Annotated in this window: 43 protein-coding genes (2 of these 43 cut by a window edge); 29 read left to right on the top strand and 14 right to left on the bottom strand. The window is 41.5% G+C overall.

The features are described 5' to 3' along the window. Positions 1 to 696, top strand: the 3' portion of a protein-coding gene (locus FPK91_RS16350) for a DUF6161 domain-containing protein (RefSeq protein ID WP_144212432.1). Its footprint begins 690 nt before the window's first position; the window shows 696 of its 1,386 coding nt (coding positions 691–1,386); the start codon falls outside the window, past its left edge; its stop codon occupies positions 694 to 696. 228 nt (positions 697 to 924) lie between these two features. On the opposite strand, the gene groL is transcribed toward FPK91_RS16350, so the two are convergent. Together groL and FPK91_RS16340 are read right to left on the bottom strand one after the other, a co-directional pair. Continuing rightward, positions 925 to 2,568 (bottom strand): chaperonin GroEL, encoded by a 1,644-nt coding sequence (groL, locus tag FPK91_RS16345; RefSeq protein ID WP_144212430.1) that lies wholly within the window; start codon positions 2,566 to 2,568, stop codon positions 925 to 927. 51 nt (positions 2,569 to 2,619) lie between these two features. After that, entirely contained in the window at positions 2,620 to 2,910 is a 291-nt protein-coding gene (locus tag FPK91_RS16340) for a co-chaperone GroES (protein ID WP_055022857.1), read from the bottom strand. A 225-nt stretch (positions 2,911 to 3,135) separates the two neighbouring features. On the opposite strand from FPK91_RS16340, the gene FPK91_RS16335 reads away from it, so the two are divergent. Together FPK91_RS16335 and FPK91_RS16330 are read left to right on the top strand one after the other, a co-directional pair. Then, positions 3,136 to 4,515 (top strand): MATE family efflux transporter, encoded by a 1,380-nt coding sequence (locus FPK91_RS16335; RefSeq protein WP_144212428.1) that lies wholly within the window; start codon positions 3,136 to 3,138, stop codon positions 4,513 to 4,515. Between the two features lie 27 nt (positions 4,516 to 4,542). Next, a complete protein-coding gene (locus FPK91_RS16330) occupies positions 4,543 to 4,899 on the top strand; it encodes a hypothetical protein (RefSeq protein ID WP_144212426.1) in 357 nt (118 codons plus the stop codon). Positions 4,900 to 5,087: 188 nt separating this feature from the next. On the opposite strand, the gene FPK91_RS16325 is transcribed toward FPK91_RS16330, so the two are convergent. After that, complete coding sequence (locus tag FPK91_RS16325; RefSeq protein ID WP_144212424.1) at positions 5,088 to 5,693, bottom strand: FxsA family protein; 606 nt, start codon at positions 5,691 to 5,693, stop codon at positions 5,088 to 5,090. Positions 5,694 to 5,917: 224 nt separating this feature from the next. Here FPK91_RS16325 and cutA point away from each other — a divergent pair, with 224 nt between their 5' ends. The 4 genes from cutA to FPK91_RS16305 all read left to right on the top strand — a co-directional run bounded on the left by cutA (position 5,918) and on the right by FPK91_RS16305 (position 10,830). Then, positions 5,918 to 6,241, top strand: a complete 324-nt coding sequence (gene cutA / locus FPK91_RS16320) for a divalent-cation tolerance protein CutA (RefSeq protein ID WP_144212423.1) — start codon at positions 5,918 to 5,920, stop codon at positions 6,239 to 6,241. Next, positions 6,238 to 8,085, top strand: coding sequence for a protein-disulfide reductase DsbD (locus tag FPK91_RS16315; protein ID WP_144212421.1), 1,848 nt, complete (start codon positions 6,238 to 6,240; stop codon positions 8,083 to 8,085). The genes cutA and FPK91_RS16315 overlap by 4 nt, the downstream gene beginning before the upstream one ends. 156 nt (positions 8,086 to 8,241) lie before the next feature. Beyond that, positions 8,242 to 9,900 (top strand): cation:proton antiporter family protein, encoded by a 1,659-nt coding sequence (locus FPK91_RS16310; RefSeq protein WP_144212419.1) that lies wholly within the window; start codon positions 8,242 to 8,244, stop codon positions 9,898 to 9,900. Positions 9,901 to 10,041: 141 nt separating this feature from the next. Beyond that, positions 10,042 to 10,830: an ABC transporter permease gene (locus FPK91_RS16305; protein WP_144212417.1), complete on the top strand. Its 789-nt coding sequence runs from the start codon at positions 10,042 to 10,044 to the stop codon at positions 10,828 to 10,830. A 126-nt stretch (positions 10,831 to 10,956) separates the two neighbouring features. Here FPK91_RS16305 and FPK91_RS16300 read toward each other — a convergent pair whose 3' ends face one another. Next, on the bottom strand, positions 10,957 to 12,744 hold the full coding sequence (locus tag FPK91_RS16300) for a flavocytochrome c (RefSeq protein WP_144212415.1): 1,788 nt from the start codon (positions 12,742 to 12,744) through the stop codon (positions 10,957 to 10,959). Positions 12,745 to 13,201: 457 nt separating this feature from the next. On the opposite strand from FPK91_RS16300, the gene FPK91_RS16295 reads away from it, so the two are divergent. The 4 genes from FPK91_RS16295 (at position 13,202) to FPK91_RS16280 (ending at position 19,147) form a co-directional block, all read left to right on the top strand. Then, entirely contained in the window at positions 13,202 to 15,178 is a 1,977-nt protein-coding gene (locus FPK91_RS16295; RefSeq protein WP_144212414.1) for an ATP-binding protein, read from the top strand. A 56-nt stretch (positions 15,179 to 15,234) separates the two neighbouring features. Continuing rightward, on the top strand, positions 15,235 to 16,611 hold the full coding sequence (locus tag FPK91_RS16290) for a sigma-54-dependent transcriptional regulator (protein ID WP_144212412.1): 1,377 nt from the start codon (positions 15,235 to 15,237) through the stop codon (positions 16,609 to 16,611). Between the two features lie 263 nt (positions 16,612 to 16,874). Beyond that, positions 16,875 to 18,017: a galactokinase gene (gene galK / locus FPK91_RS16285; RefSeq protein ID WP_144212410.1), complete on the top strand. Its 1,143-nt coding sequence runs from the start codon at positions 16,875 to 16,877 to the stop codon at positions 18,015 to 18,017. Between the two features lie 26 nt (positions 18,018 to 18,043). Further along, positions 18,044 to 19,147, top strand: coding sequence for an aldose epimerase family protein (locus FPK91_RS16280; protein ID WP_144212408.1), 1,104 nt, complete (start codon positions 18,044 to 18,046; stop codon positions 19,145 to 19,147). 201 nt (positions 19,148 to 19,348) lie between these two features. Here the strand turns inward: FPK91_RS16280 and FPK91_RS16275 are convergent, their stop codons facing one another. Both FPK91_RS16275 and FPK91_RS16270 read right to left on the bottom strand, forming a co-directional pair. Continuing rightward, entirely contained in the window at positions 19,349 to 19,792 is a 444-nt protein-coding gene (locus tag FPK91_RS16275; RefSeq protein ID WP_144212406.1) for a hypothetical protein, read from the bottom strand. Positions 19,793 to 20,279: 487 nt separating this feature from the next. Then, entirely contained in the window at positions 20,280 to 21,281 is a 1,002-nt protein-coding gene (locus FPK91_RS16270) for an NAD(P)H-quinone oxidoreductase (RefSeq protein ID WP_144212404.1), read from the bottom strand. Between the two features lie 175 nt (positions 21,282 to 21,456). On the opposite strand from FPK91_RS16270, the gene FPK91_RS16265 reads away from it, so the two are divergent. The 7 genes from FPK91_RS16265 to FPK91_RS16235 all read left to right on the top strand — a co-directional run bounded on the left by FPK91_RS16265 (position 21,457) and on the right by FPK91_RS16235 (position 28,427). Beyond that, entirely contained in the window at positions 21,457 to 22,209 is a 753-nt protein-coding gene (locus tag FPK91_RS16265; RefSeq protein ID WP_144212402.1) for a substrate-binding periplasmic protein, read from the top strand. A 545-nt stretch (positions 22,210 to 22,754) separates the two neighbouring features. Further along, complete coding sequence (locus tag FPK91_RS16260) at positions 22,755 to 25,211, top strand: M1 family metallopeptidase (protein WP_144212400.1); 2,457 nt, start codon at positions 22,755 to 22,757, stop codon at positions 25,209 to 25,211. Next, a complete protein-coding gene (locus FPK91_RS16255) occupies positions 25,211 to 25,765 on the top strand; it encodes a DUF6702 family protein (protein WP_144212399.1) in 555 nt (184 codons plus the stop codon). Before FPK91_RS16260 ends, FPK91_RS16255 begins: the two co-directional genes overlap by 1 nt. Before the next feature lie 353 nt (positions 25,766 to 26,118). Then, on the top strand, positions 26,119 to 26,850 hold the full coding sequence (locus FPK91_RS16250) for a DUF1538 domain-containing protein (protein ID WP_144212397.1): 732 nt from the start codon (positions 26,119 to 26,121) through the stop codon (positions 26,848 to 26,850). Positions 26,851 to 26,895: 45 nt separating this feature from the next. After that, positions 26,896 to 27,669: a DUF1538 domain-containing protein gene (locus tag FPK91_RS16245; protein WP_144212395.1), complete on the top strand. Its 774-nt coding sequence runs from the start codon at positions 26,896 to 26,898 to the stop codon at positions 27,667 to 27,669. Positions 27,670 to 27,672: 3 nt separating this feature from the next. After that, positions 27,673 to 28,023 carry a P-II family nitrogen regulator gene (locus FPK91_RS16240; protein WP_144212393.1) on the top strand — a complete coding sequence of 117 codons (351 nt, stop codon included), beginning with the start codon at positions 27,673 to 27,675 and terminating at the stop codon, positions 28,021 to 28,023. After that, positions 28,020 to 28,427, top strand: a complete 408-nt coding sequence (locus FPK91_RS16235; protein WP_144212391.1) for a CBS domain-containing protein — start codon at positions 28,020 to 28,022, stop codon at positions 28,425 to 28,427. Before FPK91_RS16240 ends, FPK91_RS16235 begins: the two co-directional genes overlap by 4 nt. Before the next feature lie 143 nt (positions 28,428 to 28,570). On the opposite strand, the gene rfaD is transcribed toward FPK91_RS16235, so the two are convergent. The 4 genes from rfaD to FPK91_RS16215 all read right to left on the bottom strand — a co-directional run bounded on the left by rfaD (position 28,571) and on the right by FPK91_RS16215 (position 33,071). After that, positions 28,571 to 29,524 (bottom strand): ADP-glyceromanno-heptose 6-epimerase, encoded by a 954-nt coding sequence (rfaD, locus tag FPK91_RS16230; protein ID WP_144212389.1) that lies wholly within the window; start codon positions 29,522 to 29,524, stop codon positions 28,571 to 28,573. Between the two features lie 64 nt (positions 29,525 to 29,588). After that, on the bottom strand, positions 29,589 to 30,605 hold the full coding sequence (locus tag FPK91_RS16225) for a glycosyltransferase family 9 protein (RefSeq protein WP_144212387.1): 1,017 nt from the start codon (positions 30,603 to 30,605) through the stop codon (positions 29,589 to 29,591). Between the two features lie 298 nt (positions 30,606 to 30,903). After that, the gene (locus FPK91_RS16220; RefSeq protein ID WP_144212385.1) at positions 30,904 to 31,638 is read right to left on the bottom strand and encodes a single-stranded DNA-binding protein; all 735 of its coding nucleotides are present in this window, start codon (positions 31,636 to 31,638) and stop codon (positions 30,904 to 30,906) included. 65 nt (positions 31,639 to 31,703) lie between these two features. Then, positions 31,704 to 33,071 carry an MFS transporter gene (locus FPK91_RS16215; protein WP_144212383.1) on the bottom strand — a complete coding sequence of 456 codons (1,368 nt, stop codon included), beginning with the start codon at positions 33,069 to 33,071 and terminating at the stop codon, positions 31,704 to 31,706. Positions 33,072 to 33,425: 354 nt separating this feature from the next. Here FPK91_RS16215 and uvrA point away from each other — a divergent pair, with 354 nt between their 5' ends. The 4 genes from uvrA (at position 33,426) to FPK91_RS16195 (ending at position 40,723) form a co-directional block, all read left to right on the top strand. Next, the gene (gene uvrA / locus FPK91_RS16210; protein WP_144212381.1) at positions 33,426 to 36,284 is read left to right on the top strand and encodes an excinuclease ABC subunit UvrA; all 2,859 of its coding nucleotides are present in this window, start codon (positions 33,426 to 33,428) and stop codon (positions 36,282 to 36,284) included. Positions 36,285 to 36,360: 76 nt separating this feature from the next. Beyond that, positions 36,361 to 37,416: a M20/M25/M40 family metallo-hydrolase gene (locus FPK91_RS16205; protein ID WP_227006592.1), complete on the top strand. Its 1,056-nt coding sequence runs from the start codon at positions 36,361 to 36,363 to the stop codon at positions 37,414 to 37,416. A 302-nt stretch (positions 37,417 to 37,718) separates the two neighbouring features. Further along, positions 37,719 to 39,572, top strand: a complete 1,854-nt coding sequence (locus tag FPK91_RS16200) for a DEAD/DEAH box helicase (RefSeq protein ID WP_144212379.1) — start codon at positions 37,719 to 37,721, stop codon at positions 39,570 to 39,572. A 125-nt stretch (positions 39,573 to 39,697) separates the two neighbouring features. Then, positions 39,698 to 40,723 (top strand): lipid A deacylase LpxR family protein, encoded by a 1,026-nt coding sequence (locus tag FPK91_RS16195; RefSeq protein WP_144212377.1) that lies wholly within the window; start codon positions 39,698 to 39,700, stop codon positions 40,721 to 40,723. A 65-nt stretch (positions 40,724 to 40,788) separates the two neighbouring features. Here the strand turns inward: FPK91_RS16195 and FPK91_RS16190 are convergent, their stop codons facing one another. Continuing rightward, positions 40,789 to 41,736: a DMT family transporter gene (locus tag FPK91_RS16190; RefSeq protein ID WP_144212375.1), complete on the bottom strand. Its 948-nt coding sequence runs from the start codon at positions 41,734 to 41,736 to the stop codon at positions 40,789 to 40,791. A 275-nt stretch (positions 41,737 to 42,011) separates the two neighbouring features. Between FPK91_RS16190 and FPK91_RS16185 the strand changes: the two genes are divergently transcribed. From FPK91_RS16185 to FPK91_RS16175, 3 genes are all read left to right on the top strand, one after another. Then, positions 42,012 to 43,118 carry a phosphoribosylaminoimidazolesuccinocarboxamide synthase gene (locus FPK91_RS16185; RefSeq protein ID WP_144212373.1) on the top strand — a complete coding sequence of 369 codons (1,107 nt, stop codon included), beginning with the start codon at positions 42,012 to 42,014 and terminating at the stop codon, positions 43,116 to 43,118. 514 nt (positions 43,119 to 43,632) lie between these two features. Continuing rightward, the gene (locus FPK91_RS16180; RefSeq protein ID WP_144214488.1) at positions 43,633 to 45,819 is read left to right on the top strand and encodes a TonB-dependent siderophore receptor; all 2,187 of its coding nucleotides are present in this window, start codon (positions 43,633 to 43,635) and stop codon (positions 45,817 to 45,819) included. A gap of 99 nt (positions 45,820 to 45,918) precedes the next feature. Beyond that, a complete protein-coding gene (locus FPK91_RS16175) occupies positions 45,919 to 47,031 on the top strand; it encodes a PepSY-associated TM helix domain-containing protein (protein ID WP_144212371.1) in 1,113 nt (370 codons plus the stop codon). Positions 47,032 to 47,178: 147 nt separating this feature from the next. Here the strand turns inward: FPK91_RS16175 and FPK91_RS16170 are convergent, their stop codons facing one another. Next, positions 47,179 to 48,723: a S10 family peptidase gene (locus tag FPK91_RS16170; RefSeq protein WP_144212369.1), complete on the bottom strand. Its 1,545-nt coding sequence runs from the start codon at positions 48,721 to 48,723 to the stop codon at positions 47,179 to 47,181. A gap of 284 nt (positions 48,724 to 49,007) precedes the next feature. Here FPK91_RS16170 and FPK91_RS16165 point away from each other — a divergent pair, with 284 nt between their 5' ends. Beyond that, entirely contained in the window at positions 49,008 to 50,042 is a 1,035-nt protein-coding gene (locus FPK91_RS16165) for a phosphotransferase family protein (protein WP_144212367.1), read from the top strand. Between the two features lie 185 nt (positions 50,043 to 50,227). Then, complete coding sequence (locus tag FPK91_RS16160) at positions 50,228 to 51,667, top strand: methyl-accepting chemotaxis protein (protein WP_144212365.1); 1,440 nt, start codon at positions 50,228 to 50,230, stop codon at positions 51,665 to 51,667. 210 nt (positions 51,668 to 51,877) lie between these two features. Here the strand turns inward: FPK91_RS16160 and FPK91_RS16155 are convergent, their stop codons facing one another. Next, positions 51,878 to 53,251, bottom strand: coding sequence for a hypothetical protein (locus tag FPK91_RS16155; RefSeq protein ID WP_144212363.1), 1,374 nt, complete (start codon positions 53,249 to 53,251; stop codon positions 51,878 to 51,880). Positions 53,252 to 53,477: 226 nt separating this feature from the next. Further along, a complete protein-coding gene (pmbA, locus tag FPK91_RS16150; protein ID WP_144212361.1) occupies positions 53,478 to 54,821 on the bottom strand; it encodes a metalloprotease PmbA in 1,344 nt (447 codons plus the stop codon). Between the two features lie 270 nt (positions 54,822 to 55,091). Here pmbA and yjgA point away from each other — a divergent pair, with 270 nt between their 5' ends. Together yjgA and FPK91_RS16140 are read left to right on the top strand one after the other, a co-directional pair. Next, on the top strand, positions 55,092 to 55,625 hold the full coding sequence (yjgA, locus tag FPK91_RS16145; protein ID WP_144212359.1) for a ribosome biogenesis factor YjgA: 534 nt from the start codon (positions 55,092 to 55,094) through the stop codon (positions 55,623 to 55,625). A 24-nt stretch (positions 55,626 to 55,649) separates the two neighbouring features. Further along, positions 55,650 to 57,671, top strand: partial view of an Ig-like domain-containing protein gene (locus tag FPK91_RS16140; protein WP_144212357.1) — the 5' portion only. The gene runs 501 nt beyond the window's last position; only the first 2,022 of its 2,523 coding nucleotides appear in the window; its start codon is at positions 55,650 to 55,652; the stop codon falls past the right edge of the window.

The raw sequence follows: 57,671 nt of genomic DNA, 5'->3' as shown, positions 1-57,671 counted from the left end.
AAAAAACAAGAATTTGATAGATGGGTTGAGTCGGAGCAACAATCAATTGAAGATTTAAAGTCAGAAAAAACTCAGCTATTTGAACAAGACTACCTCAAAGCAATAAAGAAGATAATTAAGGCTAAACGAAATATTCAAAACCAAGTCAAATCAAATATCGACAACTCAATGGCTAGGCTGGTTGAGTCTGAAGAAACTTACAAATCTAAAATTGAGCTTAGTGCTTCAGTAGAATACTGGGAGACTAAAAAAACAATACATGAAAAGGAACAAAAGAATTGGCTTGTTGCTGTGATTGGATTCGTGATGTGTACCGTCGTACTGCCGCCAGTTCTAGGATTTTTAGTTACCATAGCGACTAAAGACCTATTTGAAGGCAAGTTGTTGCTTGGTGCTATTAACCCGATAGCCTTAACGTCTACAGTAATCCTTTTATCACTATGCACCTACGCTATTAGATTTAGCTCTGCACAGTATTCAACAGCAAAACATTTAATGCTAGAAGCTGTTGAGCGTAAAACCATGATTTCAACTTATCTGGCACTGATGAATGAAGATAAGCTAAAGGAACAAGAAGACAGAAAGGTAGCCCTAGATACATTATTCAGACCATCATCAACAGGCATTATCGCTGATAATACTGCAATAATGCCAACAGACTCAGTGATAAAAATATTTGATAAAAGAACAGGTTAAACCTTAATTAAATAAACTCTTTATCATAAAAAAGCCCCGATACCGTTAGGTATCGGGGCTTTCTTTTTCTTTTACAAGAAGTTCGGTTCTAAGCTTTTAGGCTTTAAAACAACAAATGTATTTTCCGCAGGATAAATCGAGTTAGAACAAGGCGCTTTACCACGACGTTTAGCTTTTCATAAACGAGTGGTGAAGCAACGCAGTTATCACCGATTTAGACCAGAAAAATTACATCATGCCGCCCATTCCACCCATACCACCGCCCATGCCGCCCATATCTGGCGCTGCTGCGTCTTGTGGAAGCTCAGCTACCATTGCTTCAGTCGTAATCATTAGACCGGCAATTGATGCTGCGAACTGTAGTGCGCTACGGGTTACTTTAGTTGGGTCAAGAATACCCATCTCTAGCATGTCACCGTAAGTGTCGTTACCAGCGTTGTAACCGTAGTTACCGCTGCCGTTCTTAACAGTGTTGGCAACAACTGAGGCTTCTTCACCTGCGTTAGTTGCGATTTGACGTAGTGGTGCTTCCATAGCACGTAGTGCAATGATAACGCCGTGTTGTTGGTCTTCGTTGATAACAGCGACTTCAGAAATTTTAGAAGCTACGCGGATTAGTGCAACCCCACCGCCAGGAACTACGCCTTCTTCAACGGCTGCGCGTGTTGCATGTAATGCATCTTCAACACGGGCTTTTTTCTCTTTCATTTCAACTTCTGTTGCTGCGCCAACTTTGATAACTGCAACGCCGCCAGCTAGTTTAGCCATACGCTCTTGCAGTTTTTCTTTGTCGTAGTCAGACGTTGACTCTTCAACTTGAATCTTGATTTGTGAAACACGGCCAGAGATTTGCGCTTGCTCGCCGTTACCATCGATGATGGTGGTGCTGTCTTTAGTGATAACAACACGTTTTGCAGTTCCTAAATCTTCTAGTGCCGCTTTTTCAAGCTCTAGACCGATTTCTTCAGCGATAACTGTTCCGCCAGTTAGGATTGCGATGTCTTGTAGCATTGCTTTACGACGGTCACCAAAGCCAGGTGCTTTAACAGCAGCTACTTTAACGATACCGCGCATGTTGTTAACAACTAATGTTGCTAATGCTTCGCCTTCAACGTCTTCTGCAACGATAAGCAATGGCTTACCTGTTTTAGCTAGACCTTCAAGGATAGGTAATAATTCACGGATGTTAGAGATTTTCTTATCAACTAATAGGATGAAAGGAGAATCTAACTCAACGCTGCCAGTTTCAGCTTTGTTGATGAAGTAAGGAGAAAGGTAACCACGGTCAAACTGCATACCTTCAACAACGTCTAATTCGTTTTCAAGCGCTTGGCCTTCTTCAACGGTAATAACGCCTTCTTTGCCTACTTTTTCCATTGCTGTTGCAATGATTTCACCGATTGATTCATCAGAGTTAGCAGAGATAGTACCAACTTGTGCAATCGCTTTAGAATCTGAACACTCTTGAGAAAGTGCTTTAAGCTCAGCAACAGCAGCAACAACTGCTTTGTCGATGCCGCGCTTAAGATCCATTGGGTTCATACCCGCTGCAACCGCTTTAAGGCCTTCAACCACAATTGATTGTGCTAATACTGTAGCAGTCGTTGTTCCGTCACCAGCAGCATCATTGGCTTTAGAAGCAACTTCTTTGACCATTTGTGCGCCCATGTTTTCGAACTTGTCTTCTAGTTCGATTTCTTTGGCTACTGTGACACCATCTTTAGTGATAAGTGGTGAGCCAAAGCTTTTATCTAAAACAACGTTACGACCTTTTGGGCCTAAAGTTACTTTAACTGCGTTAGCAAGAATGTTGACGCCGTTTAGCATTTTAACGCGGCCGTCACTGCCAAATAATACTTCTTTTGCTGACATTTTCATGTTCCTTAAAATTTATTGATGCCTGAAGAGGGTTAATATTGAGAATTAACCGACTACTGCCATTAAGTCTGATTCAGATAAGATAAGCACTTCTTCACCATCAATCTTTTCTTTCTTCACGCCGTAACCTTCGTTGAAAATCACTACGTCGCCAACTTTAACGTCAAGGGCTTTAACTTCACCGTTTTCTAAGATGCGACCATTGCCAACAGCTAGGATTTCACCACGTGTAGAAACTTCTGCAGCACTACCAGTTAATACGATGCCACCCGCTGAAGTTGATTCAACCTCTAAACGTTTAACGATAACGCGGTCATGTAATGGACGAATATTCATCTACGGACTCTCCTAATTATTGGTGCCCTAAAAACGAGGCAGGTTAAAACAAATGATAAGGGCATTACCCCTTCGATGAATGATATATGGGGGTTGATGATCACAGTTCCAAGTGTATTTATAAAAAAACTGCGATTTATTTGTAAATTTTGTAGCGAGTATTTTTTAAAGCTTGATGAATGCTGATAGAATTTGGCCTCCGTTGTCGTGTTTAAGTCGAGATTGATGAAAGATAAACATGGGTTGCTAAGCGCACCAATTGGTCGCGTGCTGTTTAATATGAGCCTCCCCAACCTTATCGGTATTCTCACCATTTATGGTGGCAGCCTCATAGATACATTTTTTATCAGCCAACTCGGTACTGAGTCATTGGCTGCGGTCAGCTTTACGTTTCCGGTGGCCATTGTCTTTGCTAGCGTTGCTATCGGCATCGGCGCTGCGGTATCCACTAACCTCGCCCGTTTAATTGGTGCGGGTAATCAAACCCAAGCTAAAGCCTTTTTATTTGATGCGATGTTACTGACGTTCATTCTGGTCAGTGTACTGGTGACTCTGGGCATTATGGCTATTGACCCATTATTTAGCTTATTAGGCGCCAATGAAGTCAGTCTGCCCCTTATTCATGACTATATGTTGGTGTGGTTTATTGGCGCACCGTTATTAGTCCTGCTAATGGTCGGTAACCAAGGCATACGGGCAACGGGCGATACACATTCCCCTGCCATTATTATGTCGGTGGCGGCCATCATTAACTTAATTCTCGACCCTTTACTCATTTTTGGTATTGGGCCTTTCCCTGAATGGGGCATTCAAGGCGCTGCGATTGCGACGTTAATCTCGTGGTTCTTTGCCGCGTCTGTTGCTGCCTATATATTAATATTTAAGAAAAAGATTCTGGTGATTGCGGGTTTATGCCAGCAGCGCATTATTAACAACTGGCGCAAATTAGGGCATATTGCTCGCCCTGCAGCACTAATGAATATGATTAACCCCATCGCTAATGGCATTATTTTAGCTATGCTCGCTAGAGCAGACCAAGCGGCAGTTGCGGCTTATGGCGCAGGGATTCGATTAGAAACCTTATTTTTAGTCGCTATTATGGCGTTAACCTCTAGCCTAATGCCTTTTGTGGGGCAAAATTTAGGCGCGGGTCAACACCAGCGGGCTAAAGATGCCATGATGCTATCGATACGCTTTGCATTGGTATTTCAGACCTTACTGTATATTCCTATTTTCTTCAGCGGTGAGTTTATTGCGCAGCTTTTCAGTAGTGACCCTGTAGTGGTGGATTGGCTGAGTTTTTATATTCAGGTGCTGCCAGCAGCTTATGGGCCATTAGCGGTGGTGATTATTTTTGCGACCTGCTTAAATGCCTATCATCGCCCGATACAATCACTGGTGATTAATTTAATCAGACTGATGGTATTGATGTTACCGTTGGCGGCTATTGGTTTGTATTTAGGCGGCGTAAAAGGATTACTTATCGCCTTACCGATTACCAATACCATCATGGGTATTGCCTGTTATGTTATGGCGAGTAAGATTACTGAGCCTGATTCAATCTCGGCGCCAGCCACCAACGAGCCAGTAAGCCCCCTAAATTAACAAGGATGTACGAGGTTAAATAAAACAATGAAAAAATCAGTAAAAGCAGCCTTACTTTCAGCGTTTATCTGTCCTGGTGTAGGGCACTTATATATCGGCAAAAAAGCCATTGGCTGGGGCATTATTGCCGCCTGTTTTATTAGCTTATGCACCATAATGACAATTGTGATACAGCGGGCTCAAGCCATTGCTGATGATATTGTTGCGGGTAATATCCCACTGGATTTCAATAGTATTTATGCTGCAGTGCACGACAGCGTCACCTTGAATTTACCACCGTCAATGTCAGTTGCGACTTGGATATTAGTCATCTGCTGGATTGGCAGTACCATTACCGCTTATACAATGGCTGAACAAATCGATAAGCAATCTCAAGACGTTTAAGTTTATCAATAAAGTGAATTAATGACCTCTAACGCTTATCTGTAAATTTCAGCCATAAAAAAACGCTAGCAAGGCTAGCGTTTTCAGTAATAGCTAAAGCTGATTCTCTGCGAAATCAACAGTGGCTATTCAACACGAACAATTCATCATAAACAGTCCATCACTCACTACTGATAACAAACCGCTCATTAGTCTTTCTTCGGCTTATCTTGTTCGCCTTGCACACTATCCTCTGAACGTGGTTCATCCGTTGGGGTTATATCTTTAATCTCAACCTGATGCGTTTCTGGCGTTATATCATTTGGATCGAATTTACGCTCAAAATCACCATCAAAGGTCTTACCGTCTTGGTTAAATGGACCATTTTGCCCAAATGGGTTTTGACCCGGCTGACCTTGAGCCCCAAAACCACCTTGGAATCCGCCACCAGCAACGACGCGCATTTGCATACGTTTAAAGATATAACTGGCAATGGGTGAACGCGTAAACGGTGTTAACAGTAATAAACCAATAAAATCGGTGACAAAACCTGGGAACAGTAACAATAAACCTGCTGCGGCTAACATCATGCCTTCAACAATTTCTTTACCCGGCGCTTCACCACGTTCAAGCTTAGATTGCACTGACATTAAGGTGCTTAAACCTTGGCTACGAACCAGTGATACACCCACTATGGCAGTGAAAAACACTAACGCGATAGTATTCCAAGTGCCAAGCACATCGCCCACAGAAATGAGTACAGACAACTCAATGGTTGGAACAACAACAAATACGAACAACAAAACAAATAACATGTGGGCCTCAATTTTTTCACTGGCTATGAAATCTAAATGGGGGTTATCGGGTCTTAATTCAAGACACGTCACGATTATCATCAATGACTAATGCAAGCCCTTACGAAAAACCGTAAAGTATTGCATTATTGTTAATCGCGATAAATATAACAAAAATATAAAGCAGAGTTTATGTTATTAAGCTTAAGCTAACTTTAAGACAACTCAGAGATGATAGTATTCCCATGTCAGCAACTTACCTACTAGTTATAACAACTTGCCCTGATAACGCCAGTGCTAAACGCATTGCGTCTGCGTTAGTGGAAGCTAAAGTGGCTGCGTGTGTACAATTAATTCCACAGATAGAATCATTTTATGTGTGGGATAATGAGGTCTGTCATAGTAGCGAAGTCGCTTTACACATAAAATGTATGGCTGAAAATTATGATGAAATTCAACAAATAGTGATCCAACTGCATCCCTATGAAGTACCAGAATTGATCGCTTTGCCTATTACTCAAGGCTTGCCAAATTATTTAAATTGGATAAAAGAAACCTCTCAATCATGAAAAAAATATTTGCGCTAATTTTTACAACCTTACTGCTGTTATCTCCATTAGCACACAGTGAAGACATTTTTGGCAGCAGTAGCAAATTCAGCTTCCTCCAAGGTGAGCCTGAATTAATGCCTGTTGAAGAAGCATTTGTGTTTGATTACCAGCAAAAAGGTAATCAACTTGCCATTAGCTTTGTGATTGCCGATGGCTATTACATGTATCGCGATAAGCTGCAGTTTTCTGCAGATGGCGCGATCATCGGTGATATAGCCCTACCAAAGGGTAAGATGCACGATGATGAATATTTTGGCGAACAAGAAGTTTACTACACCTTCGTTGAGCTGCCTTTAGCACTTAAAGAAGCCGCCCAAGACAGCCAGGTACAAGTGACCTTTATGGGTTGTGCTGAAGGTAAGCTGTGTTATCCACCCACCAAACACGATATGAATATCGATGCGGTTGAGGCGAATGCTGGCAAGGTTAAAGGCAAAAAAGCCATTATTGGTGATGCGCCAGCTAAAACTAACAGTGCCAATGCAAGCATCTCAGCACCTGTTACCCAACAAGACAGCTTAAGCAACATGTTGGCAAACGATAGCTTGTTGTGGACCTTGGTTATCTTCTTTGGCTTGGGTATTGGTTTAGCATTAACCCCTTGTGTGTTCCCAATGTACCCAATCCTGTCAGGGATTATTGTTGGCCAAGGTGAAAAGCTATCAACCGCTAAAGCCTTTACGCTGTCAATGGCGTATGTGCAAGGTATGGCCATTACCTATTCCTTGTTAGGACTCGTGGTGGCTTCTGCAGGGATGAAATTCCAAGCAGCACTGCAACATCCTGCTATTTTGATTTTCTTAGCGGTGATGTTCGTTCTATTGAGCTTATCGATGTTTGGCATGTATGAGTTAAGACTGCCGGGCAAATTCCAAGACAAGATGAACAACCTGTCGAACAACCAAAAAGGAGGCAACCTCATTGGTGTGTTCTTTATGGGGGTTATTTCAGGCTTAGTCGCTTCACCTTGTACTACTGCTCCGCTATCTGGCGCACTGATTTATGTGGCCCAAAGTGGTGACTTACTGCAAGGCTTCTTAGCCTTATATGTATTAAGCATGGGTATGGGTGTGCCATTACTGATTATTGGTACTTCTGGCGGTAAATTACTGCCTCGCGCTGGTGCATGGATGGATATCATTAAGACCATATTCGGTTTCTTACTGATTTCTGTTTCTATCGTCATGATAGGTCGCATCTGGCCAGGGTTTGTGTCTGATATTTTATGGTCTATTTGGGGAGTTTGTTTAACTGGCTACCTAATGCATCAGAATAAATTGTCAGAGTTTAACTGGAAGCAAACGACTCGCGGCGTCTTATTGCTGTTAACACTGCTTGCCAGTTTCTCTTATGGTTTCCAAGCTGTCGTGAAAGTCATGGGCCATCAAGTTCCTTCAATGAGTAATAGCACTAACCCTGCGGCGCAAGTTAGCCACGGTGAGTTATTCGTGAAAATTAAGTCCCTTGAAGACTTAGAAGTCGAGCTTGATAAAGCCAGCATTAGCGGTAAAACCGTGATGCTAGATTTATACGCTGACTGGTGTGTGGCTTGTAAAGAGTTTGAAGCCATTACCTTTGCGAACCCAATGGTGCTAGAGCGTTTAGATCAAATGATATTGTTACAAGCTGACGTGACCAAAAGTGATGCGATTGATATTGAGCTGCTAGAACACTTTAGCGTATTGGGTTTACCGACCTTATTAATGTTCGATGAAAATGGCGTTCAACGTGAAGATCTACGCGTAACCGGCTTTATGGGACCTAAACCTTTTGCCGAACACTTGGATTTATTACTTAACTAAGTATTCCAGCTAGACTTAACGTGATGAAAATGGTCAATTTATTAAATAAATTGACCATTTTTTTATTCTGAATTCATATTTTAATACCAAGTTAATTTAATTCTTATACAATCTACTTACTTACAACCTGCTTTCAACAATTAAAACTAAGGCATTATGGAACCCGCAATTCTCATCGTCACCCTACTGTGCGGCATGCTCGTTAGCCGAGTCGGCCTACCGCCACTTATTGGTTACCTTGCTGCAGGTTTTATCCTGTATATGTTCGGGATTCAAGATGAAAGCCTGCCACTGCTGCAGGAGCTAGCCGATCTTGGCGTTATGCTATTGCTGTTTGCCATTGGTCTTAAGCTGGATGTAAAAAGTTTACTCAAGTCTGAGGTGTGGGCCAGCTCCAGCCTGCATTTGATAGGCTCGATACTGTTCTTTTTACCCATATTGAAAGTATTGGGTTTAGTGGGTTTAGATCAATTGGTTGATTTACACATTAACCAACTATTGTTATTAAGCTTTGCCCTAAGTTTTTCAAGTACCGTTTTTGCCGTAAAAGTGCTTGATGAGAATGGCGATAGTCAAGCCTTATACGGCCGTATCGCTATTGGTATCTTGATTATGCAAGATATCTTCGCGGTATTGTTCCTGACTATTTCAAAAGGTGATTTCCCATCAATTTATGCCTTAGGCTTATTGTTATTACCGCTACTAAAACCACTTATCTATAAAGTCTTCGACCGTGTGGGTCATGGTGAAATGTTGATTTTATTTGGCCTATCGATGGCATTAGTCATGGGCGCTTGGCTATTTGAAGCAGTGGGACTTAAGCCTGATTTAGGCGCATTGGTGATTGGTATCTTGCTTGCCGGACACGCTAAGTCATCAGAGCTTGCCAAGTCGATGTACTACTTTAAAGAATTGTTCCTGGTGGCCTTCTTCTTAACCATTGGCTTAAATGGTTTGCCGACGATTGCAGATGTGGGGCTGGCAGGGTTACTGGTGCTATTAGTGCCATTTAAAATTGTGCTGTTCTTTATATTGCTCACCCGCTTTAATCTGCGTTCACGTACCTCATTATTGGCCTCGTTTAACCTGGGTAACTACAGTGAGTTCGGTTTAATTGTTGCTGCGGTTGCGGCATCAAAGGGTTGGTTGCCTGCAGAGTGGTTAATCATTCTAGCTGTGGCATTAAGTATTAGTTTCTTAATTGCGGCGCCACTAAATGCCGTGGTGAATAAATTCTATCAACGTTTTCATAAAACCTTTATTACGCTTGAAAAGCACCCATTACACCCAGAAGATAGACAGATCCCCGTGGGCAATCCACGCTTCTTAATCTTAGGTATGGGACGTATTGGTTCTGGGGCTTATGATGAGCTACGTACCAAATATTCTGGCGAAATATTGGGAATTGAACACAAGCAAGAACTGGTTGATTTTCATCGTCAAGAAGGCCGCAATGTCGTTCAAGGCGACGCCAGCGATACCGATTTTTGGGAGAAACTTGAACGCGCCCCTAGCCTTGAATTAGTGCTATTAGCCATGCCACATCATATCGGTAATATGTTTGCTGTAGAGCAACTTAAAAAGCTCGAATATAAAGGTAAAATTAGCGCTATTGTGCAGTATTCAGAAGATGCTCAGTCGTTAAAGGAGCAAGGCGTAAACAGTGTTTATAACCTTTATGAAGCGGCTGGTGCGGGTTTTGTCGATAATGTGATTCATGAATTACTTGAGCCAAAAACTGAGGAAGAAGCTAATGCTAACCCTGATAAGGCCACTGCAGCAGCTGAAATTACGCCGAATTTAAGCAAGCCATAAGCTGCTTTATAACTCGTTTGAGCTTAGCTTTAGTTTAATTTAAGCAGCTTACTACTTAAGCGCCTTACTAATAATGAGGCGCTTTTTTATATGCGCTTATGATAAGTGCTTACTAACCTCATTTAACGAAAAGGGTTTCTGATGGATATTAGCTGGCTTGCTTTAGCACTATTCATGCTGATTTTAATCATACCCATTGCCATCAATCAGCTATTTAACCTCAAGCTAGGCAAAGACATCAGCATTGCCGTGGTAAGGATGATTGTGCAAATGCTGTTAGTGGGTGTTTACTTACAGTATCTATTCAGCCTCAATAATCTCTGGGTCAACCTGACTTGGTTATCCGTCATGGTCGTGGTGGGTGCTAGTGCCATTATCAGTAAAGCTAAATTGCCTAAACGGGCTTTATTTATGCCCATTTGTGCAGGATTGTTGCTGGGCTTGGTGCCAGTATTGTTAGTGATGATGTTGTGGCTGTTTCAACCGACACCGATTTATAGCGCGCAATATTTGATCCCTACCGCAGGCATGTTATTAGGAAATTGCTTAAGTGGTAATATCATTGCCCTGCAACGTCTATTTGATGCCTTTGAACAACAGCAACATCAATATCAAGGCGCGCTAGCCTTGGGCGCGTCACCCAAACAATCTGCTGAGCCTTTTGCTAGAACAGCACTGCAACAGTCCTTTGCCCCCATATTAGCCTCGATGACCACCACGGGCTTAGTGAGTTTACCAGGTATGATGACCGGACAAATTCTCGGTGGAATAGACCCTATTATCGCGGTTAAATATCAGATAGTTATTTTGGTCGCCATCTTCACCACCCTCACCATTTCAGTGACAGCCTCGATCAGTTTAACCTTAAAGAAGCTGCTTAATCACAGCGGTAAATTGGCTTTTAATACTCACGTAGCATACGGTTCTTAAAAGTCATTAAACAAGCTAAAAAATCGATAAAAAAAGTGAGCCATCAGGCTCACTTTTTATTATTAACTATGTCGATGAACAACAGTGAATAACTGCTATTTATTCGTTACTTCTTACTTCTTACTCTTACTTCTTAGAATAAGCTGCAGCTTGTTCGCCTGCTAATCTACCGAAGGTAATGATGTCTGAGATTGCATTACCACCTAAGCGGTTAGCACCATGAACACCACCAGTCACTTCACCTGCGCCATATAGGCCTGGAATGACTTTCTTATCTTCTGTGAGTATTTCTGCTTTCGCATCAATTGATACTCCGCCCATGGTGTGGTGAACACCTGGTGTCACTTCAATAGCGTAGTAGTTACCTTCGTTAAGTGCACGTGGTAAGTTAGCACGTTCAAAGTCAGTATCTTTACCCGCAGCAACTAGTTTGTTGTACTGAGCAATTGTCGCTGTTAACGCTTTACCATCAATACCTTCTAACTTGCCTAATTTCTCAAGCGAATCAGCAGATGGCACTACACCGAGTTTGATGTACTTATCAATTTTACTCAGTGATTTACGTACTGAATCATCAAAGATTAAGTAAGCCACTTTACCCGTTTGATTCAGAATCGCTGCAGCCGCTTTATCACGAGTGGTGATTTCATTGACGAAGCGTTTACCTTCTTTGTTCACTAAGATTGCGCCGTTACCACGTACCGCTTCAGTCACCATCACGCCACCTTTAACTGACAAGGTTGGATGCGCTTGGATGTATTTAACATCGGTCATACCTGCACCAGCATTACCCGCTACATCAAGTCCGTCACCGGTTGCGCCAGGTTGGTTAGTTGAGATAAAGCCTTTAAGCTTAGGATCGTACTCTGATACACGTTTATTGTTACGACCAAAGCCACCGGTAGCCATAACCACAGCATCCGCTTTCATCCAGTAGTAACCGCTATATTGACCTTTAACCAATAAGCCTTTTACTTTACCTGAGTCGTCTTTTAATACTTCAACACCACGGGTGTTCATCCGCATATCGATATCGCGCTTAATGGCATTATCATAAAGTACTTGAATCACATGTGCGCCAACACCTGCTCCGCCTGATGGACGATGTGAACGGTTAACTGATGCACCACCCATTCGGCCAACGTCACTTAAATCCGCGCCCATATTGGTCATCCAATCAACTGAGCCTTTAGAGTTTGAAGTTAATACTTCAACCAAAGCAGGTACGTTTAAGTCGCGGCCGCCTTTCATGGTGTCTTTATACATCAGCTCAACGCTGTCTTTAATATCTTTACTTTTTTGTTGGTCTGTCCAAGCGGCGTTCATGCCACCAGCAGCGAGTTTAGCGTTACCACCAATCACTGGCTCTTTTTCAATTAAGATGACTTTTGCACCTTTATCATGGGCAGCAACGGCAGCAGAAAAACCTGCACCACCAGAACCAACAACCACAACATTCACTGTGTCACTTGGTGCTGCAGCTAAGGCCGCTTTGCGATCAGCGCTGTCTTTAGCCAATTCAGCAATCGATGGTTCGTAACGTTCCCATTTGCTACCAAATGGCATATCAAAATCGAAACTATGGCAAGAGTCACAATAAACCACTGATTTTTCGTGACCGCTATGACATGAGGTACATGCTACATCACCAGGAAAGTGAGATTCATGAGCATTGTAATTTTCACGGGTATTACTTTCAGCGACTTCAGCTAAGGTGCCATGACAAGCAACACATTGCTCATTCTCAAAGGTTAGATTGTCATTTGATAGCTCACCACTAGGTAAGTGACAGCTTTCACATTCTTGATTTTCAGAGTGAAAATCAGCCAAATTGTCAGCGGCAATTGCGCCACCCGCTAAACCTGCAGAACCGAGTAATACAGCGAGTACCGCTGCGCATCGTGTTAGTTTCATGATAACTCCTTAAAATAGCAATTGCGCTAATTCGCCTATTTGTTGATGCTCAAAGGGTTATTATTACTCTGAACATCACATTGCTACTGAACCTGATTTATTAAAATTTTGGCGCTAAACCCGCCTCTTCGCAATCAAACATTGGTACGAGATTGGCAAACTTACAGGCTGATCACATCTGAATTTTAAAGCTATGCAAAAGTGCATGGATTAGCTTAGCACTATGCGTTTTTGCATAGCGCTAGGTGAGTATGATCACATTCATTTATGCCTGTATCAGTTTGTTAAAATTCACATCCTTACGGTTAAAAATGCTGATTTTTTCAAATTTTTATCTCATAACTACGCTCAATGCCACAGTTAACAAAATTATCATTTGCTAAAGTTCCTATACTTTATGCAGCGATCAATCGCACTGACTATTCACGCCTCAACATAGAAAACTGATTTGAAGTTAATGAAATTACTTTTATTCATGCTGTTATTACTCAGCTTTCCGTTAATAGCAAAAGACACCATCGTATTTGGTGTTCACTCAACGACGGCGCCATTAGAGTGGCGTGATAATGGTGTTGATCAAGGTTTTCATGTGGAACTGATTGGCCAAATAGGTCTGTTATTAGACAAAGACATCGTCGTTAGGCGTAAAACCTTTCAGCAATTACTGACCGATATCCATCTACCAGACAGTGACATTGATGTCATTGCCGTTGTCAGCCCAACCAATGTACGCCGAAGACTGACTCAATCTGACCCCATTTATGCCACCCACGCTAAAGCCTATACCCTGCAAGGCAAAGACTTTATTGATAATTGGTCTGATTTGGCGGGCAAGCGCATAGCAATCAAGAATGAAGCTTTTGTTGATGTGTTTTTAGCTGGACAACCACAGGACTTTACTCAGGTAAAAGTCGATTTATATGAAACGGGTTTTCAAATGCTCATCAGTGGTGAAGTGGATGTCGTGCTGGCTGAAAATTTTGTCGCTCGCCGATTACAACCCAAATACCCTTCTGTTCGTAGCGCCAGTGATGCACTGATTTTTGGTGCATTCACCTTTGTCAGCAACCCTAAAAATGCTGAACTGCTCAGACAGATAAACGACGCTTTAAGACAATTAAAAATCTCGGGTGAATACGATCGCTTAGTGAATAAGTGGTTTGGCATGGGCCGTGAAAAAGTCGATATCACCAGCACCCAACAAAAAATGCTGTTGCTGTCGATTATCATCTCCATTATCTCCGCTATAGGTATGCTCTATACCTTCTCAGTCAGTCGTAATTTAAAATATCGCTCTGAAGCGTTAGTGCTTGAATTACAACAACGTAAAGAAGCTGAGAAAAAGATTTCGCTACTGTCGCAACAGTTTCAGGCGGTACTCGACGGGATCCCCCACGGCATGACAATTTATGACAATAATATGCAGTGTTTGTGGAGTAATGATAACAATCAGCTACTAACTAACAGCCAGTTTAAGTCACTTGATGGCGCTGAATTTATCTTGTCAGAGCGGGTATTAGCCGTCATACAAGAACAAAAATCAATAACGGCGGATATGGGCTATTTAGCCCAATACTGGCAAGTACAAATTCACCCCATCGCTGACAACCAAGCAGTGGTGATACTGGAAGAAAACACCGAGCAACAACACCTGCGCCGCGCTAATGATGAAGCCAGCCGCTTAGCCTCATTAGGCGAACTATCTGCCGGTATTGCCCATGAAATCAATAATCCGACCGGAATTATCATCCACTCAATTGCCTTGTTTGCTGAAGCGATGAAAGATTTACAACCCGCAGCAGAGTACTACCAACAACAGAATCCATTTTGGTTAATCGCGGGGCTAGAACCTAAAATAGCGGTAACAGAAATGGTGCACAGCACTGAAGTGATTGAGGAAAGCGCTAAAAGGATTTCAAGAATTGTGAATGACTTAAAACGCTATGCATTGCCACATTTATCAAGCCACCATCAAGCGACCAATCTTAATGAGGTGGTAAACGTTGCCTTGCGATTAACATCAAATCAATTAAAGCGTTTTCAAGTTGAGTTATCACTGGCAGAGCCTAACCCCATTATCAATGGTGACGCCCAGCAGCTGCATCAAGTGATGATAAACCTGATTCAAAACGCCTGTCATGCGACTGAATCTGGCAGTGGCATCATTACAATCAGCACGTATTCAGATAAAAAAGCCGCTTACATCAGCATCTCTGATAACGGTAGCGGCATGGATAGCGCCACCTTAAAACGCATAACTGAACCCTTTTTTACCACCAGACGATCCCATGGTGGCAGCGGTTTAGGCTTATCTGTGTGTAGTCGAATTTTGAAAGAACATCATGGTGAGATGAAAATTAGCTCGACCCTGAATCAAGGTAGCCAGTTTGTATTGATGTTTAGCCTGCTAAATGAAGAGCTAAATAAGAGCTAAAAAGAAATGACATTAGAAACAAGTATTGAGAGATCAAACTCAGCGGAGAGTGGACAGTGAAGTTAGCGCGCAATATTTTATTAGTGGATGATGAAGCATCTTGGCTTAGAACCTTATCGGTAACCCTTAATCGATTAGTCCCTGAAGCCGTTATCGATTCCTGTGTTGATAGCCGCCAAGTGATGAACCGCTTGGAGGGAACCGATTACGCCTTGGTGCTGTTAGACTTAACCATGCCATTTCATTCCGGTGAAGACTTACTGGAATTAATTCGTAAAGACTTTCCCAATACACGGGTGATTATTGTCACTGGTGTTAATGAAGTCGACACCGCAGTGCGCTGCATTAAGCATGGCGCTTATAACTACTTCATTAAAACAGATGACGTCGCAGATTTAGCCTTAACCGTTAGGCAAGCACTTGAGGTTGTGGGGCTTGAGCGTAATTATCAACGCATTAAAGAAAGCTTTTTGAGTAAAACGCTCACTCAGCCCAATGCGTTTAATAATATTCTCACTTGCGAGCCTAACCTATTAGATCAATTTCGTTATCTCGAAGCCATAGCTTTCAGTCCAGAACCGATACTATTGCTGGGTGAAAGCGGTACCGGTAAAACGGAATTTGCTAAAAGTTGTCATCAATTATGCTGTCCTGATGCTGCTTTTATCAGTATCAATCTTGCAGGTATTAGCGAGAATGCTTTTGAACTGCAGCTATTTGGTTTACTGAGTCTTGAACCTGGTAAATCCCAAGCGGGTGCCCTGCACCAAGTCGGTAATGGTTTATTGTATCTCAATGAAGTGGCTGATTTACCTTTGGCATCACAAGCTAAACTGTTAGATATATTGCAGCATAAACAATATTATCCCGTTGGCAGCGACCGACCATACCCAGTCAATTGTCGCATTGTCGCTTCAACCGAAGAGGATTTACTTAAACTCAGCCAACAGGGCAAGTTTAGACGTGAATTACTGTATCGCTTGCGGGCGCACAAAATTAATTTACCGCCACTGCGTCAGCGTAAATTGGACTTTGGCATGTTGATTAATCATTTTATCGCCCTTGCGGCAGACGAAATGAATCTACCTGTTCCACTGTGCCCTTCAAATCTTGCCCAGCAGTTAAATGACTATGATTTTCCGGGTAATTTGCATGAGCTGAAAGGGATGGTATTTGATGCTGTCACTCGTAGCGACGGTATTCAGCTCAATATATCGCCTTTTATGGAGGCGATAAATGAACATAAAACGCCGTCAGAATTTAGCCAAAACGGCATTATTTTCCCGCAGCAACTGCCAACACTGGCCGATATGAGCCAAGCCTTAATTAATGAAGCGATGAATCGAACCGCTAATAACCAAACTGCGGCAGCGCAAATGTTAGGCATAAGCCAATCAGCACTGAGCAGACGCATCACTAAAAAAGATGAATAATGACATGCTAATATTGTTCGAATTTTAAAACAGTCTAAAAAATTAATTGCTGATTCATATATCCTTTGAGGTATAAAAATCAGCAAGGAATATGAATTTAATCAAAAAAACCTCATCTAATGCCTCAAATCGTATCAAAATAGTCTTCGCTAGTTACAGCCAATAGCAAGTCGTGATATAAATCACATAATCACGCTCAAAGTAATTACATTCACACAATTTAGTTAACTTCGTTTTTCGGCATTCTTTGGAACTGTAACTGTATGTCTAACCCTGCTCAACAAGCCATGAAGTTGTTTGTACAAACATTTGGAACGACGGCTGACGATCTGTATCAAGCACCAGGTCGCGTCAATATAATTGGCGAACACACAGATTATAACGAAGGATTCGTTTTACCCGCTGCCATTAACTTTCACACCGTTATTGCTGTTAAACATCGCAGTGATAATACTTTTAGAGCCGTTACTGATGCCTTTCCGGGTCAAATTGAACAATGGCGCTTTGGGGAAGAAAGTTCAACTGAAGATAAAAGCAGTTGGGGTAAGTATTTAAAAGGATTTACAGCATCAATGTTTCAATCAGGACTGAAAGCAAAAGGTCTTGATTTAGCCATTGTTGGCAATGTGCCATTAGGTGCAGGCATGTCATCGTCTGCAGCCCTTGAAGTTGCCTTTGGCACCGCTATTAGCTATGCAAGCCAATTACACTTGTCACCACTAGCCATTGCCCAAATAGCCCAGCGCGGTGAGCATAGGTTCATCAAATCTGAATCTGGCATGATGGATCAAACTATTAGCGCTTTAGCTGAGGCCGATCATGCTTTACTGATCGACTGTTTAGAATTAGACAGTGAGCCGGTGGCGATCCCTGAAAGTTTGAGCCTGGTGATTATTGATCCCAATATCGATCGCCAAAGCTTAATTGAATGCTTCGACGCCCGTAAGATGCAATGTGAAGAAATCAATGAATTGCTGGGGGTTGAGTCTTTACGAGAAGTCAGTTTAGCCCAGCTTAATAAAGCAAAAGCAACACTGGGTGATGAGTTATTTCAACGCGCAAAACACGTTTTGAGCGAAAACCAGCGCACTGTCAGTGCGGCGCGGGCATTAGAGCAAAATGACATTATTCGTTTTAGCCAATTAATGGCACAATCGCAACAATCCATGCGTGATGACTTTGAAATTACCACCCCTGAAATTGATACCTTAGTTAGGATCATCAAAGATGTTATCGGCACTAAAGGTGGCGTAAGAATGAGTGATGGTTGCGTTATCGCATTGATCGATCATGAGCTCACTGACAGTGTGGTTAATGCCGTTGAGCAAGAATACCCACAACAAACATCGTTAGAACCCATTATCTATTTATGCTCTGCCAGCGGCGGCGCAGGTAGAATCGAATAATTAATCGAATCGCTTTAGAGGCTTAAATGTTACAGATCACCACACTTGAACCATGGATAGATCCTCGTGGAGGATCGGTTGAACGGATTCGCGTTGACAATGGCAAGGTCGCTATTGAAGTGTTAAGTCTGGGTGGAATTATTCACTCACTGTGGACTGAAGATAACCAAGGTAAGCGTGAAAACATCGTTTTAGGCTGTGATAACGTTGCAGATTACCTAGAACAACAAGGCTATTTAGGCGCTATTGCTGGACGTTATTCTAATCGTATTGCTAATGGGTCGCTGAATTATAAAGGCACTCAATACCAACTTGATGTAAACCAAGCGACTAACTGTTTACACGGTGGCGCGGAAGGTTTTCATTTAAAGCATTGGCATATGAGTTCGCTTGAAGACGGCGTAAGATTAACCCTTGAAAGCCCAGATGGCGATATGGGTTTTCCTGGTAAGTGCACTGTGCAACTGGATTACCGCCTTGATGATAATAACCTTATTATTGAAATGTGCGCCAAAGTGGATAAAGCCTGCCCGATTAGTCTCACTCAGCACAGCTACTTTAATTTAGAAGGCTGCACGAGTTTAAGTAATAGTGAACATCTCATTCAAGTTGATGCTAAGCAGTATCTCACCATGAATGATGTCGGCGTGCCAACTACCATTAAAACCACTACAGGCAGTGATTTAGATTTAGCCGAAGCCACTAAGTTATCGGTACAGACCCAAAGATCACAGCTGGCTGCAACCAATGGTTTTGATCATTGCTATGTGTTAACTAATTCAAATATTGATGCTGGTGTTGGTGTTGGTGTTGGTGTTGGTGTTGGTACAGATACTAGTACAGATGCTAGTACAAAAAACATGATTCGCTTTGGTTGCTTATCTAGCCCGAAATCAGGTCGAACCATGACCATATACACCAATCAACCCGGTGTGCAGGTGTATGGCGCAAACTTCCTTGATGGCGCAAAAGGTTATGATGGGCGGATATATAAGCCTCATCAAGCAGTCTGTATCGAGCCGCAAATGCTTCCTGACTCACCAAACCAAGCTGATTTACCAGGTAAACCATGGATTGAACCTGGCGAAACCTACCGCCATAACAGTCGTTATGAGTTTGGGATTATGTAAGCGGTAGCGCTAAGTATTAACACTGCTTACAACTGAACTTACAACCGAATTTACAACTGAACTATGCACAAAAAACTGGAGCGATGATTAACTATCAGCCTCCAGTTTTTGTTTGTAAAAGACTAGATTAAAGTAAATGACTGATAAAGAACTTAGCCGTGGCTATCGTTTACGCTCATTCAACATCATCTACTTTCTCAATCATTCACTCTCATCGTCATCCATTGTGGCATTAAAACCTGTATCAGCGTCTTCAAACTCCATATCGTTATCATCAACATCAACAACCTCATCAAGACCTTTATCAATGGGTTCTGATTTTTTACTTTTAGAAGGCGGAGCTGAGTCTGGTACTGAAGATAACTCCATATGCGCTTGATGTTTAGCGAGGAACTCGGCTCTTGCAGCTATCCACGCCGCTTCATGTTCAGCTTTTGAGGTTTTAACTTGATCAGTCGTCAGCTCATGTAAGTTAGCTTTAACGATATCTTCCACGTATTCGCCAATGGTATTTCGGCTCACATTATATAGATAAATTCGACCTGGAGATGCATCGGGTAATTGGTTGTCATGAATGACAATTGAGGTGCCTCGTGTAGTACGAAGCTCACCAAACCATACTTGTTTCTTTGCTGTATTATACATATATGCTAATGCCCTTAAATCAACACATACCTAAAAAATGTGCTAATTATCAGCACACAGATGATTAAATAACCCTCGCGTTGAGCGCAGAATTATTAGAGATAATTAATCAAAAACCGATACAAAAATCAATACATGTTTGATGAACTTTTTTATATTTTTTGATCCCGTTAACGTCTTAACAATCTAAGCTTAAATCAGCGACAAAAAATAGTACTCATCATCCCAACATCTCTCAGTTTTGACTCACTATCAATAAACTCAAATCTAGTTCAAAAATGACAAGCTTCAAGCCGATGTTAACCGAAAAGTCTTTTTGAATTTACGTACTCTAGTTAGCGCAATTCTTGCTTACCCTTCAGCTGAGGCAAGCAAGATATCGTTGCTTTTTAAACTAGATTGTTGCTACAACACTGCAAGTATTGCTCAATCACTGAATATCTGAAAATATAAATCACTCAATCACTCAATCTCTAAATCTCTAAATCTAACAATCAATCAATTGCAGAATAATTTTGCCTCGATGCTTACCCGATTCCATATACCGATGCGCTTCAACCACTTGGCTAAATGGGAACACTTTATCCACATGAATTTTCACCTGTTTCGATTCCAGTAACGGCCATACCGTTTCCAGCAACCCTGCGGCGATTTCAGCTTTGGCTGCTACGCTTTGTGGTCTTAACGTTGAGCCAGTCCATTGAATACGCTTAGCCATAATCCTAAAAATATCGACTTCTGCTTTCATACCGCGCTGCATAGCAACGGATACCATGCGACCTTCTAATGCGAGTACTTGTAAATTGCGATTAATAAAATCGCCACCCGCAATATCGAGTACAACATTGACGCCTTTGCCTTGGGTTGCTTCCAGAATAGGATCAACAAAATCAGCTTGCTGATAATTAACCGCTAACTTAGCCCCTTGCGCCACACAATATTGGCACTTATCGTCACTTCCTGAGGTCGCGTAAACTTCTGCACCAAGGCCTTTAGCAATTTGTATCGCTGTTGTGCCAATGCCACCCGAACCACCATGAATAAGCACAGTTTCACCAGCAGTTAGTTTTGCGCGATTAACTAAATTACCCCAAACAGTAAAACAGGTTTCAGGTAATGCCGCTGCTTGAGTAAAGCTATAACCTTGAGGGATTGGTAGACAATGTGAAGCATCGGTAATCACTTGTTCGGCATAACCCCCACCAGGGACTAAAGCACAAACATTATCGCCTAACTGCCAACACGATACGTCTGCAGCCATAGCAATAATTTCTCCCGCCACTTCTAAGCCTAATACTGGGCTTGCGCCTTTAGGTGGCGGATACGCACCTTCACGCTGCTTAATATCAGGGCCATTCACGCCAGCGGCATGTACTTTTATGATCACTTGCCCCGCTTCCAAGGCAGGAAGAGATGAATAACTGAAGTTCATCACATCGGCGCTGCCGGTATGATTGTAGTGAACATGCATGATTTGATTCGTCGTCATTTGTTCCATCCATAAACGCGAGTGAGTGATAAAAAGAGCCATAAGCCAGAAAACGATAAGTTTACTCTTTCAAACGGTTTTTTTAGGTTATTATATTGATCAATATAGCTATGGCGATACTAAGCCAACAGTTATGACCTAAGTCAAAGCAGATTCCATAGAGGCTATATCTACTGTGAAATATTTTCTATCTTTATTGTTAATGTTTTCTTCAACTGCATTTGCCAAGCCGGTGCTTATCGCATCAGACATCTGGTGTCCTTATATTTGTGAAGGACATACTGGCTACGTAACAGAACTCACCAGACGTGCATTAGAAGAAATGGATCAGCAGGTTCACTTTTTAGCCGTACCCTTTAACCGCGCCTTAAAAGAAGTTGAACAGGGTAATATTGATGCCATATTAGCGATAACGCCCACCCATGTAGCGCAATATAAGCTATTTACCGACAACTTAATCATTGGCTATACCAGCAACGATTTTTATACCACCGCAGAATCAACTTGGTCATTTAACCAGCTAAACAACATTGATACTGTACAAGTCGGCATTATTCAAGGCTACGACTACGGTGAGAAACTTAATGATAAAATCGCCCACTCCACAGACTTTTATGCCGCAACCGGTAATCAGCCACTATTGCTCAATTTAGAACGCTTAGTCAAAGGCCGCTTTGATGTCGTACTCGGTAATAAAGTGGTTATTCAATACACAGCGAAACAATCAGGTTTGATGGATAAAGTGAAATATGCTGGCTCATTTGGTGAACCAAGTCCACTTTACGTCGGCTTTAGTCAGGGCTCAATTGAGGTAGCGAAGCTTTATTCACAAGGTATTGAAAAATTGAAGAATTCTGGAGAGTTTCAACAAATCCTAGATAAATATCAAGTTGAAAACATCGATAATGTACCGCCATTAAGCCAATAGTAAACCCCAAATCCACTGATAACGGTTTTTGATAAGCGTTCTTGATAGTCGTTCTTGGTAAGAGTACGGCTAAAATACAGTGAGTGATAAATAACCTACCTTGCAGTTAACTCTGTGTTACTAAGCCTAATAGCATCACCAAACTTAATAAACTACCGAGTTTTATCGCTAAAGCCTCTTTAGCCACAATAATAGTAATATAAAATTATTAACCTCTGTTTATAAAGTCTTTTATTCCCAATTAATCACCTCCACAGCCTGTTTTAAAATTAGTTAACGCTGATGTAACTAGAATTAATCCATCTTTCATATTTATTACGTTACAAAATGTATCTTTTAATACTTTTGTTAACTCTAAGTGTATTATTGCTTTTAGCTTTTACAAAGCACAAACATAAGAAGTGAAGCCGAGCATCACACTGGTTCACTTATTTGAATCTAAAGACTTAATGAATCTAAAGAATAGAACCTCAATAAAATGGATCATTTTTACGAGTCACTCATCGATATAAGAATGTGGCACCTAAAGACCACACGGAGTTAGCATGACGTTTTATCCTCAATCTATCGCGCTAGTGTTAGGTTTATTGTGTTTACCATTAGTAAGCGCATCACCTATCGAGCAAACCAAAGGCGATTTTCAAGATAAATTTCGCCAATTAGAAGAAAGCCACCCTACACCGAATGATTACCGCAACGCTGCTGGTGAGCCGGGTAAAGATTATTGGCAACAGCAAGTTGACTATAAGATTCGGGTTGAGCTCGATGAAAAATCTCGTCGCCTTGAAGGCGAAGAGACGATTACTTATCACAATAACTCGCCTTACACCTTAAAATACCTATGGCTGCAACTAGAGCAAAATCGTTTTAAATCAGACTCTATTGCCGAAAGAAGCAGTAGCTTTTCAGGTTTAGGGCATAACAAAACGGCCACAGCTAAAGCACAAGATAAAGCGCCAGCTAAAATCAATTTAAACACCTTACGCCGTCAACAATTTATGGATGATGTCGAACTTGGCTATACGTTATCGGCCATTACTGACTCCCGTGGGAATGAGCTGCACTATGTGATTAATGGCGCGCAAATGCGAGTCGATTTACCTGAGCCATTACAGCCAGATGACAGCACCAAAATCAGTCTTAAATTTGCGTTTAATATCCTTGAAGAAGATGCGGTTGGCGCACGTTCAGGTTATGAGCATTTCCCTGATGATAAGCGTAAAGGCGGTAATGATATATTCTTACTGGCTCAGTGGTTCCCAAGAGTATCGTCATATTCTGATTACGAAGCTTGGCACAATAAAGAGTTCTTAGGTCGCGGTGAGTTCACCCTCGAATTTGGTAACTATGACGTTGAAATGACCGTACCAGCGGATCATATCGTGACAGCGACGGGTGTATTACAAAACCCTAAAAAAGTGCTGACTAAAACCCAGCGTCAGCGCCTCAATAAAGCAAAAAATGCAAAACGCCCTGTCTTTGTGGTTTCAGCTGATGAAGCATTAAAAAATGAGTCAAGCACGCAGTCTGGTCAAAAGACGTGGCATTTTAAAGCCAAAAATGTCCGTGATTTTGCATGGGCTTCTTCACGTAAATTTATCTGGGATGCTAAAGGTTATCAGCAAGGTGGCGACACTATGCCAGAAGTGATGGCAATGTCGTTTTACCCTAAAGAAGGTGGTGAACTATGGGAGAAGTATTCAACGGAATCTGTCATCCATACCATGGAAGTTTATTCACGCTTCACCTTTGATTACCCGTATCCCAATGCCATCAGTGTAAATGGACCTGTTGGCGGTATGGAATACCCTATGATCAGTTTCAATGGTCCCCGTACTATTTGGCATGATGATGGGAGCCGTTCATATACACTTTCTGAGAAACAATTCTTAATTGGGGTGGTCATCCATGAAGTAGGCCATAACTACTTCCCGATGATTGTTAACTCTGATGAACGTCAATGGGCTTGGATGGATGAAGGCTTAAACAGCTTCTTAGACGGTGTTGCCAGTAAAGAATGGGATCCTGATTTAGCTTGGGGTCGCGAACCAAGCGACATCATTGAATACATGAAGTCCAATGTTCAAGTACCGATTATGACGCAGTCTGATAGCGTGCTTAAATATGGACCAAATGCTTATACCAAGCCTGCTGCGGCATTAAATATTTTACGCGAGGTGGTATTAGGACGTGAACTATTTGATTTTGCTTTTCAAGAATATTCCCGTCGCTGGGAGAATAAACGCCCAACTCCTTATGACTTTTTCCGCACCATGGAAGAAGCGTCTGGTGTTGACTTAGATTGGTTTTTCCGCGGCTGGTTTTACACCACTGACCATGTGGATATTGCCATTGATAAAGTCTATAAATTGCGTTTAGACACTAAAAATCCTGATATTGATTTTGATCGCTTACGTCAAGAAGAGGCTGATAAGCCAACATCATTATTTATTCAACAAAACCAACAAGCAAATATGAAATCATGGGTTGATTTAAACCCAGACTTAGCTGATTTTCATGATGAGAACGACCGCTTCACTGTGACCAATAAAGAGCGAAATAAGTATCAGAAAATGCTTGTTGGCTTAAAGCCTTGGGAACAAAAGGCCTTAGATCGCGCTTTAGCGGAAGATAAAAATTATTACGTGATGAACTTCTCTAATATTGGTGGCTTAGTGATGCCTATTCTATTAGAGCTGTCATTTGCCGATGGTAGCAAAGAAAGCCTAACGCTACCTGCTGAAATTTGGCGACGTTCACCTAAAGCTGTCAGTAAATTGGTTGTCACGGATAAATCTAAGCAATTAGTGGCGGTAGAGATTGACCCAAGCTGGGAAACTGCTGATGTCGATATTGAAAATAACCATTATCCACGCCAGATTATTCCTTCACGTATTGAAGCCTATAAGAGTGAAAAACGTAAAGGTAAGCATCGCCGTGATGTGATGCATGATATCAACACTGAAGTGAAAGAACCTGAAGCTAAGGAATACAAAAAATAATGTCTTGGTCTATGACTACACTATTATGGATAACCGCACTGGCTGGCTTGTTGGTATTTAATTTTAATGCTTCTGCTCACCAACAAAAAGAGAGTTACAGTAATGTGTTATTTAATGCACGTAGTGGCAATTTAGAAATTCAGCATCGATTCTATCTGCACGATGCTGAACATGCTGCTAAGCGCATACTCGATAGTCACGCTGACTTGAATAAAGATCCGGTGAGCAGAGAAGCCTTTGCTTATTACGTCATGGGCAACTTTAAGATTGCTGACAACAATCAACAACTGCTACCGCTTGAATATGTTGGCACAGAAGTCGAAGGTAAATACCTGTGGGTGTATCAAGAAACTCAATTACCTAGGTCAATTGAAGTTAAAGATTCAAGCAGTGACCGACTGGCAGGCTTTTACATTAAGATGGAGAGCTTGCAAGAATTATGGCCAAGCCAGCTTAACTACATCAATGTAGAGCGTGAAAAAGAGGTCAAATCCTTACGATTAAGTGCCGGTGATGCATGGCAATACTTGCCATTAACTGAAGCGTTGAATTAGACAATTTTAGTGATGAACACATCACCTTGAACATCATTTAAAAGAGGCTCTTTAAGAGCCTCTTTTTTTGTTTATATCTCGCTAAATCTATCTACTATCTCAACTTATTAGCTCACCGAGCATAAAATAACGTCCGTCCTACTACACCTAAATCAATACTATTTGATCTAGCTCATATATATCGCAACCTTTGTTAACTTTATGTTGCCTTGCGTTAATAAATAGGCAAACTGAAATCATAAAGCGAATGCAAAGTTATTCGTAATGGAATCGAAAAGGGATAGTTAACTGCAATATTAATAAGGCCTTAAAGCACTTATTGATATTAAACGTTTAAGACCAAGGGAGACGGAATGACAGGGTTACTTAAGCTCTTACAATCTATGCTCGGCAGCTTCAAAGATCTGATCCCCATCATAGTAGTGGTGAGCTTCTTTGAAATTTTTATCCTTCAGCAAGCCCCAGATAATCTATTTTCTATTCTCATTGGCCTGCTTTTTATTGTCCTTGGTTTAACCTTTTTTGTATTTGGATTAGAGATGGGATTATTCCCCATCGGAGAATCTTTAGCACAAGCATTAGCAAGAAAAGGCAGCACATTCTGGTTAGTCATATTTTCTTTTTCATTGGGCTTTGGTACCACCCTCGCAGAACCCGCCTTAACAGCCGTCGCCGCTGAGGCTGCCCAAGTTGCCGCTGATGGTGGCGCCATTGCTGCAAATGAAGAATCAATGGATAGCTATGCTATGGGATTGCGGTTAACCGTAGCGGTTTCAGTCGGATTAGCCATTTTACTTGGGGTTATTCGTATTGTTAAAGGATGGCCGATTCACTATCTCATTATTGGTGGATATTGTATCGTCATGATCCTCACCAGTTTTGCCCCAGAAAATATTATTGGTATTGCCTACGATTCAGGCGGAGTGACTACATCAACCATTACTGTGCCATTAGTAACCGCACTCGGCGTAGGTTTAGCAACCGTGATTAAAGGCCGAAACCCGATGCTTGATGGCTTTGGGCTTATTGCCTTTGCCAGTTTAACCCCGGTTATTTTCGTGCTGCTATATGGGATGGTGTTGTAATGATCCTAAACCCTTGTCACAAGTTGCCCTCATTAAGGAATCATTATGGAATGGATTAGCCAACTGTTTGATACCTTATTATTAACCATTCGTGATGTAGTGCCTATCGCGACTATTTTATTCGGTTTTCAGCTGGGAGTGCTTAAACGCCCCATTGCTAACTGGAAGACAGTAGTGCTCGGTTTTGTTTACGTTATCTTAGGCTTAAGCTTTTTCCTCGTAGGCTTAGAACTTGCTTTGTTTCCAATTGGTGAAAACCTCGCAAACCAACTCACTACCCCTAGTATTTTGCACCCTGACGGCTCAGCAGGGCCCTACATTTGGCAAGATTATTTATGGGTCTATGTATTTGCAGCCGCTATAGGCTTTAGCACTACTATTGCTGAACCCTCACTTATTGCTGTGGCCATTAAAGCCAACGAAGTCTCCGGTGGCACCATTAGCATTCAAGGTTTAAGAATTTCAGTCGCTATCGGGGTCGCCTTTGGTATCTCTCTAGGTTGTTTTCGTATTGTCGTTGGCGACCCGATTCACTACTACATCATGGCTGGTTACGTGATAGTAGTGATACAAACATTCTTTGCACCTAAATCTATTATTCCCTTAGCTTATGATTCTGGCGGTGTCACTACCTCTACAGTCACTGTGCCGCTTGTGGCTGCACTAGGCTTAGGGCTTGCCTCCAATGTTGAGGGGCGTAATCCACTAATTGATGGTTTTGGCTTAATTGCTTTTGCCAGCTTATTTCCAATCATTGCCGTCATGAGTTATGCCCAAATAGTGGCCTGGCTAGACCACAAAAAATCAGCTAAGGAGTAAATTATGCGATTTAAATTAATTATCGCTTTCGTTGATGACGTCTCAACCGACGCCATACTCGATGCAGCCAGAGAAGCCGGAGCCACCGGAGCCACTGTGATTAATCATGCCCGCGGTGAAGGACTTAAAAAGAAAAAAACCTTCATGGGATTAGGATTAGATGTTCAGCGAGATGTCATTTTGTGGTTAGTGGAAGAGCATATGAGTCGCCATATTCTTGAAACGATTTGTGAAGTTGGTGGTTTTAACACTAACCCTGGTCAAGGCATTGCGATTCAAATTGATGTTGAAGATGCGGTAGGCGTTGCCCACCAAGTAGCCAAACTCAGTGACGATATAAAGGATCAAATATGAAACCAACAACGCCAATCAAAAACCGCGATGTGTTGATGAACGATTACGCCATGATTGATGGTTTACTGACAATCAGCGAAGCCATTGCCATTGCCATATCTAAGAACGTGTCCATTTTAGTGGTTAACAAGCGTCATGAACATGATGAATATGGCATGTTACTGCTGAGTGATATAGCCAGAAAAGTACTGGCTACAGATAAGTCGCCGGAACGAGTTAATGTGTATGAGATTATGATTAAACCTGTGATGTCGGTGTGCCCAGATATGGATATCCGTTACACAGCCCGTTTATTTGATCAATTTCAAATCAATAAAGCCCCGGTCATTGAACAAGGTAATATTATTGGTTTTGTCACATATGACGATATTGTTATCAAAGGCATGGTAAAAAACGCGATTTAATCACTGGAGTCACTTGAGTGATAGTAAGACACAAAAAAGCCTTGATGACGCTTTCAAGAGAAAGCAGCATCAAGGCTTTTAATGTTTGAATAACTGAACGAGTCAATCAAACTAATACCCAATTAATTTTGAATCAATAACCGTTACTGACCAATAAAGTGCTGATCTTTAAGCCAGTTCAAGTACTCTGGGACCGCTTGTTCAACCGTCTTAAATTGATGGTCACATCCCACTGAACGTAAATGAGTTAAATCAGCTTGAGTATAACTCTGGTAAGCACCTTTCAACTTATCAGGGAATGGAATATATTCAATATCACCTTTGCCATGATACTTAACAACGGCATTCGCTACGTCATTAAAGCTCTGCGCTTGGCCTGTACCACAGTTAAAAATGCCTGATACCGACTTGTTCTGCCATAGCCATAAGTTAACTTTAACCACGTCTTCAACAAACACAAAATCACGTAATTGTTGACCATCTTCATAACCATCAACACCAGCAAATAAGCGGCAAACGCCATTGGCTTTAATTTGGTTATTGAAATGAAAAGCGACACTGGCCATGCCACCTTTATGCTGCTCTCTTGGACCATAAACATTGAAATAACGTAAGCCAGCTACCTGTGCTTTGGTATCTTGTTGTCTAACATATTGGTCAAACAAGAATTTCGAATAAGCGTAAACATTCAACGGCTTTTCAACTTCGCGTTTTTCAACGAAAGTGTCACTGCCACCATAAACAGAAGCAGATGATGCATAAATATATTGCACATCATTAGCTTGAGCATAATGCAGTAATACTTTTGAATACTCATAGTTATTCTGCATCATGAACTTGCCATCCCACTCAGTAGTAGACGAACAAGCACCCTGGTGGAATATAACTTCTAACTTACCGTTAAAACCACCAGCTTTGATTTGTGCTAAGAAGTCATCTTTATCAAGATAATCAGCAATTTCACAATCAGCCAAATTGAACATTTGCGTGCCATCAGATAAATCGTCAACTGCAATAATATCTGTACGTCCCATATTATTGAGTTCTTTAACTAAATTACTTCCAATAAAGCCTGCTGCACCAGTAACCACTATCATAAAATTTATCCTATTCGTGTGGCGTGATTGATCACCACGCAAAAATCTACAAGTCTGCCGAAACTTATGTTAAGTCAGCAGCATAAAATGAATCTAAAAAGTCAGCCACTTCAGTTGCTGCTCGATCAAAATCAATTAATGACATATTACGCCCAGTACGTTTACCCACTGGTGGTGTATATGCCAAACGGCGATCATCTGCTGATAGTGACTGCCAACGTATATGGGGTGCAGAGCGTCTGCCTGCGTAAAAGCCCACAGTTGGCACATTATGTAAGCCAGCAAGGTGAAGTGGCCCTGTAGAACCCGCTATAAACATATCTGCAGCCACCAATGACTCTGCGAATTCACTCAAACTTGATAACGGCTTGGCCATATCAACATTAATGCCTTTATCAACTAACAAAGTATGCATTTCTTGGGCAATAATTTTTTCGTCACCACTGTAAGTAATAACCACCCGACAATCATGCGCTGTTTTAGTGACAATATCAGCCAACATTTGTGAAAATTTCCCAATGGGTAGACCACCCGATGAGCCGCCAGTTCCAGGGTGAGCAAAAATTAATTTTTCCTGACCTTGCTGATTATAGTATTGCTGCCACAGCTGTTTTTTATCAATAACATTCCAAAAAGGTCGCTGCACTTTAGGGATATCGTAGCCGTGATGTTTAAGAAAATGTTCAATAACATTACATCCACTTTTCCAGACCGAAATACCTTTTTGGTATTGTGCATTGGTGCGGTGTTTATACAAGTACTGATACCAATTCAATGTTGGCACTAACTTATAGGGAATATTGGCATTTTTTAGTAGTTTATACACTCGATATTGAGACAGCGAAACAATCGCGGCATCATAGTTTTGAGCCTTTATTTCGGCAGCAATAGCATCATCATCACCGGTATCAATAATCACATTATCAACATGTGGGCAAGCAAGGGCAAAACTCTTCACCACCGGAGCAACAAAAACGTCAATAGTCGCATCAGGTAATGCTTGTTTTAGCATACTTAACGCTGGCCATTTAGTCGTAAAATCACCAATTTTGTCATGACGGATATAAAGAATTTTTTTCATCAATTAAGGCCTTACTTACCTTTAAAAAATACAGACTCTATGCTGACCACTGGAGCCTCTTAGATTATCAGCTTATTTTATACTAACTCCACGAGGCAAACACCTTTTAAGCGTTTCATACTACTCAAAATCCTGAAACCTAATGAATATGCTGAAATCAATAAGTTCAGTTACCGTCCACAACACTCGCAGATTACAAACCCTCACCAATGAGTTAACAATTTTTCACCCATAAAAAAAGGGTCTGTATAAACAGGCCCTTAATCATTTCTATAAAAACATCTTACTCAAGCGTTTCCTAGAACGGGATATCATCATCCCAATCACCGCCTAAATCAGGGGTAGTGTTTTGTGCTTGAGGTGTTGGCGCTGGACGCTGTGCAGGAGCGGGTTGTTGGAAACCGCCTTGCTGCTGCGCAGGTGCCGCTTGCTGATAACCACCTTGAGCTGGTTGCTGTGCAGGTGCTTGTTGAAAACCACCTTGTTGCTGAGCAGGTTGAGCTGCTGGCGCTTGTGGCTTAGGCGTGTAAGCAGGCTTTTGTGCTTGAGCTGGTTGTTGAAAACCACCTTGAGCTTGTTGCTGCTGACCGTAACCACCTTGAGCTTGCTGAGGCGCATTTTGCTGTGGAGCACTCTGTTGAGGAGCGTTACCGTAGCCTTGGTTCATGCCACCTTGTTGACCACCACCTTGACCGCGGCTATCAAGCATTTGCATTTCCATCGCATTAATTTCTGTTTTATAGCGATCTTGGCCAGTTGTTTGGTCTTGCCATTTACTGGTTTGCAATTTGCCTTCTAAGTAAACTTTAGAACCTTTTTTCAGGTATTCACCAGCTACTTCAGCTAAACGACGGTACATAACGATATTGTGCCATTCTGTGCGCTCTTGTTGTTGACCCTGTTGGTCTTTCCAAGTCTCACTTGTAGCTACAGTAAAGTTGGCTACGGCATTACCGTTTGGCATGTAACGAACTTCAGGATCTTTACCTAAATTACCAACCAAAATTACTTTATTTACACCACGACTGGCCATCGAAAATCTCCTGCGATTTTATCTATTATATAATCTAAATTACAAAACTAAGCGATCAAAATGATCTAATTGACAGAGCCTAACACAGCTCGCGCTTCACTCAAATCGAATTGATCATCAACTTTCAAATATGCTGCTTTCTCTTCTATCACCACTATCGCTTCAGCTACTCCGGCTAGCAGTGACAGCTGAGTTGCCATGTCTTTAGCATGGGCTCTATCTTTAGCTTTTGCTTCAAGGGTATAGCTTTTTAATAGCACTGGTTTTTCCATGCCAATGGTCAATAATAACCAAATAAACATTAATCCCAATGCCACATAAAATACCCCTGCAGCACCAACAAGTTGGTAAGCACCGCCACCCAACATACCGCCACAAAAGGCACCTAAGAATTGACTGGTTGAATAAACGCCCATTGCTGAACCTTTATCACCCACTGGACAAAACTTCGCAATAAGACTTGGCAATGAAGCTTCAAGGTAATTAAAGCCTGTGAAAAACAACACCACAGCAGCAGTCAATACCCATAAGTTATCTGCGTACATACCCATTGCCGCTAATGCGACCATCATGATCATTAACGATATTTGGAACATGGTTTTAGTGTTGTTACGTTTAACACCAATGATAATTAACGGTACCATTAAGAAAAACGCCCCAATAAAGGCAGGGAAATACAACATCCAATGCTTTTCTTTCACTAAGCCTGCATCAACTAAATCTAATGGCAACGCCACAAACACTGCTGTAAGCACTAAGTGAAGGATAAAAATCCCCGCATCCAGCCTGAACAGTTGCGGATCCATTAACATCCGCTTTAACTTAGTCGGCGTTGCAACCGTATCGCCTTTAGGTGCTTGTGACACCGGATTCGGCACCAACACCTGGACGATAATCATGCCTAGTACGGCTAAAATAGCCGTTAAGAAGAACAAACCTTCTAAACCTGCATATTGAGCGACAATTGGCCCTGCTAGTAATGACAACGCAAACGAAAAACCAATACACATGCCAATAATAGCCATGACCTTAGTTCGCTGTTCATCACGAGTTAAATCGGCGGCAAGCGCTAACACGGCAGCAGCAATCGCTCCCATCCCTTGTATTGCTCGGCCCAACACCACCCCATAAATATGATCCGACATGGCAGCAACAATGCTACCAATAGCAAAGACCACCAAACCAGCCAAAATAATGGGCTTACGGCCGTATTTATCTGACAACATTCCCATTGGGATTTGTAAAACAGCTTGAGTTAGTCCGTAAGCGCCAATAGCAATCCCCACCCATAAAGGTGAGAAGCCTTCTAAATGTTGGCCATAAAGTGCGAAGACGGGCATGATCATAAATAAGCCCATCATTCGTAAACCAAACACGCTGGCTAACGAAAAAGCGACTTTCTTCTCAATGCCGGATAGTCCATTGTTGGCCATTCAGTTGCCCTTAATTGTGTATCTATTTAAAAATTCGAGTTGCGCATATTATCACAGCGTCCTAATTTAGCTCAAAAGGAATAATGAACCAATACACAACTGTTTATCGTATTTGTTAATGAGATTAAACAAACAGGTTATAATGAGTGTCATATCGCAGAATATTTTATTCTTTTTGACATCTGCTCATATCACAGAGAACAGATCACGAAACACTATACAACAGCCTACAGGTTACTGTATAAAACACTGTATAAGTTATTTTTATCAAATATAAAATAGCGACTGTTTACTAACCTAATTTACATTAGCCCACATTATCTATGCGTGGCAACACAACCTTTAGAGTGATAAATGGATACCATTGAAATTCGCGGTGCAAGAACCCACAATCTTAAAAATTTCGACTTAACGATTCCACGTGACAAGCTTATTGTCATTACCGGCTTATCGGGTTCGGGAAAATCATCTTTAGCGTTCGATACTTTATACGCTGAAGGCCAACGTCGCTATGTAGAATCACTGTCGGCTTATGCGCGCCAATTTTTAAGTTTAATGGAAAAGCCTGATGTCGATCATATCGAAGGCTTGAGCCCAGCAATTTCAATTGAACAAAAATCCACATCCCACAATCCACGTTCAACCGTGGGTACCATCACTGAAATTTATGATTACCTGAGATTATTGTTTGCGCGCGTGGGGGAACCTCGCTGTCCTACTCATGGTCAGGCATTAACGGCGCAAACAGTCAGCCAGATGGTAGATAAAGTTTTAGCCTTGCCTGAAGGCAGCCGCCAAATGCTATTGGCGCCAGTGATTAAAGCCCGTAAAGGTGAGCATGTTAAGTTACTCGAAAGCCTAGCAGCACAAGGTTATGTGCGCGCCAGAATTGATGGTGAAGTGTGTGACTTATCCGACCCACCAACCCTTGAGCTACATGTTAAGCACACCATTGAAGTGGTCGTCGATCGCTTTAAAGTCCGCGATGATTTAAAGCAGCGCTTGGCAGAATCATTTGAAACCACCTTAGAATTATCTGGCGGTATCGCCATTATTGCCGACATGGCTGGTGAAGCTGACGAGCTGATGTTCTCAGCTAACTTTGCTTGTCCATATTGTGGCTATTCAATGGCAGAACTTGAACCACGAATTTTCTCATTCAATAACCCAGCTGGCGCTTGTCAAACTTGTGATGGTCTTGGGGTACAACAGTACTTTGATGCTGAACGTGTTATCACCAATGGTGAGTTATCACTGGCTGGCGGGGCGATTAGAGGTTGGGATAAACGTAATTTTTATTACTTCCAAATGCTCACTTCATTAGCTGAACATTATAAATTTAATGTTGAAACGCCCTTTGAGCAACTAACCGATAAAGTGAAAAAGATTGTCCTCACTGGCTCGGGTAAACAAAGCATTGCGTTTAAATACATTAACGACCGTGGTGATGTGGTTATTCGTAATCACCCTTTTGAAGGCATCCTCAACAATATGGATCGCCGCTACCGCGAAACAGAAAGTAACTCGGTTCGTGATGAACTTTCAAAATTCATTAACACCCAATCTTGTAAAAGCTGTGGTGGTTCGCGTTTACGTGAAGAAGCTCGTAATGTCTTTATCGGCGAATTGAATCTGCCGCAATTGACCCATTGGTCTATCGGTGAAGCGATGGACTATTTCAAAGAGATCACCTTCGAAGGTCAAAAAGCACAGATAGCTGAGAAAATTCTCAAAGAAGTCGGCGATAGATTAGGTTTCTTAGTCAATGTTGGTTTGAATTATCTAAGTTTAGATCGCTCAGCTGACACCTTGTCAGGCGGTGAAGCCCAGCGAATTCGTTTAGCCAGCCAAATTGGCGCCGGCCTTGTGGGTGTAATGTACGTGCTTGATGAGCCATCCATTGGTTTACATCAGCGCGATAACGAACGCTTATTACAAACCCTCATTCACCTTCGCGATTTAGGTAATACCGTTATTGTGGTTGAGCATGATGAAGACGCGATTCGCATGGCTGATCATGTGATTGATATCGGCCCCGGCGCTGGCGTTCATGGTGGTGAAATCATTTGTTCAGGTGATCTGCAATCAATTTTAGATTGTGAAGAGTCCATTACCGGGCAATATATTTCCGGTAAAAAGCAAATTCACATTAGTGATAAACGCACCCCGATTGACCCGAAAAAAGTTATTGAGCTATGCGGTGCAAGCGGTAATAACTTAAAAGATGTCGACTTAACTATTCCGATTGGTTTGTTTACCTGTGTCACAGGGGTATCAGGTTCAGGTAAATCGACCTTAATTAACGATACTTTTTATAAGATCGCCCACAGAATGCTTAACGGCGCCACTATTGATGAACCTGCAGCCCATAAAAGTATTACTGGTATGGAGCTGTGCGATAAAGTCGTTGATATTGATCAAAGCCCGATCGGAAGAACACCACGCTCAAACCCCGCAACTTACACGGGCATATTTACCCCTATTCGTGAACTATTTGCCGCAACCCAAGAGTCTCGCAGCCGTGGTTATTTACCGGGTCGCTTCTCTTTTAACGTTAAAGGCGGTCGCTGTGAGGCCTGTCAGGGTGATGGCTTAATCAAAGTTGAAATGCATTTCTTACCTGATGTGTATGTACCTTGTGATTCATGTAAAGGTAAGCGTTATAACCGCGAAACTTTGGATGTGAAATACAAAGGCAAAAATATTCACGAAGTGCTGCAAATGACCATTGAAGAAGCGCGGGTTTTCTTTGATCCGATACCTGCTATCGCAAGGAAACTGCAAACCTTAGTCGATGTGGGCTTGGCGTATATTTGTTTAGGGCAAAGCGCCACCACTTTATCCGGTGGTGAAGCTCAGCGAGTGAAGTTAGCTAAAGAGTTATCCAAACGCGATACTGGCAAAACCTTATACATTCTTGATGAGCCAACCACAGGTTTGCACTTTGCCGACATCCAACTGTTGTTAGAGGTATTGCATCGTTTGAAAGCCAAAGGCAACACCATTGTGGTCATTGAGCACAATTTAGATGTGATTAAGACGGCAGATTGGGTGGTTGATCTTGGCCCTGAAGGCGGCTCTGGCGGCGGTACTATTTTAGCCACTGGGACACCTGAAGAGGTAGCAAAACATAAAACCTCTCATACGGCGCGCTTTTTGAAACCGTTATTGGCCAAGAAAGCTGCGCAGAAAAAGGCTGCCAAGAAAAAATAGCCTTATGCGCTGTATAAAGCAGACTTTAATAACAGCCAAATTGAGTTAGCTTACTCATCAAGCCAGAGGATTAAAAATGGATTTTTACCAAGGTGCTCTGGTTTTCAGAATGGTTGTAAAAATGGCTTCTAGAATAACCCATAAAGTGGTTATTAAAGTCGCTAGCTTAACGAAGTTATCATTTCACTTGATGGCTAAGTTCATTGTCGCTAGCAGCTTTTTGGTAATAACTGGCTGCGCTACACAAAATTGCGGCAATGAAGTAACAAGTTTATGGGCAGATAAAAATCAGCTACTGGATGATGTTCGCACATTAAGTAGCGCAGATTTTGAAGGCCGTAAAACCAACACCAAAGGAGCTGATAAAGCACGCCAATACATCATTTCACGCTTTATAGAACTTGGTTTGTCACCTTGGCAAGCTGAATATAATCATCCTTTCATTTACCAACAAAACTTCTCCGATAAAACTGGCATTAACGTCATTGCCACAGTAATGGCTCAGCAACCTTCTACGCGCTGGCGGGTAATCACGGCTCATTATGATCATTTGGGCATGCGAGGTAACAAAGTTTACCCTGGTGCTGATGATAACGCTTCTGGCGTTGCCTCAATGTTGGCTATTGCTAAACAGTGGCAAATTGATGGGGATAAAAATATCAATTTGATGCTGGTCGCCACAGATGCTGAAGAACCGGGATTATATGGCTCCTATGCGCTTGTTGAGCGGCTTATAGGCCATTCAGATATGAGTATCGAAATGGCACTTAATCTCGATATGATTGGCCACCCTTCTAGACCAAAAGCGATCTATATTGAAGGAGAGCAAAATTTATCTGTATTTAAACAAATAAAATATCAACTCCAAGACTATAATAACTTGTGTGTGAGACAAAGCCGTTCAAAACTCAAGAATGGCAGTATGGTAAGGATAGATTGGCTGCGAGCATCCGATCATTATCCTTTCCATAAAGCGGGAATCCCCTGGCTCTATTTAGGCGTTGAAACCCATAAGCAATATCACACTGTGGACGATACCATAGATACGATAAATATCAGTTTTCTAGCGGCTGTAACAGAAACAGCCTATGAGTTACTCAAGCTTAATAAGCAACAAATTATCGCTAATTGATTCGTATCGCTCACATAAAACCTGATAACGATTGAGGTTGTAATATTAATTATTGAATGGCGTTCGGCACAAACAAGATTACATTGAGTTAGTGCCGAAAATAACACTTACCGCCTCAACTTTTCCTCTACAATAATCAGGCCAATTTTATTTTTTTATTAAAATTAGATAGTCATTGAGGCCAAAGCTTGCTATAATATCGCCCCTTTGACGCGGGAAATCGACACGGGGTTGATTTTCTGTCTGTGAAACTTTAGTACGAATGCTAATAATTTCGTGCGCATCCACAAGGCTACAACTCAATGTCATCCGATGAAAGAACTTTCCGCGAACTTGGTTTATCCGAGAATTTGCTTCGTGCCCTAGACGATCTAGGTTACGAAAAACCAACTCCAATTCAAGCTGCAAGTATCGATCCTTTAATGGAAGGAAAAGATATTCTTGGTCAAGCTCAAACTGGTACAGGTAAAACAGGTGCTTTCGCACTGCCTTTACTTAACAATGTTGACCAACAGCTACAAGCTCCTCAAATCCTAGTACTTGCACCAACTCGTGAACTTGCTGTTCAGGTTGCTGAAGCATTTGGTAGCTACGCTAAACACATGAAAGGCTTCCATGTACTACCGATTTACGGTGGTCAGAGCATGTCACAACAATTAAGTGCCCTACGTCGTGGCCCTCAAGTTGTTGTCGGCACACCTGGTCGTGTAATGGACCACATGCGTCGCGGTACACTTAAGCTTGATTCATTAAAAGCACTTGTTCTTGATGAAGCTGATGAAATGCTAAAAATGGGCTTCATCGATGATATCGAATGGGTTCTTGAGCATAAGCCAAAAGACAGCCAACTAGCTCTTTTCTCTGCGACTATGCCAGAGCAAATCAAGCGTGTTGCTAATAAGCACCTTAACGATCCTGTTCATGTTGCTATCAAAAATAGCACAACAACTGTTGAAACTATTGATCAACGTTATGTTCAAGTATCACAGCACAACAAACTTGAAGCGTTAGTACGTGTATTAGAAGTTGAAAATACTGAAGGTATTATTATCTTCGTACGTACTCGTAACAGCTGTGTTGAATTAGCTGAAAAACTTGAAGCTCGCGGCTACGCATCTTCACCACTACATGGTGATATGAACCAACAAGCACGTGAACGTGCTGTTGAGCAGCTTAAACGCGGTAAGTTAGATATCCTTATTGCTACTGACGTTGCGGCCCGTGGTCTTGATGTTGAACGTATTGGACACGTAGTTAACTACGATATCCCATATGATACAGAAGCTTATGTGCACCGTATTGGCCGTACTGGCCGTGCTGGTCGTACAGGTATGGCGATTCTTTTCGTTACCAATCGTGAAATGCGTATGTTACGCACTATCGAACGTGCAACGAACAGCCGTATCTCGCCAATGAAAGTGCCTAGCCCTGAATCTGTTGCTGAGCGTCGTTTATCACGCTTAGGCGAGCAAATCCAAGAAACCGTTAACGGTGACTTAGATTTCATGAAAAATGCAGTAGCGCAGTTATGTCAGCAATTAGAAATTGATACAGACTTACTAGCAGCAGCATTACTTCAACAAGTACAAGCTGAGCGTCCATTACAACTTCCAGCGATTCAAGAACGTCAACGTGATTCACGTGACCGTGATGAACGTGCTCCTCGTGATTCTCGTGACGGTGGTCGTGAGCGTCCTCGTCGTGATTCACGCAGCAGCCGTCCATTGCCAACAAGCTTTGGTAGTGCAGAAGGTCTGAAAGATAAGCCTGATGTTAAGATGTGTCGCTATGTAATCGATGTAGGTCGTGATAACGGTGTTGGTGTTGGTAACATTGTTGGCGCTATCGCTAACGAAGCAAACATTGACAGCCAGTTCATTGGCCAAATTCAATTATTTGACCAAGTAACTTCAATTGACTTGCCAGACGGCATGCCAAAAGACGTGCTAGGCCATTTAAGAAAAGTACGTGTTTGTGGTAAAGCATTGAACATCCGTGAAGCGGGTGATGCATCTTTCCCAGCTGCTGCGCCAAGTCGTCCACGTAGTGATCGCGCTCGTAGTGACCGTCCTCGTAGTGATCGCCCTCGTAGTGACCGTCCTCGTAGCGACCGTCCTCGTGGTGATAGCCCACGTAAGCCACGTGACAGCGAGTAATTACCGATATAGTCATAACGTAACGTTATGCTAAATCATAAAAATGGAGCCTAGGCTCCATTTTTTTATGCTTAAATTAAACATAATAGCGCCCGATTACTTTTCAAAATATCAAAGTTGAATTTATGTTCCCTAAAAAATTTGCTGCAATAATACTGTTGGCAGTCCTATTATTGTCTAACACTTTAGCGATTGCTGAAGAGTCAGATACAGCTTGGGTGCAATTCACCTTTGAGAACGATGCCTTTGGTCTTATTGATACCAGTGACAATGGCTATACCAACGGCATTGAATGGAGTTGGGGACATAAGGTAGCTCACGATTACGAACGACTCGCACTGCCAAATTGGTTAGATGCATTTTATGGTTGGAGCTATTTAAACCAAGGCAGTGATAGACATTACCAGTTGAGCTATAACCTGTCTCAGCGTATGTATACCCCTGATGATATTGAAATAGAAGAGTTGATCCCAAGTGATCGTCCCTATGCTGGAACCCTATTATGGGAGGTAGACTTAAAGAGCTATGCAGCAGGCATATCAGACAATCTCAGTTTAACGTTAGGTGTCGTGGGGCCAGCTTCTTTTGCTGAACAAACACAAAAAGGCATTCATAACATCATCGAGGCAAAACAACCTCAGGGTTGGGAACATCAACTTGATAATGAACTAGTGTTTCAACTCGAAGCGACCCGATTATACCAATGGACTTACCAGCAGATTAATGACTCATTGGAATTCGACAGTGTCGTTATAGCTCAAGCTGCCGCCGGAAACTTGATGAGTAATGTGGGTGCTGGGGTATCGTTTCGTTTAGGTAATATTTTAAAAGACAGTTATGCCTATATACAACCAGCGGCTTCCAGAGGCCATGGCGGTTATCAACTGAAATCAAAAACGGACCTCAGTTGGCAGTTTTTTGCCACCATATACACCCGTTATGTTTTTAACGATATCACCCTTGATGGGAATACCTTTAAAGACAGCCACTCGGTTAACCTTACCCATGAGCAGGCCATGATCAATATGGGTTTTACGCTCAACTGGCAAGATTGGGGACTTACATTCTCAGCGATTCGAGGTTCAGAGCAATACGAAGACCAGAAAAGTAAGCCAAACTTTGCAGGCGTCAGTATTAGCTATCAGTATTAAATTGTTTATTAAAATGCTTTTTTGACTGGATGCTTCATGGTCATTTAACTTCAATGCTATAGAGTCTAGTGCTCAACCGCTCCTGCAGCCTTTTTAAGATACAGCGGCCATATTTGTACAGCAAACACTGAACCGACAATCAATATAATTCCCGTCAATGACCAAACATCGATGGCATCAGCAGTAAAAATATTATCCCACCAGCCCAGATAGACAACCGCGGCATTGGCAGTAAAACTAAGCACTGGCGTCAGCGCTAACATGGCACTCACTTGTGCCGTTGGCCAGTATTTCATGGCCTGGCCAAAGCTTCCGTAAGCAATCAAGGTATTTATTGCACAAAATAAAACTACCAGCCAATTATTCACCGTCATGTTGCTGAAATGACTAAAATCACTGAATGGCGCCATCATTACGATGCCTAAACCATAAATAAATAGCAGTACATTATTGGGTGATAATGTATTAATTAACGATTTTTGTAATAGCGCATAACTGGTCCATGACAACACCGAAAACTGCACAATCAATACACCTAAGGCCGTTTTTGAACTATCAGCTGAGGCAAAATCTAAGCTAGGATGAAAGAACATCAATACGCCCAGCGCCAATGTGGCAAAGCAGGTTAATTGAATGGCAGTTAAGCGCTCTTTAAAAAACAACGCACCACCGAAAGCCAGAAAAAACGGCGCTGTTTGAAAATTAAGCTGCGCTGTGCCTGGCGATAAGTAATCCAGTGAATAAACAAATGAAGTGTAATTGAACATCAAGAAAATACCGGCACCAAAAAGCTTTAACCAATCAAGCCCTTTTAATTGGCTAAATTGTCTCAAATTCCCAAAACGCCATAACAAAAGAAATGTCACGATAAAGGCAACGAAAAACCGAAACCAGGTCAAGGTCACCGGATCAATAAATCCACCCGATAGCTTCAGCGCTATGGGTAATATTCCCCAAAACACGACAGCAACCGAGACAAAGATCAGACCTAAACGGGTATGCTTCACAGACAGTTCACTCTATTGATAGCTAAAACAATTAACATTCGAAGGCTGCACATTCTAAAGTGATAAACCAAACAAGCCAATGGTTAATCAAATTCGATATGTCGCGATTATTTTCTCAAAATAGCAACCTCAGTATTCGCCATAGAGGAATAAGAATTCCACAGCTTTATAATCATGGAAAAATCCATCAATAAAGGTAAAATACCCGCCATAAAAATACCTTAATATCCTTATCTATAAAGGATATGTCCCTACACTCAATTTCTTAAGGAATACTGGCCATGAGTCTTGCTGATTCAGTTCTCGCTATCAATAACGATTTGCCGATTCGAACCGATAAGCCGGTACATAGCGGAAAAGTCCGCAGTGTATATTGGTTAACTGAGGCTGATAGCCGTCGCTTAATCGAAGATAAAGGCTATAACGTACCAGCAGATACGCCATTAGCAATAATGGTCATCAGCGATCGCATTTCTGCTTTTGATTGTATTTTCCATGGTGAAGGTAATTTACAAGGTATTCCAGGTAAAGGAGCGGCACTTAACGCTATCTCAAACCATTGGTTTAAGTTGTTTGCTGAAAACGGCCTAGCTGATAGCCATATTCTTGATATCCCGCACCCATTTGTATGGATAGTGCAAAAGGCACGTCCAATCAAAGTCGAAGCAATTTGTCGTCAATACATCACAGGTTCAATGTGGCGCGCATATGCCAAAGGCGAACGTGAATTTTGTGGTATTACCCTTCCTGAAGGATTACAGAAAGATCAAAAGCTCCCTGAGTTACTGATCACACCGTCAACCAAAGGCATTTTAACCGGTATTCCTGGTGTTCCAGAACAAGACGACGTTAATATTAGCCGCGCAGACATTGAAGCTAACTACCAAGCATTTGGCTTTGAAAAACCTGAAGATATCGATTTATATGAAGTGTTACTCAAGCAAGGTTTCAATGTCATCTCGGATGCTTTAGCAAACCATGATCAAATGTTTGTCGATACAAAATTTGAATTTGGTTACGTCAATGATAAAGACGGTAATGCGAAACTGATTTACATGGATGAAGTGGGCACCCCTGACTCTTCACGTATATGGGATGGCGCAGCTTACCGAGAAGGTAACATTGTCGAAAATTCTAAAGAAGGTTTCCGTCAGTTCTTACTAAATCATTTTGATGATGCTGATATTTTGTTAAACAAGGACAGAATGCCTGAACGTGAAGCATTAGCCCGTGATAATGATTTGCCATTAGATGCAATGATGAATGTGTCTCGTACCTATACCGGCGTTGCAGAAAAGGTCACAGCAAAAGCGATTGACCTACCAAGTAACCCTAAGGCTGATATCATCAAGGTATTACGCCAAGACTATGATTTAATAGCTGAATGATTTAATAGCTGAGTGATTTAATAGTGAAATAATTCGATAGTTGAATGATTTAACAGCTAAGTAATTAATAGCTAAAGGATCCAATAGTCTAATTATCTGAGAACTTATCTTCTCATTCCATTTAAGTTCTCATTCCATGAAAGGCGCCTATCGGTGCCTTTTTTATATCGTCGATTTGCAGAAAGATACCAAAGCGGCCTTACTTCATGATATTCCTTCGCATATACCCCTTCGCAATTCCCAAAAAACATTTCTGTTATTCATTCAAGTGATCACTCAAGTTACTTACTCCAGTGAAAGCTGCAACCTCATTTCATCATTGAAATGTTAATCAGACAGTAAATAGGACCCAATAAAATATTTTCAAATAATTTACAATTTACACAAATGTAAATGGTAATGATTTTCATTTGCAATTAATTAACTTTAGATTATCATCTTTTCGTCATAGAACGATCTCAATTTCACAATTGATTTCTAGCACATATTATTCCGCACTGAAGATGAAGAAATGATGAAACTTACTCCACTAAATATCTCTCTTTTACTCGCTATGAGTATTTCGCCTTATGCCCTTGCAGAGCAAGCAACTGCAGAACTATCAGCTGAACAACTAGAACCAAAAACCGCTGAGAATCAAATAAACCAAGTCCCTGATGACGTAGAAATTGTTACGGTAAAAGGCCGTTATATTCAAGGCTACAATGCTCACTCTGCTAGTGGTGCATCTCGTTTAGACCTTGCTATTACTGATATACCTCAATCTGTATCGGTGATTACAGAAGCGCAAATGCGTGACTTTCAACTCACCGATATTAATTCTGTACTAGACACTGCCACGGGTATTAATGTTGAGCGAATTGAAACTGACCGCACTTACTACACTGCCCGCGGCTTTGATGTTACCAACTTTCAAATAGATGGTATTGGTTTGCCGTTAACATCAGGTAATAATCACGCCGATGAAGACACAGCTATTTATGATCGCGTTGAAGTTATTCGTGGCGCTAACGGCTTAATGACTGGTGTGGGTAATCCATCAGCAACCGTTAACTTTATTCGTAAACGTCCAACCATTGATGATCAACTATTAGTCACAGGCACTTACGGCAGTGAAAATAATGCCCGTTTGGAACTGGATGGTTCAGTGGCCATTACTGACAACATTTCCGCAAGAGCGGTTGCAGTAAAACACAAACAAGATTCTTACCTTGACCGCTATGAGCAAGATAAGAATGTGTTATATGCATTTATTGAAGCCAATCTTACTGACTCAACCTCATTGTCTGTTAGCCATAGCTATATCGATAATGATGCCCAAGGTAACAACTGGGGTGCCCTGCCACTGTATTACACCGATGGCAGCGCAACTGACTACGATCGTTCAACCAATACCTCTGCTGACTGGTCAAACTGGCAAGTCGTAAAAAACAACACCGTGGTTGAGTTCAGTCATTTCTTTAATGATGATTGGCGCCTTCGAGCCACCTATTCTCATAAAACAACCGATGAAGATACTGAGTTATTTTATGTCTATGGCACACCTGATAAAACCACTGAACTTGGATTAACAGGTTACGGCAGTGAGTATGATTTAGATGAAACCACCGATTTAGCTGATATTTATGTGAATGGTGACTTTGAATTATTTGGTCGTGATCACCAAGTTGTGGTTGGATTAAACCATGCAGAAATGAGCTACAACGATAGCTCGCTTTACGATTACACCACTGGTAATGGTTTCCCAGCCATGCCTGACTTAAATGATTGGGATGGCAATACGCCAAAACCCACCTTCAACGATGGTTTAACGGGTAGCGATGTTCGCACTAAACAGCAGGCTGCTTACTTTACTGGCCGATTTAACTTGTTCGATGACATGCATGTTATTGCTGGCGGTCGTTATAACCAATGGGAAGCCACAGGCGAAGCCTATAGCGTTGACCAATATGCCGATGAAAGTGAATTTATCCCTTACTTAGGCATGGTTTACCGCTTTATGCCTGAAGTCATTGCCTATGCGAGTTATACCGAAACTTTCTTAGCGCAAAAAGAGTTAGATATTGATGACAAAATGCTGGCTCCAGTAACGGGTGAAAGTAAAGAAATCGGTATTAAGAGTGAGTTATTTGAAGGTCGCTTAATCGCCAGTGTGGCTTACTTCGATATTTTACAATCCAACCTAGCCGTTGTAGATCCTGCCACAATCATGTTGCCGCCAGATCAGCAACGCTATATCGGCGCTGATGGCATCAACAGTAAAGGCTTTGAAGTTGAATTTGCAGGTGAACTCTACCCAGGGCTTCAAGCAAGTATTGGCTATACCGATTTTGATATTGAAGGTGATGATGTTGTTGCTGACTACACGCCTGAAAAACTATTAAAACTCGCAGCAACTTACGAATTTGAAAGTATTGATGGCCTATATGTCGGTCTCAATATGCGCTGGCAAGATGATACCTCTCGTAACCAGGGTGTGGTTGCTGATGGGTTTGATAATGCAGGGCAAGAGATTATTACCGAGCAAAAAGCCTACGCCATTGTCGATTTAATGGCTAAGTATCAATTCACTGACGATATTCAACTGACTATCAATGCCAATAATGTCACTGACGAAAAGTACATTACCAGCTTGTATTGGGCCCAAGGTTATTACGGTGCACCAGCAAATTACAGTGCCACTCTCTCTTGGAATTTATAGCAATATAAAACCAAATTGATTGGTTTAATGATGTTGAGTTGGCCTTAAGGTGAACTCAACATTTTTGAATCTCACTGAAAATGTTATGGAATTCATCTGATGAGAAAAACCCTTTTTAAATGGCACTCCTATGGTGCTTTAGTGGCCATGCTGCCTTTGCTGATAATCTCAATCACGGGCAGCATTCTGGTTTTTAAAGTAGAAATAGACAGCCTACTCAGGCCAGCCCATATGCTGGTCAATGCCAGTGACACATCGCCTAGAGTCAACTTAGATACACTAATGGCAACCACACTCAAAGCCAATCCAAGCTTTGAACTCGGAGGCTGGGAGCTATTTGATGACAAACAACGTTCTGATGCCGCTTATTTAATTAAGCGTGGTACTGAGGATTGGTCAAAGGTTTATATTAACCAATACTCTGGTGATTTATTATCAGAGCCGCAATCCATGGACCATTATATTACTGACTGGTTACTAGAGTTACATTATTCATTTTTACTCCATACAAACGGAGCAATAGTGGGCTTTGTAGCCGCATTAATGATGCTTTTTTTGGGGATCAGCGGCATCATTCTTTATCGTCGATTCTGGGCTAAGTTATTTACTTTACGCTTTAAGGCCGTCAGGCGGATTTTGTTTAGCGACATTCATAAATTCATCGGTATTTTAAGCTCACCAATTTTAATTGTTATGGCTATTACCGGTGGTTATTGGAATATTGCTGGGATTTTACATGAAGTAAACGAGCATGCTGACGGCGAACATATCTACATTACAGCGCCACTTCACAGCCCCGATATTTCATTTGAAGCATTAAGACTGCAATCATCCACTGAAATAGAAAGCTATCGTGCAGGCTACTTAGCAATGCCCCATGAACCTGATAGACAAATTTCATTCTATGGCGAGGTTGATAGCAATAACCCACTTAACAGTGAATACGCCAGCATGGTGAAATTTGATCGCGCCACAGGTTCACTTATATCAAAACAAGATATTCGTGAAGCAGGCTTTTTGATGGTCTTTTTAGACAGCTTTCGCAAACTTCATTTTGGCTATTTTGGCGGATTAATCTCTCGAATCATATGGTGTATAGTCGGTTTAATGCCTGTTCTGCTGGGCTTTACAGGCTTATATTTATACTGGACTAGACGCTCATTAAAACAAGCTTCTAAACGCAGTAGACAGTTAACCGCTGTTAGCAATTAGCAATGAACCTGAACAATTCGCTTTATGACTCGCGACACGGTTTAGCCGAGTACTTTTAAAGCACAACAAAAAAGGAGCCTAGGCTCCTTTTTTATTTTTAACCATATGCACTACAAATAAGTGCTTATTATAAAAGTTCTCAGCGCATTAATATTTTGCAGCCACATCTGCTTTTGGCAATGTGTTTTCGATAAACTCACGTAAATCTTGATTCGATTGCTTTAAATCTTCAGCTCTGAGATACATCATATGACCACTACGGTAGCCTTTAAAGCTTAATCTCTGCTTCATTTTGCTACTTGGATCGAGTTGCCACATGCTGTATTTAGCATCGAAATAATTGGTGGCACCATCATAATATCCCGCTTGGATCATGACGTTTAAGTATGGGTTTTGCGCCATAGCTTGGCGTAAGTTTTCACCGGTTTTATTGCCAGTGCGATCCCAGGGATGCACATCTCCAAGCATGTAATATTTAACGTCGGTTTTATAGTTTAATTCTTCACGCATATAGGCATTAATTGCTGGCGTAAATGAATGTAACCAAGACATCAATTCAGCATTGAAATCAGGACTATCACCCACATCTTGCTTATCAATACCAATATAACGAGAATCTAAACGACCGATGGTTTGACCGCGCTCTCGAAGTAACTCCTTCCAAAAATAACGCGTTGAAACATCAAGGTTCGACTTCAATACCGCATCAACACTTAGGCCTGAGTACTTTGCGACTTTCTCTGCAATATCTTGCTTAAGATCCGGCGCGATAAAACCGCCCATAGCCAGTGCGGGAATATATTCATTAATGGTAAATGCTTCGACTTCAGGCAAAAACTCAGCAAGATCTGCTTGCTGTAATTCACTGCCTAGCGCTTTGTGATACCAAGCCGCTGCGGCAAAATAAGGTAAGCGATTAGCCGCTTTAACAGGGCCTTTACGCTCAATACCAATGTCTGTCGGTGATACTAAAATAACGCCGTTTACATACATCCATTGACGGTTTTGTAACTCTAATGCCAAGCCAGAAACACGAGTCGTACCATAGCTTTCACCAATAAGGTATTTCGGTGAACGCCAGCGTTCAGCGCGGCTCACAAAAGTGTTAACCCATTCTGCTAAATACTTAATGTCAGCATTCACACCAAAGAACATTTTTTGTTGATAGTCCTTACTTGGCATGTCGCCCTCTTTGTTAGCAAGCACTCTTGAATAACCAGTATTTACCGGGTTTACATACACAATGTCAGCAATATCTAAAATCGAATATGGATTGGTTTTAACCCCATAAGGCTGTAATGGATAACCTTCATCATCAACATTAATGGCACGTGGGCCAGTATAACCAATATCCATCCACACTGACGCTGAACCAGGACCACCATTAAATGAAATCAGTAAAGGACGCTTAGCGGTTTCTTTTACATTACTACGTTGATAATAGGTATAGCTTAATGTCGCAACGGCATCACCATGTTCATCCCATACAGGCTGAGTCCCTACGGTGGCGGTATATGAAAAACTATTACCGTTCACTTTAGTCTTATGTTCAGTCACGACGCTACTGTCGACAGGAATGTTACGGCTATAATCCTGTTTTTTAGGCGCTTCTTGCTCTTCTGCGAGCGTAACGCTAGAGACAGAACATAACAATAATGCTGCTACGATGCCCGTAATGGTGGCTATTTTCATACCTTCTCTCTTATTATTCATATTGTAGATTTAGGGTTTATTATTAACGATAAAGCTGCTGGAACCTATATGCTAGACTATTTAACGACCAAATGTTAAAAATCAAATAGTGTAAGATGTAATACCAGCAGATAACTCGATTAAATCTTAATGAACTAAATTTATATTTATTAGCAACTTAACAACAGACATTAATCGTAAGCAAACGTACATCCAACGGTTTTTTCAAAAAACCTTATGCTAATAGCATTTACATAACCCTAAATATTAACAATAGAATAATAATGACTTCCTCTACATCACCAGCGCATCAACAGACAGTGCACCAACAAACACTGCTATCAAAGAGTCAACTGCAGCCCCTGCAAACATGGCAAGATTCAGATTGGCCAAGCACTGCAAATACTTGGATAAAATCAGCATTAGTTAGCCATAATGTCGAGCTAGTAGGAGACCTTATGGAGGTAAAGTGTTGGTCTCTCGGTCATGTATTGAAGCAAGCAACGGCTCAAGGTGATTTCTTTTTTAAAGCGACGGCACAGTTGCCATTATTTTCAAATGAGCCCAAGTTATGTGAAAAGCTCTCTCAATTATTCCCCAAGCAATCAGCCAAGATCATCGCTATTGATGAAACAAAAAAATGGATGTTAACCGAAGATTTTGGCGCGGCCTATGAAGATACAGTGACAAATCCCATACCATTAATAGCATGGGCTGACGCCTTTGCGTCATTTGCTCAGCTACAAATTAATAGCGTCAATCATATTCAAGATTTAGCCTCTTCAGGCTGCTTAGTCCGCGACATTCAAGATTTGCCTCAACAACTCACCAGCATATTTAACGATGACAACATTTTAGCAAGGCTGCCAGACTCAATATTGCGCACACCGCAGCAGTACCAAGTAATATTGACCTCATTAGAAACTGCCATTACCGCTTTAAAGCAATTCAAGTTACCGGATACTCTTGTGCATAGTGATTTACATATCGAAAATATCGCAAAAGTCGAAGACGAATTTATCTTTTTTGATTGGAGTGATGGCTGTATTAGCCACCCTTTTATTGATGGCACTTACCTATTTAGAATGGAGCCCAGCTCCGAGAAGCAAGCGGTCATTAATGCTTACTTATCTCAATGGCATAGTTTTCATTCCATTGGGCAATTAAATCAAGCCTGGAATATTGCTGAAGTGGTTTGTTATGCCCACCAGGCTGTTTCTTATTCACAGATGATAAATCGGTTACCACAACAAAATATTGAGGATTTACAAGTTGCCTTTGAAAATGCCATAAGACGATTCTGCGATAAAGCAATGTAATGAATAGCTTATAGCTATCAACTCACGAGTACTGTTTACACAACTGCACAATGATCAGTTTGAAGTCATATTTGAAGATGAACACTCTTTATACAAAAGCACATATTTTGTGATAAAAGTCGTGTTAAATTGTATCAAGCTCAACTACTATCCCTATTAATCATAACAATTAAGAACCCGATAATATGAAACAAGTAGAATTTCGTAGCATTGATAAGCTCTTTATTAAGATGTCTATTAACGATAAATTTTGGGCCATTTTTGGGCTTTTCTTTATCATTGTTAGCAGTATTTCAATTAATAATTATTTCAATACCATTAACGACATTGAACAAAACTCGATGACGTTATTGACGCAAAAGGTCAATACTACAGTCAACACCCTTACCCGTACTGAACAACTGCAAAGCGCTGCATCTATTGGTCTTGCTGTTTCTGACTTTAACAAAAAGAGTACCCGTAATGGCAATCAAGTCACTGCAGTAGTCCAGTCGTCTGGTCAATATTACTCAATGACAGAGTCAGTCAATCGCTCAGAAAGCGACGCTAAGCAAGCGGCGATGACCAGTTTATTGTTATCATTTATTTGGTTATTACCTTTCGCACTCGTTTTATATTGGAATGCCACCTTCATTGGCGGTGCATTATTCGTATTATGGGATACCACTGAAAAGATTGGTAAAGGGGACTTAACCTCACGCTTAGGTTTTCATCCAGGCCGTGATGAGTTTGGTACTATTGGCTGCGCGTTAGACAAAGCTATGGATACACTGACCGAATTGGTAGTCACCGTAAAGCAAAGCGCCAACACCCTGCACTCTACAACTAGCTCATTTGCTGATGAGACACAGCAAAGCGCTGAACAAATTGATATGCAATATGCTTCTCTTGATTCTGTTGCAACGGCAATGGAAGAAATGTCAGCCTCTGCGCTAGAAGTTTCAAATATTGCCAAAAATACCACACAGCAGGTTGAGCAAGACTCGGAATATACCAAGCAAAGCTATAGCCGCGTAAAACGCGCAATTGGTGAAATTGAGCAGTTATCTGCCTATATTGAAAAAACCTCTAATTCTGTTGGCACCCTAAAAGAAAATGCCACTAAAATTAATGACGTTATCACCACCATTAATGCGATTTCGGAACAAACTAACTTGCTGGCGTTAAATGCCGCCATTGAAGCTGCCAGAGCCGGTGAAATGGGCCGTGGATTCGCAGTAGTGGCTGATGAAGTTCGTACTTTAGCAAGCCGCACCCAAGCTGCCACTGTAGAGATTCAAACCATGATTGAGCAACTTCAATCAGAAACATTGAATATTGATAATATCACTCAAGATACTGTCAAACAGGCACAAAGCAGTAGTGAGTTAATCAGCAATATTGGTACTGATGTTAATTCTATTGCCGAATCATCACGTTCAATTATGGACATGAGCTTCCAGATTTCGACATCATCTGAAGAGCAAAGCGCGGTAGCCAATGATATTGCTAAAGAGCTTACTGAGATCAGAGTTAAATCAAATACCATTAGAGAATTGGCCAGCCAATCTTCAGAGGGTGTATCAGAGCTTTCAGAAGCTTCAGCTAATCTTGGTCGTATATTAAGTCAGTACCAAACAGCATAAGCCGTGAAGTGAACTTTCTTTATACGTAGAAGCTTTGGATATAGTAGCTTTAGATTTAGTAGCTTTGGATATAGAAGCTTTAGATATAGAGGGTTTGCAATAAAGCTTTAGCCCATAAAAAATGCCGATATGAAGATATCGGCATTTTTATTTTCGGGGGGGCTTTAGCTCAAGATTGAGATCAAACAGCGAGTCTACATCACTATAGGTTTAAAGCTGGTTGAGTTGGTAACCAAATTGACTGCTAGTATCAGGGGTTAATACAAAACTGTAATTGGTTTCACCGTCAAAACTCATTAACTCAGATTGATACAATAAGGTTTGAGTGCCAGTATCAGATTCATATACCACGTTAATCTCATAATCATCTTGCAATAACACTAGGCTATCTTGATCAGTAAAGTCTAAATCGGTAATCGTGTATTCAGCTGATTCAATGGTTTCTGTGCTACGCACAAAATATACGGTTAAATCATCGTAGTCTTGCGATAAGTTAACAATATCAACATTGTACTCATAGGCTCTTGGACGTAAGTCATGCTCAATAACCATGCCTTGAATCGTTTCCTCATCTTGATATAACAGCAAGGTACGGACATCATCCTGGTTGAAGGTAACTAGAACATTGTCTAGCAACACTTCAGAGCTTGATGCATCAGTCACTGTCACCCCGTAGTCATTAAACCCTGTTTGTTGGTATTCACTAACGGTAAAAGGCGCAATATCCAATAGATAATGTGATTCTACTTTACTGACAACATCAACGTTTAAACTACGTTCTTCTAAACCGTTATAAATACGGAAATCAGCGGTAGCATCAATGTTGGTATAGCTTGTCGGTGAAGTAGTTGAATCAACGCTGTCGATCACCACTTTTAAATCACCTGAACCAAAGCTGTTTCGAATAATGAATTTATACACAGTTTCAGTGGTTAAGCTCATACTGCTTGAGGTAAACAAGACATTGTCAGTCCCTTGTTCAGTCAAATAAACAATGTAGTCATCAGTATCGAGTATCAAATCAGATGTCACGCCACGATAGCTTACATTGCCAATCATAGTGGCATCTTCATAAGAGTCACTATCCAACGAAATATAGGCATCAAATGTCATATCTTCATTGGTCACATTGGCAGCCAATACTTGCATCTTACTGTACTCATTGTCGTCATCATCATTGAGATCATCCATATCTGAGCGGTCATAAATGATATTAAGCAACTCTGGAGAATGGTAATCACCATAGAGAACAAAAAGATGATTATCTTCGTTATCCAATGACATATCCTCAGCATAAATACTGAGTGAATCGCCATTTTCATCTAAACCATATAACTCCATCTCAACGCTACCCGTATCGTAGCTATAGCGCGGCATACTATCGCCAAACTCGATGGAGGTATATTCATAATCATCCATCACTAATGATGTCTCGGTACTGTTTGCCGATGCATTGTAATACTGAATATAAGCAATGCTGTCACTATCAGAATCATCATCGTCACCAGCAATAGAGTCACAACCAGCCATAGCTAATGAACTCAACCCTAACATCATCAACCCACACACTTTCTTATCAAACATATCTACTCCATTAACGATTTAATTACATCCACAAGGGATAGGACAAAGCGTGGATGTAATCGACTGTCAAGAAGTGTAAAGCTCAGAAAGTTAACGTAAGTTTGGGAATTTAATTAACACAGTAAAACAAAAAACACCGACGAGTCGGTGTTTTTATAAAGTGAATTGTTAAATTTATGTCACTGTTGTCATAAGTTCAAAATATCAAATGATGGTGCTTTGATATTTAGCTACCAGCAATTTTCATTTCACTTAGTAGAATACCGCCAGTGCGAATAGATGAACGTAAATCTCTATCCTTAGCGACACCTTGAATACCCATGAACATGTCTTTTAAGTTACCTGCTATCGTAATTTCTTCAACAGGGAATTGAATCTCACCGTTTTCAACATAGAAGCCCGCTGCACCACGAGAATAATCACCAGTGACCATATTAACGCCCTGACCCATGACTTCAGTGACAATTAAGCCTGTACCCATTTCTTTTACAAGTTCATCAAACGTTTGACCCGTATGACTTAAGGTCCAGTTATAAATACCACCAGCATGACCTGTATTGGGTAATTCTAGTTTTCTAGCAGAATAGCTGGTCAATAGGTAAGTCGATAAATGACCACTATCAATAATATTGCGTTGCTTAGTCGCTACGCCTTCACCATCGTAGTTAGCACTCGCTAAAGCACCGATAAGATGTGGGTTCTCTTCGATGCTAAACCAATCAGGAAATAACTGTGTGTTAATCGAGTCTTGTAAAAAACTCGATTGACGATAAAGGCTGCTACCACTAATAGCACCCACTAAATGGCCGATTAAACCCGTGGCAATTTCAGGCGAAAACAATACCGGTAAATTAGCCGTTGGGATTTTACGCGCATTTAAGCGATCTGCAGTTTTCTTGGCGGCAAGAATACCTACAGACTCAGGAGACATAAGTTCATTGTATTTACGGGCAATGGTGTAATCGTAATCACGCTGCATATTACCATCGCTTTCTTCACCAATAACCACACAACTTAAGCTATAACGTGAACTGCAATAACCTTTTAAAAATCCGTGGCTATTACCGTAAACCTTGGCCGCTGTATGGGCATTGGCACTGGCACCATCAGAATTCTTAACGCGGCTGTCGACTGACAAGCTGGCTTCTTCAGCGCGAATCGCTAACTCAGCAAGTTCATCTGGAGTGACATCTTGTGGATGATATAAATCTAAGTCACGTATGGTTTGCGCCATCAAATCTTTATCAGCAAGGCCGCTAAACGGATCCGATGAGGTATAACGAGCAATGTCATCTGCTGCTTTTACTGCAATGGCAATCGCCTCAGGGCTTAAATCAGACGTAGATGAGTTACCTTTGCATCCATCACGGTAAACCGTAATGCCTAAGGCGCCATCTTTATTAAATTCGACGGTTTCAACTTCTTTGTCGCGAGTAGAAACAGACAACCCTTGTTGCTTACTAATGGCAACTTCAGCAGCACTAGTGCCTAACTTTTTTGCATGTTCTAATGCTACAGCAACAGCATCTTTTAACGCCGCTAATTCAGAATCAATATTATTGGTAGACACAAGTTTACTCTTTCATTTCCATTGTTGCGGCTAGCATATCAAATTCAAAACTGTATTGATAACCATCAAAACAAGGATTTACCCGTCATAATTGGCTAAATAAACTAACCTTTAAGCTAGTGCAGAGATATCATATTGAATTATCTCTGAATCATTTGCTCACATATTTAAAAAATATTCGTCGGCTTAAGCGTCAAAACCCTTTCTACAGTGGCCTATACCACCCTGAAAGTGTTATTATTCGCCGATATTTATGAGAGGTTTATTACTATGAAAATTGTCGGCGATTCAGAACACTTTAAACAGCCATATGACAATGACGATGACTACGTCAGCAGAACAGAATTTAAAAAAGAAAGCGAAGAAGCTCAAGAGCTTGGCATGCGCTTAATTGCATTAAGTAAAACGCAGCTTGATAAAGTTGAGTTAGAAGAGTTTTTATACGATGCGGTATTAAAAACCAAAAACATTAAGCAAAAAACTGAAGCCTATCGCCGCCACCTGCAATACATCGGCAAACTCATGCGTGACTATGACCATGAGCCAATCATTAAATCAATCGATGATGTATTGAATAAAAATAATAATGAATCTGCACAGGTTCATAAAATTGAGAAATTACGTGCACGCTTATTGGAAAATCCAAACGAAGAAGTTGAAGCTTTACTGGTTGAATACCCAAGTTTTGAGCGTCAAAAGTTACGCCAGTTAATCAGACAAACTAATAAAGAATTAGCTAAAGGTCCTGAATCAAAAGCCTTTATTGAACTATTTAAGTATCTACGCGCGGGACAATCTGCCTAAATTCAATCTACAAGGATGTTGCTGATGCTACTAAAAAAAATAATCCACGCACTGCCTTTATCTATTGCTTCACTATTTTTGGTTACTGCCTGTAATGGCTCTTCTGATGATAATGATACAGGTAGTGGAGGCGAAGGTAGCTACAGCATTAGTTTAAGCTATCAAACTGTTGTTAATGGCCAATGTGCCGAAGCCACAGACCAATTAAGCTTTGGTGTTTCAGAAAGCTTTTGCGCGGTAGCTCAGCTTAAGCAAGGCAACAGTAATGTTAATGGTGCAATTGTTAGTTTCGTGCCCGATTTTGGCCAAGTGAGTGCCGATAGCACGCTAACAAACAGCAGTGGTGTCGCCAGTGTATTGATCAATACTATCGATAATACTGTCGGTGCTGGCACCTTGATAGTCTCACATACCCCAACAGATACAGACCTTGAAAGTGTTTCTGCGTCACGTAACTATGAATTTATCGATTCTGGCACGATTCCAACCCCTGAAACAATCAGTCTTAATGCCAGTATTACCCAAGCAGGGCAAGCTGTTACTCGTTTTAAAATAGACCAGGCAGTGTTACTGACAGCCGTTGTTTTAGATGGCACTAACCAACCTTTAGCAAATCAATTAATCACCTTTCAAGCTGGTAACGCCAGTTTATCGCCAGACAGTGCCCTAACGACTGCTGATGGGATCGCTACAGTAAGTTACACCGCAACCACTAGCGAACTAGGTGCTTATAATTTAATTGCTAGCACCGATTATGATGGCACGACTATTTCAGGTAACAGCGCTTATGAAGTGCTGGCTGGTGATGACATCATTCCTGAAGGTACGGTTAAGTTTGGTTACATTGCTGACCCCGACACATTCATTGAAGATAAACTAGGTTCAACCTTAACCGCTATTGATGGTACCTACACGATTGGCGCAGGTGCAAGTTTTGGTATTTATGCCGATGTGATTATTGAAGCGACAGATGGTACATTCGAACCATTAACTACACCTGTGAGCGTAGCGTTTACTTCTGACTGTGTGGTTAATTCAAATGCGAGTCTTGATACCCCTGTTACCACCACAGCAGGTAGAGCCAATTCAACCTTCCAAGATACAAGCTGTAGTGGTAATAGTATTCGTGGCGAACAAATTATCGCGACTGCCGTTATCGGTAATGATACTTACAACGCCACATTCGATTTTTCTTTAGAACGCCAAACACTGGGCAGCCTTGGTTTTGTCTCAGCAGATCCAACTCAAATCAGAATTAAAGGTGCTGGCGGTACGGGTTCAACCGAAACCTCACTGGTTACTTTCTTAGTAAGCAGCGCCAATGGCCAACCTGCTGCACAACAAGAAGTGACATTTGGATTAGATACCATTATCGGCGGCTTAAGCTTTGCTAATGGTGAGACTACTGCAGATGCAACCAGTAATGCCAACGGGTTCGTCAGCGTTACGGTACAATCTGGCACAGTGCCAACACCGGTAAGAGTTGTGGCCTCGGCGGAAGATGCTGATTCGGGTATCATCATTACCACCCAATCAGAGCAGTTAACGGTTAACACCGGTCTACCTCAACACTTAGGCTTTAGTCTTTCTCCTTCTTTATTAAATCCAGAAGCGGGGAGTGTTAATGGTGTTGAAGTGACGATGACAACTTATGCATCTGATAGCTTTGGTAATCCAGCTCCAGATGACACCACCATTAACTTTACTGCAGAAGGTGGTCAAATTCAGCCATCATGTTTAACAGTAAATGGTAGTTGTTCAGTGGTGTGGACTTCAACTGACCCACGTCCAATCGATCATCGCGTAACGGTATTAGCCTACGCTTTAGGTCATGAGACCTTTTTTGATACCAACGGTAATAATATCTATGATGATGCCGATGGCGGTGCAATTATTGATGCATGCTTAAGCAAGACTGGTAATCCAATTGCCTGTACGGGCAATGGTATGGATATTGAAACCTACCATCAAGGTGGTTTTAGCGATTTAGGTGATGCATTTAGAGATGATGATGAAGTCGGTTCTTATGTATCTGGTAAACCTTTT

It is taken from the genome of Shewanella donghaensis (assembly GCF_007567505.1).
GTDB lineage: Bacteria > Pseudomonadota > Gammaproteobacteria > Enterobacterales > Shewanellaceae > Shewanella > Shewanella donghaensis.
This window is presented reverse-complemented; position numbering and strand designations above follow the sequence as displayed.

Bases quoted from the DNA above. Each gene is read 5' to 3' on its own strand.
- FPK91_RS16245 (WP_144212395.1), top strand. From the start codon at position 26,896: ATGGAATGGATTAGCCAACTGTTTGATACCTTATTATTAACCATTCGT.
- FPK91_RS16195 (WP_144212377.1), top strand. From the start codon at position 39,698: ATGTTCCCTAAAAAATTTGCTGCAATAATACTGTTGGCAGTCCTATTA.
- FPK91_RS16250 (WP_144212397.1), top strand. From the start codon at position 26,119: ATGACAGGGTTACTTAAGCTCTTACAATCTATGCTCGGCAGCTTCAAA.
- FPK91_RS16335 (WP_144212428.1), top strand. From the start codon at position 3,136: ATGAAAGATAAACATGGGTTGCTAAGCGCACCAATTGGTCGCGTGCTG.
- FPK91_RS16270 (WP_144212404.1), bottom strand. From the start codon at position 21,281: ATGACGACGAATCAAATCATGCATGTTCACTACAATCATACCGGCAGC.
- uvrA (WP_144212381.1), top strand. From the start codon at position 33,426: ATGGATACCATTGAAATTCGCGGTGCAAGAACCCACAATCTTAAAAAT.
- rfaD (WP_144212389.1), bottom strand. From the start codon at position 29,524: ATGATAGTGGTTACTGGTGCAGCAGGCTTTATTGGAAGTAATTTAGTT.
- FPK91_RS16175 (WP_144212371.1), top strand. From the start codon at position 45,919: ATGAGAAAAACCCTTTTTAAATGGCACTCCTATGGTGCTTTAGTGGCC.
- FPK91_RS16225 (WP_144212387.1), bottom strand. From the start codon at position 30,605: ATGAAAAAAATTCTTTATATCCGTCATGACAAAATTGGTGATTTTACG.
- FPK91_RS16325 (WP_144212424.1), bottom strand. From the start codon at position 5,693: ATGTTATTTGTTTTGTTGTTCGTATTTGTTGTTGTTCCAACCATTGAG.
- FPK91_RS16160 (WP_144212365.1), top strand. From the start codon at position 50,228: ATGAAACAAGTAGAATTTCGTAGCATTGATAAGCTCTTTATTAAGATG.
- FPK91_RS16280 (WP_144212408.1), top strand. From the start codon at position 18,044: ATGTTACAGATCACCACACTTGAACCATGGATAGATCCTCGTGGAGGA.
- FPK91_RS16170 (WP_144212369.1), bottom strand. From the start codon at position 48,723: ATGAAAATAGCCACCATTACGGGCATCGTAGCAGCATTATTGTTATGT.
- FPK91_RS16220 (WP_144212385.1), bottom strand. From the start codon at position 31,638: ATGGCCAGTCGTGGTGTAAATAAAGTAATTTTGGTTGGTAATTTAGGT.
- FPK91_RS16165 (WP_144212367.1), top strand. From the start codon at position 49,008: ATGACTTCCTCTACATCACCAGCGCATCAACAGACAGTGCACCAACAA.
- FPK91_RS16315 (WP_144212421.1), top strand. From the start codon at position 6,238: ATGAAAAAAATATTTGCGCTAATTTTTACAACCTTACTGCTGTTATCT.
- FPK91_RS16255 (WP_144212399.1), top strand. From the start codon at position 25,211: ATGTCTTGGTCTATGACTACACTATTATGGATAACCGCACTGGCTGGC.
- FPK91_RS16275 (WP_144212406.1), bottom strand. From the start codon at position 19,792: ATGTATAATACAGCAAAGAAACAAGTATGGTTTGGTGAGCTTCGTACT.
- FPK91_RS16295 (WP_144212414.1), top strand. From the start codon at position 13,202: ATGAAATTACTTTTATTCATGCTGTTATTACTCAGCTTTCCGTTAATA.
- FPK91_RS16300 (WP_144212415.1), bottom strand. From the start codon at position 12,744: ATGAAACTAACACGATGCGCAGCGGTACTCGCTGTATTACTCGGTTCT.
- groL (WP_144212430.1), bottom strand. From the start codon at position 2,568: ATGTCAGCAAAAGAAGTATTATTTGGCAGTGACGGCCGCGTTAAAATG.
- FPK91_RS16155 (WP_144212363.1), bottom strand. From the start codon at position 53,251: ATGTTTGATAAGAAAGTGTGTGGGTTGATGATGTTAGGGTTGAGTTCA.
- FPK91_RS16305 (WP_144212417.1), top strand. From the start codon at position 10,042: ATGGATATTAGCTGGCTTGCTTTAGCACTATTCATGCTGATTTTAATC.
- FPK91_RS16330 (WP_144212426.1), top strand. From the start codon at position 4,543: ATGAAAAAATCAGTAAAAGCAGCCTTACTTTCAGCGTTTATCTGTCCT.
- yjgA (WP_144212359.1), top strand. From the start codon at position 55,092: ATGAAAATTGTCGGCGATTCAGAACACTTTAAACAGCCATATGACAAT.
- FPK91_RS16235 (WP_144212391.1), top strand. From the start codon at position 28,020: ATGAAACCAACAACGCCAATCAAAAACCGCGATGTGTTGATGAACGAT.
- FPK91_RS16200 (WP_144212379.1), top strand. From the start codon at position 37,719: ATGTCATCCGATGAAAGAACTTTCCGCGAACTTGGTTTATCCGAGAAT.
- FPK91_RS16205 (WP_227006592.1), top strand. From the start codon at position 36,361: ATGGATTTTTACCAAGGTGCTCTGGTTTTCAGAATGGTTGTAAAAATG.
- galK (WP_144212410.1), top strand. From the start codon at position 16,875: ATGTCTAACCCTGCTCAACAAGCCATGAAGTTGTTTGTACAAACATTT.
- cutA (WP_144212423.1), top strand. From the start codon at position 5,918: ATGTCAGCAACTTACCTACTAGTTATAACAACTTGCCCTGATAACGCC.
- FPK91_RS16240 (WP_144212393.1), top strand. From the start codon at position 27,673: ATGCGATTTAAATTAATTATCGCTTTCGTTGATGACGTCTCAACCGAC.
- FPK91_RS16180 (WP_144214488.1), top strand. From the start codon at position 43,633: ATGAAACTTACTCCACTAAATATCTCTCTTTTACTCGCTATGAGTATT.
- FPK91_RS16260 (WP_144212400.1), top strand. From the start codon at position 22,755: ATGACGTTTTATCCTCAATCTATCGCGCTAGTGTTAGGTTTATTGTGT.
- FPK91_RS16215 (WP_144212383.1), bottom strand. From the start codon at position 33,071: ATGGCCAACAATGGACTATCCGGCATTGAGAAGAAAGTCGCTTTTTCG.
- FPK91_RS16310 (WP_144212419.1), top strand. From the start codon at position 8,242: ATGGAACCCGCAATTCTCATCGTCACCCTACTGTGCGGCATGCTCGTT.
- FPK91_RS16185 (WP_144212373.1), top strand. From the start codon at position 42,012: ATGAGTCTTGCTGATTCAGTTCTCGCTATCAATAACGATTTGCCGATT.
- FPK91_RS16340 (WP_055022857.1), bottom strand. From the start codon at position 2,910: ATGAATATTCGTCCATTACATGACCGCGTTATCGTTAAACGTTTAGAG.